At 69.3% G+C, this 57,671-nt stretch carries 52 protein-coding genes and 1 pseudogene (2 of these 53 cut by a window edge); 36 read left to right on the plus strand and 17 right to left on the minus strand.

Annotated elements, in window-relative coordinates; translation table 11 throughout:
• From rpoZ to CKW34_RS10805, 4 genes are all read left to right on the plus strand, one after another.
• Nucleotides 1-297 carry the 3' portion of a DNA-directed RNA polymerase subunit omega gene (gene rpoZ / locus CKW34_RS10790; RefSeq protein ID WP_016691680.1) on the plus strand. 6 nt of this gene lie to the left of the window's left edge, so only the last 297 of its 303 coding nucleotides appear in the window; the start codon falls outside the window, past its left edge; its stop codon occupies nucleotides 295-297.
• Complete coding sequence (gene coaBC, locus CKW34_RS10795; RefSeq protein ID WP_016691681.1) at nucleotides 294-1,577, plus strand: bifunctional phosphopantothenoylcysteine decarboxylase/phosphopantothenate--cysteine ligase CoaBC; 1,284 nt, start codon at nucleotides 294-296, stop codon at nucleotides 1,575-1,577. The genes rpoZ and coaBC overlap by 4 nt, the downstream gene beginning before the upstream one ends.
• 134 nt (nucleotides 1,578-1,711) lie before the next feature.
• Nucleotides 1,712-2,926 (plus strand): methionine adenosyltransferase, encoded by a 1,215-nt coding sequence (gene metK, locus CKW34_RS10800; RefSeq protein ID WP_016691682.1) that lies wholly within the window; start codon nucleotides 1,712-1,714, stop codon nucleotides 2,924-2,926.
• A 17-nt stretch (nucleotides 2,927-2,943) separates the two neighbouring features.
• The gene (locus CKW34_RS10805) at nucleotides 2,944-4,962 is read left to right on the plus strand and encodes a primosomal protein N' (RefSeq protein ID WP_059381370.1); all 2,019 of its coding nucleotides are present in this window, start codon (nucleotides 2,944-2,946) and stop codon (nucleotides 4,960-4,962) included.
• 39 nt (nucleotides 4,963-5,001) lie between these two features.
• On the opposite strand, the gene CKW34_RS10810 is transcribed toward CKW34_RS10805, so the two are convergent.
• On the minus strand, nucleotides 5,002-5,778 hold the full coding sequence (locus CKW34_RS10810) for a hemerythrin domain-containing protein (RefSeq protein WP_231921873.1): 777 nt from the start codon (nucleotides 5,776-5,778) through the stop codon (nucleotides 5,002-5,004).
• Nucleotides 5,779-5,989: 211 nt separating this feature from the next.
• Here CKW34_RS10810 and CKW34_RS10815 point away from each other — a divergent pair, with 211 nt between their 5' ends.
• The 4 genes from CKW34_RS10815 to CKW34_RS10830 all read left to right on the plus strand — a co-directional run bounded on the left by CKW34_RS10815 (nucleotide 5,990) and on the right by CKW34_RS10830 (nucleotide 10,613).
• Nucleotides 5,990-7,021 (plus strand): esterase/lipase family protein, encoded by a 1,032-nt coding sequence (locus CKW34_RS10815; RefSeq protein ID WP_059381371.1) that lies wholly within the window; start codon nucleotides 5,990-5,992, stop codon nucleotides 7,019-7,021.
• A gap of 183 nt (nucleotides 7,022-7,204) precedes the next feature.
• Entirely contained in the window at nucleotides 7,205-8,128 is a 924-nt protein-coding gene (fmt, locus tag CKW34_RS10820; RefSeq protein ID WP_016691686.1) for a methionyl-tRNA formyltransferase, read from the plus strand.
• Nucleotides 8,125-9,606, plus strand: a complete 1,482-nt coding sequence (locus CKW34_RS10825; RefSeq protein ID WP_059381372.1) for an RsmB/NOP family class I SAM-dependent RNA methyltransferase — start codon at nucleotides 8,125-8,127, stop codon at nucleotides 9,604-9,606. Before fmt ends, CKW34_RS10825 begins: the two co-directional genes overlap by 4 nt.
• A 77-nt stretch (nucleotides 9,607-9,683) precedes the next feature.
• Nucleotides 9,684-10,613, plus strand: a complete 930-nt coding sequence (locus tag CKW34_RS10830) for a 1-phosphofructokinase family hexose kinase (protein ID WP_059381373.1) — start codon at nucleotides 9,684-9,686, stop codon at nucleotides 10,611-10,613.
• 11 nt (nucleotides 10,614-10,624) lie between these two features.
• Here the strand turns inward: CKW34_RS10830 and CKW34_RS10835 are convergent, their stop codons facing one another.
• Nucleotides 10,625-11,182 (minus strand): VOC family protein, encoded by a 558-nt coding sequence (locus CKW34_RS10835; RefSeq protein WP_059381374.1) that lies wholly within the window; start codon nucleotides 11,180-11,182, stop codon nucleotides 10,625-10,627.
• A 159-nt stretch (nucleotides 11,183-11,341) separates the two neighbouring features.
• Here CKW34_RS10835 and rpe point away from each other — a divergent pair, with 159 nt between their 5' ends.
• The 17 genes from rpe (at nucleotide 11,342) to CKW34_RS10920 (ending at nucleotide 29,351) form a co-directional block, all read left to right on the plus strand.
• A complete protein-coding gene (gene rpe / locus CKW34_RS10840; protein WP_059381375.1) occupies nucleotides 11,342-12,025 on the plus strand; it encodes a ribulose-phosphate 3-epimerase in 684 nt (227 codons plus the stop codon).
• A complete protein-coding gene (gene ribD / locus CKW34_RS10845; RefSeq protein ID WP_059381376.1) occupies nucleotides 12,022-13,041 on the plus strand; it encodes a bifunctional diaminohydroxyphosphoribosylaminopyrimidine deaminase/5-amino-6-(5-phosphoribosylamino)uracil reductase RibD in 1,020 nt (339 codons plus the stop codon). Before rpe ends, ribD begins: the two co-directional genes overlap by 4 nt.
• Nucleotides 13,042-13,080: 39 nt before the next feature.
• The gene (locus tag CKW34_RS10850) at nucleotides 13,081-13,686 is read left to right on the plus strand and encodes a riboflavin synthase (RefSeq protein ID WP_059381377.1); all 606 of its coding nucleotides are present in this window, start codon (nucleotides 13,081-13,083) and stop codon (nucleotides 13,684-13,686) included.
• Between the two features lie 74 nt (nucleotides 13,687-13,760).
• The gene (locus tag CKW34_RS10855; RefSeq protein ID WP_059381378.1) at nucleotides 13,761-15,011 is read left to right on the plus strand and encodes a bifunctional 3,4-dihydroxy-2-butanone-4-phosphate synthase/GTP cyclohydrolase II; all 1,251 of its coding nucleotides are present in this window, start codon (nucleotides 13,761-13,763) and stop codon (nucleotides 15,009-15,011) included.
• Entirely contained in the window at nucleotides 15,011-15,493 is a 483-nt protein-coding gene (gene ribH, locus CKW34_RS10860) for a 6,7-dimethyl-8-ribityllumazine synthase (RefSeq protein ID WP_016691694.1), read from the plus strand. The genes CKW34_RS10855 and ribH overlap by 1 nt, the downstream gene beginning before the upstream one ends.
• Nucleotides 15,490-16,032 carry a PH domain-containing protein gene (locus tag CKW34_RS10865; protein ID WP_059381379.1) on the plus strand — a complete coding sequence of 181 codons (543 nt, stop codon included), beginning with the start codon at nucleotides 15,490-15,492 and terminating at the stop codon, nucleotides 16,030-16,032. Before ribH ends, CKW34_RS10865 begins: the two co-directional genes overlap by 4 nt.
• 9 nt (nucleotides 16,033-16,041) lie before the next feature.
• On the plus strand, nucleotides 16,042-18,255 hold the full coding sequence (uvrC, locus tag CKW34_RS10870) for an excinuclease ABC subunit UvrC (protein WP_059381380.1): 2,214 nt from the start codon (nucleotides 16,042-16,044) through the stop codon (nucleotides 18,253-18,255).
• 23 nt (nucleotides 18,256-18,278) lie between these two features.
• Nucleotides 18,279-19,193, plus strand: coding sequence for an RNase adapter RapZ (gene rapZ / locus CKW34_RS10875; RefSeq protein ID WP_059381381.1), 915 nt, complete (start codon nucleotides 18,279-18,281; stop codon nucleotides 19,191-19,193).
• Nucleotides 19,190-20,257, plus strand: coding sequence for a gluconeogenesis factor YvcK family protein (locus CKW34_RS10880; protein WP_059381382.1), 1,068 nt, complete (start codon nucleotides 19,190-19,192; stop codon nucleotides 20,255-20,257). Before rapZ ends, CKW34_RS10880 begins: the two co-directional genes overlap by 4 nt.
• Complete coding sequence (whiA, locus tag CKW34_RS10885) at nucleotides 20,248-21,231, plus strand: DNA-binding protein WhiA (protein ID WP_006551475.1); 984 nt, start codon at nucleotides 20,248-20,250, stop codon at nucleotides 21,229-21,231. The genes CKW34_RS10880 and whiA overlap by 10 nt, the downstream gene beginning before the upstream one ends.
• A gap of 134 nt (nucleotides 21,232-21,365) precedes the next feature.
• Nucleotides 21,366-22,382, plus strand: coding sequence for a type I glyceraldehyde-3-phosphate dehydrogenase (gene gap / locus CKW34_RS10890; protein ID WP_016691700.1), 1,017 nt, complete (start codon nucleotides 21,366-21,368; stop codon nucleotides 22,380-22,382).
• 26 nt (nucleotides 22,383-22,408) lie between these two features.
• Nucleotides 22,409-23,620 (plus strand): phosphoglycerate kinase, encoded by a 1,212-nt coding sequence (locus CKW34_RS10895; RefSeq protein ID WP_059381383.1) that lies wholly within the window; start codon nucleotides 22,409-22,411, stop codon nucleotides 23,618-23,620.
• A 5-nt stretch (nucleotides 23,621-23,625) separates the two neighbouring features.
• Complete coding sequence (gene tpiA, locus CKW34_RS10900; protein WP_059381384.1) at nucleotides 23,626-24,411, plus strand: triose-phosphate isomerase; 786 nt, start codon at nucleotides 23,626-23,628, stop codon at nucleotides 24,409-24,411.
• A gap of 197 nt (nucleotides 24,412-24,608) precedes the next feature.
• A complete protein-coding gene (gene secG, locus CKW34_RS10905; RefSeq protein WP_006551479.1) occupies nucleotides 24,609-24,842 on the plus strand; it encodes a preprotein translocase subunit SecG in 234 nt (77 codons plus the stop codon).
• Between the two features lie 64 nt (nucleotides 24,843-24,906).
• On the plus strand, nucleotides 24,907-27,669 hold the full coding sequence (gene ppc / locus CKW34_RS10910) for a phosphoenolpyruvate carboxylase (RefSeq protein ID WP_059381385.1): 2,763 nt from the start codon (nucleotides 24,907-24,909) through the stop codon (nucleotides 27,667-27,669).
• Nucleotides 27,670-27,758: 89 nt separating this feature from the next.
• Nucleotides 27,759-28,097, plus strand: a complete 339-nt coding sequence (locus tag CKW34_RS10915) for a YciI family protein (RefSeq protein ID WP_059381386.1) — start codon at nucleotides 27,759-27,761, stop codon at nucleotides 28,095-28,097.
• A gap of 3 nt (nucleotides 28,098-28,100) precedes the next feature.
• Entirely contained in the window at nucleotides 28,101-29,351 is a 1,251-nt protein-coding gene (locus CKW34_RS10920) for an RNA polymerase sigma factor (RefSeq protein WP_059381387.1), read from the plus strand.
• A 410-nt stretch (nucleotides 29,352-29,761) separates the two neighbouring features.
• Here the strand turns inward: CKW34_RS10920 and CKW34_RS24650 are convergent.
• The 3 genes and pseudogenes from CKW34_RS24650 to CKW34_RS10935 all read right to left on the minus strand — a co-directional run.
• Nucleotides 29,762-30,523: pseudogene (locus tag CKW34_RS24650) on the minus strand (DUF2235 domain-containing protein); the annotation flags it as partial.
• Nucleotides 30,524-30,659: 136 nt separating this feature from the next.
• Nucleotides 30,660-31,148 carry an SRPBCC domain-containing protein gene (locus CKW34_RS10930; protein ID WP_059381388.1) on the minus strand — a complete coding sequence of 163 codons (489 nt, stop codon included), beginning with the start codon at nucleotides 31,146-31,148 and terminating at the stop codon, nucleotides 30,660-30,662.
• Between the two features lie 116 nt (nucleotides 31,149-31,264).
• Entirely contained in the window at nucleotides 31,265-32,950 is a 1,686-nt protein-coding gene (locus CKW34_RS10935) for a hypothetical protein (RefSeq protein WP_155418933.1), read from the minus strand.
• 196 nt (nucleotides 32,951-33,146) lie between these two features.
• Between CKW34_RS10935 and CKW34_RS10940 the strand changes: the two genes are divergently transcribed.
• Nucleotides 33,147-33,827 (plus strand): hypothetical protein, encoded by a 681-nt coding sequence (locus tag CKW34_RS10940; RefSeq protein WP_226949811.1) that lies wholly within the window; start codon nucleotides 33,147-33,149, stop codon nucleotides 33,825-33,827.
• Nucleotides 33,828-35,597 (plus strand): GMC family oxidoreductase N-terminal domain-containing protein, encoded by a 1,770-nt coding sequence (locus CKW34_RS10945; protein ID WP_059381391.1) that lies wholly within the window; start codon nucleotides 33,828-33,830, stop codon nucleotides 35,595-35,597.
• A gap of 373 nt (nucleotides 35,598-35,970) precedes the next feature.
• On the opposite strand, the gene pgl is transcribed toward CKW34_RS10945, so the two are convergent.
• Genes pgl through tkt form a run of 5 tightly spaced genes read right to left on the minus strand, consistent with a single transcriptional unit; the run spans nucleotide 35,971 to nucleotide 42,423 of the window.
• Nucleotides 35,971-36,729 carry a 6-phosphogluconolactonase gene (pgl, locus tag CKW34_RS10950; RefSeq protein WP_059381392.1) on the minus strand — a complete coding sequence of 253 codons (759 nt, stop codon included), beginning with the start codon at nucleotides 36,727-36,729 and terminating at the stop codon, nucleotides 35,971-35,973.
• Nucleotides 36,722-37,630 carry a glucose-6-phosphate dehydrogenase assembly protein OpcA gene (gene opcA / locus CKW34_RS10955; protein ID WP_315899290.1) on the minus strand — a complete coding sequence of 303 codons (909 nt, stop codon included), beginning with the start codon at nucleotides 37,628-37,630 and terminating at the stop codon, nucleotides 36,722-36,724. Before opcA ends, pgl begins: the two co-directional genes overlap by 8 nt.
• Nucleotides 37,627-39,168, minus strand: a complete 1,542-nt coding sequence (zwf, locus tag CKW34_RS10960; RefSeq protein WP_059381394.1) for a glucose-6-phosphate dehydrogenase — start codon at nucleotides 39,166-39,168, stop codon at nucleotides 37,627-37,629. The genes opcA and zwf overlap by 4 nt, the downstream gene beginning before the upstream one ends.
• 2 nt (nucleotides 39,169-39,170) lie before the next feature.
• Nucleotides 39,171-40,316, minus strand: coding sequence for a transaldolase (tal, locus tag CKW34_RS10965; protein ID WP_059381395.1), 1,146 nt, complete (start codon nucleotides 40,314-40,316; stop codon nucleotides 39,171-39,173).
• Nucleotides 40,317-40,320: 4 nt separating this feature from the next.
• The gene (tkt, locus tag CKW34_RS10970) at nucleotides 40,321-42,423 is read right to left on the minus strand and encodes a transketolase (RefSeq protein WP_059381506.1); all 2,103 of its coding nucleotides are present in this window, start codon (nucleotides 42,421-42,423) and stop codon (nucleotides 40,321-40,323) included.
• A gap of 212 nt (nucleotides 42,424-42,635) precedes the next feature.
• Between tkt and CKW34_RS10975 the strand changes: the two genes are divergently transcribed.
• Nucleotides 42,636-43,613 carry a heme o synthase gene (locus tag CKW34_RS10975; RefSeq protein WP_059381396.1) on the plus strand — a complete coding sequence of 326 codons (978 nt, stop codon included), beginning with the start codon at nucleotides 42,636-42,638 and terminating at the stop codon, nucleotides 43,611-43,613.
• A 64-nt stretch (nucleotides 43,614-43,677) separates the two neighbouring features.
• Here the strand turns inward: CKW34_RS10975 and CKW34_RS10980 are convergent, their stop codons facing one another.
• Complete coding sequence (locus tag CKW34_RS10980; RefSeq protein ID WP_059381397.1) at nucleotides 43,678-44,643, minus strand: quinone oxidoreductase family protein; 966 nt, start codon at nucleotides 44,641-44,643, stop codon at nucleotides 43,678-43,680.
• 23 nt (nucleotides 44,644-44,666) lie between these two features.
• On the opposite strand from CKW34_RS10980, the gene CKW34_RS10985 reads away from it, so the two are divergent.
• Nucleotides 44,667-45,008 carry a hypothetical protein gene (locus tag CKW34_RS10985; protein WP_059381398.1) on the plus strand — a complete coding sequence of 114 codons (342 nt, stop codon included), beginning with the start codon at nucleotides 44,667-44,669 and terminating at the stop codon, nucleotides 45,006-45,008.
• Between the two features lie 71 nt (nucleotides 45,009-45,079).
• Here the strand turns inward: CKW34_RS10985 and CKW34_RS10990 are convergent, their stop codons facing one another.
• The 4 genes from CKW34_RS10990 to mptB form a co-directional block, all read right to left on the minus strand.
• Nucleotides 45,080-46,045, minus strand: coding sequence for a COX15/CtaA family protein (locus CKW34_RS10990; RefSeq protein ID WP_059381399.1), 966 nt, complete (start codon nucleotides 46,043-46,045; stop codon nucleotides 45,080-45,082).
• Nucleotides 46,046-46,113: 68 nt separating this feature from the next.
• A complete protein-coding gene (locus CKW34_RS10995) occupies nucleotides 46,114-46,911 on the minus strand; it encodes an ABC transporter permease (RefSeq protein WP_059381400.1) in 798 nt (265 codons plus the stop codon).
• Nucleotides 46,908-47,852 carry an ABC transporter ATP-binding protein gene (locus tag CKW34_RS11000; RefSeq protein ID WP_059381401.1) on the minus strand — a complete coding sequence of 315 codons (945 nt, stop codon included), beginning with the start codon at nucleotides 47,850-47,852 and terminating at the stop codon, nucleotides 46,908-46,910. Before CKW34_RS11000 ends, CKW34_RS10995 begins: the two co-directional genes overlap by 4 nt.
• 11 nt (nucleotides 47,853-47,863) lie before the next feature.
• Nucleotides 47,864-49,591, minus strand: coding sequence for a polyprenol phosphomannose-dependent alpha 1,6 mannosyltransferase MptB (gene mptB, locus CKW34_RS11005; RefSeq protein WP_370670838.1), 1,728 nt, complete (start codon nucleotides 49,589-49,591; stop codon nucleotides 47,864-47,866).
• Between the two features lie 109 nt (nucleotides 49,592-49,700).
• Here mptB and CKW34_RS11010 point away from each other — a divergent pair, with 109 nt between their 5' ends.
• The 7 genes from CKW34_RS11010 to CKW34_RS11040 all read left to right on the plus strand — a co-directional run bounded on the left by CKW34_RS11010 (nucleotide 49,701) and on the right by CKW34_RS11040 (nucleotide 56,262).
• Nucleotides 49,701-50,483 (plus strand): helix-turn-helix transcriptional regulator, encoded by a 783-nt coding sequence (locus CKW34_RS11010; protein WP_370670839.1) that lies wholly within the window; start codon nucleotides 49,701-49,703, stop codon nucleotides 50,481-50,483.
• A gap of 115 nt (nucleotides 50,484-50,598) precedes the next feature.
• The gene (sufB, locus tag CKW34_RS11015; protein WP_006551501.1) at nucleotides 50,599-52,044 is read left to right on the plus strand and encodes a Fe-S cluster assembly protein SufB; all 1,446 of its coding nucleotides are present in this window, start codon (nucleotides 50,599-50,601) and stop codon (nucleotides 52,042-52,044) included.
• Nucleotides 52,045-53,250 (plus strand): Fe-S cluster assembly protein SufD, encoded by a 1,206-nt coding sequence (gene sufD / locus CKW34_RS11020; protein ID WP_059381402.1) that lies wholly within the window; start codon nucleotides 52,045-52,047, stop codon nucleotides 53,248-53,250. It abuts the gene before it with no gap.
• 50 nt (nucleotides 53,251-53,300) lie between these two features.
• Nucleotides 53,301-54,089: a Fe-S cluster assembly ATPase SufC gene (gene sufC / locus CKW34_RS11025; protein WP_059381403.1), complete on the plus strand. Its 789-nt coding sequence runs from the start codon at nucleotides 53,301-53,303 to the stop codon at nucleotides 54,087-54,089.
• Between the two features lie 4 nt (nucleotides 54,090-54,093).
• Entirely contained in the window at nucleotides 54,094-55,347 is a 1,254-nt protein-coding gene (locus CKW34_RS11030) for a cysteine desulfurase (RefSeq protein ID WP_059381404.1), read from the plus strand.
• A gap of 4 nt (nucleotides 55,348-55,351) precedes the next feature.
• Nucleotides 55,352-55,843 (plus strand): Fe-S cluster assembly sulfur transfer protein SufU, encoded by a 492-nt coding sequence (gene sufU / locus CKW34_RS11035; RefSeq protein ID WP_026061042.1) that lies wholly within the window; start codon nucleotides 55,352-55,354, stop codon nucleotides 55,841-55,843.
• Complete coding sequence (locus tag CKW34_RS11040; protein ID WP_059381405.1) at nucleotides 55,843-56,262, plus strand: metal-sulfur cluster assembly factor; 420 nt, start codon at nucleotides 55,843-55,845, stop codon at nucleotides 56,260-56,262. Before sufU ends, CKW34_RS11040 begins: the two co-directional genes overlap by 1 nt.
• A gap of 56 nt (nucleotides 56,263-56,318) precedes the next feature.
• Here CKW34_RS11040 and ku read toward each other — a convergent pair whose 3' ends face one another.
• Together ku and CKW34_RS11050 are read right to left on the minus strand one after the other, a co-directional pair.
• Complete coding sequence (gene ku / locus CKW34_RS11045; protein ID WP_059381406.1) at nucleotides 56,319-57,359, minus strand: non-homologous end joining protein Ku; 1,041 nt, start codon at nucleotides 57,357-57,359, stop codon at nucleotides 56,319-56,321.
• A gap of 98 nt (nucleotides 57,360-57,457) precedes the next feature.
• Nucleotides 57,458-57,671, minus strand: partial view of a lycopene cyclase family protein gene (locus tag CKW34_RS11050; protein ID WP_059381407.1) — the final stretch only. It continues 902 nt past the right edge of the window; only the last 214 of its 1,116 coding nucleotides appear in the window; its start codon lies beyond the right edge, outside the window — the gene reads right to left on this strand; the stop codon is at nucleotides 57,458-57,460.

The raw sequence follows: 57,671 nt of genomic DNA on the forward strand, positions 1-57,671 counted from the left end.
AGCATCCAGGCAGCCGCGACCGACCTCGAGGGCAACACCCTTCCGGTCTACGACACCCCCACGGGTATCACCAACCCGCCTATCGACGAGCTGCTCGAGCGCGCCTCCTCGAAGTACGCGCTGGTGATCTACGCCGCCAAGCGGGCACGCCAGATCAACGACTACTACAACCAGCTCGGCGACGGCATCCTCGAATACGTCGGCCCCCTCGTGGAGCCGGGTCTGCAGGAGAAGCCGCTGTCGATCGCCATGCGCGAGATCCACTCGGATCTGCTCGAGCACACCGAAGGCGAGTGAGCAACCCCGCTTCGAGCGGCGAGGCCGGATCCGTGCAGCGCCGCCGCATCGTCGTCGGTGTCGCCGGTGGCATCGCCGCCTACAAGTCCTGCGCACTGATCCGTGCCTTCACCGAGAGCGGGCACCACGTGCGGGTCGTCCCGACGGAGTCCGCCCTCGAATTCGTCGGGCGCGCCACCTTCGAGGCGCTCTCCGGCAATCCCGTGCAGACCGGTGTGTTCGCCGAGGTGCCGCAGGTGCAGCACGTCCGGCTCGGGCAGGAGGCCGACCTCGTCGTCATCGCTCCGGCCACCGCCGACCTCATGGCGCGGGCGGTCGCGGGTCGCGCCGACGACCTGCTCACGGCCACCCTGCTCACCGCGCGGTGCCCCGTGATGTTCGTGCCCGCGATGCACACCGAGATGTGGGAGCATCCCGCGACCGTCGACAACGTCGCGACGCTGCGCCGCCGCGGTGCCGTGGTCGTCGAACCGGCCTCCGGTCGGCTGACGGGCAAGGACACCGGTGCCGGGCGCATGCCCGAACCCGACGAGATCTTCAATCTGGCCTCGCTGCTGCTCGAGCGGGCCGACGCGCTGCCCCGCGACCTCGCCGGTCGCCGCATCGTCGTCTCCGCCGGCGGTACCCGTGAGCCCCTCGACCCGGTGCGCTTCCTCGGCAACCGGTCGTCCGGCAAGCAGGGTTACGCGCTCGCCCGTCTCGCCGCGCAGCGCGGCGCCGACGTCACGCTCGTCGCCGGCAGCATCGCGGGTCTCGACGACCCGGCCGCGGTCGACGTCGTGCGGGTCCAGACGGCCGCGCAGATGCAGGACGCCGTCGCCAAGCACGCCTCGGGGGCCGACGCGGTCATCATGTCCGCGGCCGTCGCCGATTTCCGGCCCTCCACCTTCGCGACCAGCAAGATCAAGAAGGGCGAGGGTGAACCCGACTCCATCGCGCTGACGAAGAACGACGACATCCTCGCCGGTCTCGTCCGGGCACGTGCCGAAGGCGGCCTGTCCGCCGAGACGGTCATCGTCGGGTTCGCAGCGGAGACCGGCGACGAACACGGCGACGTGCTCACCTACGCCCGCGAGAAGCTCGCCCGCAAGGGATGCGATCTGCTCGTCGTCAACGCCGTCGGTGAAGGCAAGGCGTTCGAGGTCGACGACAACAACGGCTGGTTGCTGTCCGCGGACGGTTCGGAAACCGCCCTCGCCCACGGGTCGAAGGCCCTCATGGCCAGCCGCGTGCTCGACGCGCTGGGACCTCTGCTGGCGGAACGCAGCAGAATCGGGTGATTTCAATACTCGCGCCGACGCCTGCGGAGCAGTAGCGTCGGCACTGCGATCGGGTCCTTCCGGCCCGATCGGGGAGCGCATGCTCCATACGGTTTGTCCGTCCAGCGCCTGGCGCACAGTCGAGAGGGAGTTTCGTGAGCAAGACCGGCGGTCGTCTTTTCACCAGTGAGTCCGTGACCGAAGGGCATCCGGACAAGATCTGTGACGCGATCAGCGACTCGGTTCTCGACGCGCTCCTCACCGAGGATCCTCGTGCCCGGGTAGCAGTGGAAACCCTCGTCACCACGGGCCAGGTGCACGTGGTCGGTGAGGTCACCACCTCGGCGTACGCCGACATCCCCAAGATCGTCCGCGATCGGGTGCTCGAGATCGGCTACGACTCGTCGTCGAAGGGCTTCGACGGCAACTCCTGCGGTGTCAACATCGCGATCGGCGCGCAGTCGCCCGAGATCGCCGGCGGCGTCGACGTCTCCCACGAGGCGCGCAGCGGTGTGCTCACCGACGACGAGGTCGCCCGCCAGGGCGCCGGCGACCAGGGTCTGATGTTCGGCTACGCGTGCTCCGACACGCCCGAACTCATGCCGCTGCCGATCTCCCTCGCGCATCGCCTCTCGCGCCGGCTCACCGAGGTTCGCAAGTCGGGCGTCCTGCCGTACCTGCGTCCCGACGGCAAGACCCAGGTCACCATCGAGTACGACGGCGACAAGCCCGTCCGCCTCGACACGATCGTCATCTCCACGCAGCACGCTGCCGACATCGATCTGAACAACCTGCTCACGCCGGACCTGCGCACCCACGTCGTCGACGCGGTGCTCGCCGACCCGAATCTGGCCGATCTCGACACGGCCGACGTGCGTCTGCTGGTCAACCCGTCCGGATCGTTCGTCCTCGGCGGCCCGATGGGCGATGCCGGCCTCACCGGCCGCAAGATCATCGTCGACACCTACGGCGGCATGGCCCGTCACGGTGGTGGCGCGTTCTCCGGCAAGGATCCGTCGAAGGTCGACCGTTCGGCCGCCTACGCGATGCGCTGGGTCGCCAAGACCGCCGTGGCCGCCGGTCTCGCCGACCGCATCGAGGTGCAGGTCGCCTACGCGATCGGCAAGGCGGCTCCGGTGGGTCTGTTCGTGGAGACCTTCGGCACCGAGAAGACCGACCCGGCCCGCATCCAGCAGGCCATCGGCGAGGTCTTCGACCTGCGTCCGGGCGCGATCATCCGCGACCTCGACCTGCTGCGCCCGATCTACGCGCAGACCGCTGCGTACGGCCACTTCGGCCGTACCGACATCGACCTGCCGTGGGAGAACACCGACCGCGCCGACAAGCTGCGCGCGGCCGCCGGTCTGTAGATTCCGATCGGGCCCGGGTGGCTGCTGATTTCGACGCCGCCGAGGTCGATCCGGTCGCGCGGGTTCTCCCGCTGCTACCGGTTCCGCACCTCGACCGGGAGTTCGACTACCTGATCCCGCGCGACCTGGACGCGGACGCCCGCCCGGGCGTCCGCGTCCGCGTCCGCTTCGCCGGACGTCTCGTCGACGGTTTCCTGCTCGCGCGCGCCGCGACGAGCGATCACACCGGCAAGCTCGGCCGGCTCGACCGGGTCGTCTCGTCCGAGCAGGTCCTCACCCCCGAGATCGCTGCTCTGGCAGAGGAAGTCGCGACCCGCTATGCCGGGACCCGGGCCGACGTGCTGCGTCTGGCGGTACCTCCGCGACACGCACGCGTCGAAGCCGAGGCGCCGCGTACACCGGAAACTCCGCCTGTCCCGGAGATCGAGCACGCGGCATGGAGTCGGTACCGGCACGGCGAGAACTTCCTCGAAGCGCTCGGCGGCGGCCGCGCCCCGCGCGCGGCCTGGCAGGCGCTGCCCGGTGAGGACTGGCCCCGACGGCTCGCCGAACTCGCCGCGCTGACCCTCGCCTCGGGGAAGGCGGCCGTGCTGGTCGTTCCCGACCAGCGCGACCTCGACCGTCTCGTGACGGCGTGCGCCGACGTCGCCGGCGCCGATCACGTCGTCGGCCTCGCCGCCGGCCTCGGACCGGCCGAACGTTATCGACGTTGGCTCGCGGCGCTGCGTGGATCCGCCCGCATCGTCGTCGGAACGCGGGCTGCGGTCTTCGCCCCGACGCCCGAGCTCGGGCTCCTCGTGGTGTGGGACGACGGCGACGACCTGCACTGCGAACCTCGGTCGCCGTATCCGCACGCCCGCGAAGTGGCTGCTCTGCGCGCCCACGCCGTGGGCGCCGCCATCGTCATCGCCGGGCACGCCCGCACCGCCGAGACCCAGGCACTCGTCGACGCCGGCTGGGCACACGATCTCGTGGCACCCCGCGACGTCGTACGGGCGTGCGCGCCGAAGGTCACGGCCCTCGCCGACAGCGACCACGCACTCGCACGGGATCCGGCCGCGCGTGCCGCGCGACTGCCTGCCATCGCGTTCGCCGCTGCCCGCTCCGCCCTCGCCGCCGACCGCCCGGTGCTCGTGCAGGTACCGCGACGCGGATATGTGCCCGCGCTGGCATGTGGAAAGTGCCGGGCACCCGCCCGCTGCCGGCACTGCAATGGACCGCTCGCACTGCCCACGGCGGCCGGCCCCGACGGTGCCGCGATCCCCGCCTGCCGGTGGTGCGGTGTCGCCGATGCGCGTCACCGTTGCCACGCGTGCGGCGCGCGTTCGTTGCGGGCCGTGGTGGTGGGGGCGACCCGCACCGCCGAGGAGCTGGGCCGCGCCTTCCCCGGTGTGTCCGTCGTGACCTCCGGCGGCAACGACGTCAAGCACACCGTGCCCGGCTCGGCGTCGCTCGTCGTCTCCACCGTGGGGGCCGAACCCGTCGCCGACGGCGGTTACGGAGCGGCGCTGCTCCTGGACGGGTGGGCGTTGCTCGGCCGGGCCGACTTGCGTGCCACCGAGGAGACGATGCGACGTTGGCTCACGGCGTCGGCGCTCGTACGGTCGTTCGCCGACGGGGGACAGGTCGTGGTCGTCGCCGATTCCGGTATCCCCACCGTGCAGGCACTCGTGCGCTGGGATCCCGTGGGGCACGCGCAGTCCGAGGTCTCCGAACGCGCCGAGGTCGGTTTCCCGCCCGCGGTCCACATGGCCGCGATCGACGGGTCGTCCGCGGCCGTCGCCGAACTGCTCGAGGCCACACACCTGCCCGAGGGAGCAGAGGTGCTCGGCCCCGTGCCACTACCACCGGGGCAACGGCTGCCGTTCGGGTCCGAGGGGCCCGAACCGGAGGACGTGCACCGGATGATCGTGCGGGTCGCACGCGAGCGCGGTCGCGCACTCGGTCGAGCCCTGCGCGACGCGCAGGCCACCCGCACGGCGCGCCGTGCGGACGGGCCGCTGCGGGTCCAGGTCGATCCGCCGCGTATCGGCTGAACCGGCTGCGACGAGCGGTCGCGGATTGCCGCCGCCCGACTAGGCCGCTTTCGGAATCGGTTGCGACGGAATCGATGCCGCGTCCGTGCCCTTCCACAGCGCCGCGAAGTCGTGGCGGTGTCGTATGCCGAGGACGTGCAGCAGGACGAAGCGCGGTACGGGCGGCACGAGATGCACGACGTGATCGCGCGAGGAGTCGTCGAGACCGTCGATCAACCAGTTCCCTTCCTTGCCGAGCTGCTGCATGCTCTTCGGCTCGATGTTGAACTCCTCGTCCCACGCACGCCACTGCGCATCGGTGATGCTCCTCGAGACCAGCGGCATCATCTCCCGCTCCTCGCGCTCGAGATGGGGGAGCAGGACCTCGGACAGGCGGGACAGCGCCGCGCGGAGTGCCTCCCCGGAACCGGGACGGTCGGCGCGGAAATCGCGGGCGGCCTCCTCGACGGTGGCGATCGCAGGTTCGATGGTGCGGTGGTCGGCGTTCATCCTCTCCACGAGCGGCGCCGTGTCGGGATTGCACTGCACGACGCGCGGATAGAGCCAGCGGTCCTCGGACTCGTGGTGATGGTGGAGGAAATCCATCATCCACAGCACGTGGTCGGCGAGCGCCACTCGGTGGGTCTCCTGCCATGTCTTCGTCGAGGTGGCGACCTCGATGCGGAGGAGGTCGCGGCGTAGGGCGGAGTGCACGATTCCCATGATGCGGGTATCGGCGGGCCCGTCGGGATCGGTGATCATGACGACTCCGGTGGATCGATGAGCAACGAGACCTGCGAAGCGCAGGTCGGGATCTGCGAGGACGATGGGGGACACCGTGTTCGCACCGTGGAGTTTCCGTCGACGGAGGCTGTTCCCAGTGTCGATCCGGCGTGGACCGAGCGCAAGGGTCGACGGACGCTGTCCTGTGCACGGACGACAGCGACACGCGTTGCCGGAGATATTATTTGTCACAGTAACGGGGCTGCTGATTGTGACCGATCTCTTCCGTAGGTGCCGGGGAGGCACAGGAGGAGAGGACGGACGAATGGGTGCCGGGCGAAGTGTCGGTAGGGTCGTCGGCGCGTGTGTCGTCGCGATGCTGACTGCGGGTGCAGCGGTACTGACTGCGGGTGCAGCGGCGGCACAGCCGCTCCCGACCGACGACGGACCGATCCTCGGTCTCGGGGAGGGGTCGTTCAGCAGAGTGCCCGTCCCGGCGGGACCGGTGGCCACCGGGCACGCCGAGGCGGCCGAATACGCCGAGAACAACCCCGATGTCGCGCCCGCAGGCAGCAACGACTTCGCGTGTGTGCCGTCCGAGGAACACCCCCGCCCGGTGGTGCTCGCGCACGGTACCGATTCCAATGCCTATTCCGACTTCGCTGCTCTCTCACCGTTGCTCGCGGCGTCCGGCTGGTGTGTGTTCGCCCTGAACTACGGGTTCGCCGACGGCGCCGAGGACTACGGCACGGGCGACATCCGGGTCTCCGCAGCACAGTTCGGTGCGTTCGTCACCGAGGTTCTCGACGTCACCGGTGCGGAGCAGGTCGACGTCGTCGGCTACTCGCAGGGGGCCACCGTGGCCCGCTACTACATCAACGAGCTCGGGGGTTCCGAGGTCGTCGACCGGTGGGTGGGAATCGCGTCGCCGAGCTACGGAGGCACCTTCTACGGCATCGGGGCCGCCTTCGCCGCGCTGCCAGGAGCGACCGACATCGTCGAGGGCGAGTTCTCCGTCGCCCTCGTACAACAGCTTCAGGGGTCGGAACTGCTCACCGAACTCAACACCCCGACCGACACCGTGCCCGGTGTGCGCTACACGACCATCGGTAGCGAGGTCGACGAGGTCATCCAGCCTGCCGGCAACGTAGCTCTCCACGGCGAGGGCGCCGTCAACCACGTGATCCAGGAGCTGTGCCCCCAGGATCTGACAGGCCACTTCAACATGGTCTACGACCCGTTCTCGCTGCAGCTCGCGCGGCACGCGCTCGATCCCGACGGGTACGCGATCGGTGAGTGCACCTCCGTCGCGCTCGGCACCGGCATCCCGGAACTGATCCTGCAGTCCAACACCTGAGCTCCCCGCTGCTCGGGTACCGACCTCCGTGAGGTGACCGCTCGGCGCGGTGATGCAGGTCGCACGACGTCGACTCCCTAGACTGTGAGAGGTCATCGCCGTCGAAAACTGGAGCAGCATCCGTGACATCCCCGCACAGTCCACACGCAGCGCACCCCACTTCCTGCCCGGCGGTGCTCTGACATGCGCGTGGTCTTCGCGGGAACGCCGGAACCCGCCGTCCCGTCGCTGCTCCGCCTCATCGAGTCGTCGCGCCACGAGGTCGTCGCGGTGGTCACCCGCCCCGACACCACCGCCGGTCGCGGCCGGAAGGTCGTGCGATCGGCCGTGGGGCAGATCGCCGACGAACACGGCATCGAGGTCCTCACGCCGCGCTCGCCGCGCGACCCCGAGTTCGTCGCGCGGCTGACCGAACTCGCACCCGACTGCTGCCCCGTGGTGGCCTACGGCGCCCTGATCCCGCAGGACGTCCTGGACATCCCCACGCACGGATGGGTGAACCTCCACTTCTCGCTGCTGCCCGCCTGGCGCGGCGCGGCGCCTGTCCAAGCGGCGATCGCCGCCGGTGACGAGATCAGCGGAGCGAGCACCTTCCGGCTCGAGGCCGGACTCGACACCGGTCCGGTCTACGGCGTCGTCACCGAGACGATCCGTCCCACCGACACCGCCGGCGACCTGCTCGGCCGCCTCGCCGAGGCCGGTGCGACACTGCTCGAATCCACCCTCGACGGCCTCGAGGACGGCATCCTCACACCCGCACCGCAGCCGGCCGACGGTGTCTCGCACGCGCCCAAGGTCACCGTCGAGGCCGCCCAGGTGCAGTGGACCCTCCCCGCACACGTCATCGACCGCCGGATCCGCGCCGTCACCCCCGCTCCGGGGGCGTGGACGATGATCGGCGACCTGCGCGTGAAGATCGGCCCCGTGACAGTGACCGACGAGACCCTCGAACCCGGTGAGCTCGACATCCGCAAGGACGGTGTGCTCGTCGGTACCGCCACGACTGCCGTCCGGCTCGGGACGGTGCAACCACCCGGGAAGAAGGCGATGGCAGCCACGGACTGGGCGCGCGGCGCCCGTCTCGACCCGAAGGTGCGTGCGCGATGAGCGAATCCGGCAGGCCCCCGCGGGGCAAGCGCAATCCCGGGGGACGGAACCCGGCAGGCCGCGGTGGACGCAACGGCGGAGGGAAGCCGAACCGCAACCCGGCGTCCGAGCACACCCGACGGCCGTCGAAGCCATCCGCCGACCCCGCACGCGTCGCCGCGCGGGACGTGCTGCGCGCGGTGCGCGAACGGGACGCCTACGCCAATCTCGTTCTCCCGTCGCTGCTCCGGGAGCGGCATCTCGACGCGCGCGACGCTGCCCTGGCCACCGAACTCACCTACGGCGCGGCCCGTGCACGGGGTCTGTTGGACGCCGTGATCGCCGACGCCGCGAACCGTCCCGTCGACGAGATCGACGGTGCGCTGCTCGACGTGCTGCGTCTGGGTGCCTACCAGTTGCTGCGCACGCGCGTCGCCCCGCACGCCGCCGTCGCCACGAGCGTCGACCTCGTCCGGGCCGAATTCGGAGCGGGCCGAGCAGGTTTCGTCAACGCGGTGCTCCGTCGTGTGGGGGAGCGTTCGGAGGAGGAGTGGATCACGCTGCTCGCCCCCGACGCGGACCGCGATCCGGTGGGTCACCTGGCCTTCCGGTACGCCCACCCTCTGTGGATCGCGCAGGCGTTCGCGCACGCGCTCGGATCGGATGCCTCCGAACTCGCCGACGTCCTCGCGGCCGACGACGCGCGCCCGATCGTCCACCTCGTCGCCCGCCCCGGGGTCATCACCGCGGAGGAACTCGCGCTCGTCACCGGCGGCGAGATCGGACCGTGGTCGCCCTATGCAGTGCATCTCGAGCACGGCGACCCCGGCCGCCTCGAACCCGTCCGGGAAGGCATGGCCGCAGTGCAGGACGAAGGCAGCCAGCTCGTCGCACGGGCCCTCACGCTCGCACCCCTCGTCGGCGAGGACCGGGGCCGCTGGCTCGACCTGTGCGCGGGACCGGGTGGAAAGGCGGCACTGCTCGGCGCCATCGCCGCGATCGACGGGTTCGCCGTCGACGCGGTCGAACCGGTCGAACATCGCGCGGAGCTGGTCCGAAAGACCGCTCGCGACCTACCGGTGACCGTGCACGTCGCCGATGGACGCGAGCCCGGACTCGAACCGGGCTACGACCGGATCCTCGTGGACGCGCCCTGCACGGGACTCGGCGCATTGCGTCGGCGTCCCGAGGCGCGGTGGCGCCGGCAACCCGGCGACGTCGCCGAACTCGTGCGCTTGCAGAAGGAACTGCTCGCATCGGCGATCGGACTGCTGCGTCCCGGTGGTGTGGTGCTCTACTCGACGTGCTCACCGCACGTCTCGGAGACGGTCGCCGTGGTGTCCGACGCGGTGCGCCGCCACGGTGTCGAACAGCTCGACACCCGCGAACTCGTCCCCGGCGTGCCGCGGGTCGGGGAGGGGCCGGGAGTCCAGCTCTGGCCGCACCGCCACGGCACCGACGCCATGTTCATGGCCGCGCTGCGTAAACCGGAGCGCTGACCGCGAGGTGCCGCGCTCCGGACCGGTCGGGCGAAAGCAGCACGCGTACGTCGATCGGTCCGAATAGGGTTTCGGGCATGCCCGAGATCGTCACCCTGACCATGAACCCGGCACTCGACGTCACGACCTTCACCGACGCGGTGGTGCCCACCCGCAAACTCCGCTGCGACGAGCCGTTCTACGACGCCGGTGGGGGAGGGGTGAACGTCGCGAAGGTCGCGCGTGTGCTCGGTGCCTCGGCCGCCGCCGTCTACCCCGCGGGTGGTGCGCGGGGTGAGCAGATGAGCGGTCTCCTCGACGACGACGACGTCGAGGAGCACATCGTCCCCATCGCCGGGTCCACCCGCGAGTGCTTCACGGCCATCGACCGCCGCAGCGGTCAGGAATACCGGTTCGTCACACCCGGTCCCGAGTTGACGGACGAGGAGCAGGAACGCTGCCTCACGACGCTCGAGAAGGTCGCCGAAGGGGCGAAGTACGTGGTGGCCAGCGGCAGCTTCCCGCCCGGTGTACCCGGCACCTTCGTCCGACGCATCGCCGCCGCGGCGCACGAAGCCGGCGCACGGTTCGTCCTCGACTCGTCGGGCGATGCGCTGACCAGCATCGATTCAGGGGTCTACCTCGTCAAACCGAGCCTGGACGAGTTGTGCGAGTGGACCGGACGGGAGCTGGTCACCGACGACGAGCAGATCGCGGCCGCGCGGGAACTCGTCACCTCCGGTGTCACGGAGATCGTCGTCGTCTCGCTCGGGGCGGACGGGGCGATCATGGTGACCGCCGACGAGGCCGTGCGGGTGCCGGCCCTGGCGGCCAAGGTGCGCAGCGCCGTCGGCGCCGGCGACAGCATGGTCGCCGGACTCGTCGTCGGACTGCTGCAGGAACGGTCGTTGCGGGACGCGCTCGCTCTCGGGATCGCCTGCGGCACCGCGGCACTGCTCACCGCCGGAAGCCACGTCTGCCGCCGCGAGGACATCGACCGCTTCGACGCCCTCGCACGCGTGGTCTGACGACCCGCCGTTCACACCGCGCGGGACCGTGGATCCCGCAGGGTGCGAACAGCTTCGGTGAGTGTCGAGTGGATGTACCCGAGCACCGGACTCGCAACGTCCGACCAGTCCGCCGACTCGTCCGTCGCTGCGTCGTCCGTCCACGCGGATGTGTCGGCGCCGGGATCGTGCCGCTGGATCCACCAGAGATTGCCGGACGGATCCGAGAACCGGGCGAGGACATCGCCGAAGAAATCCGTCGGCCGTGTGACGATCTCCGCGCCGTGCTGCGTGGCACGTTCGAGGACGGCATCGACGTCGTGCACGTGGACCCGCACGAAGGCGGGTGTGAAGGGCCAGTCCGGTTTCCGGTCGGCGACCACGAGCACGGAATCGCCGACCCGCACCTCGGAGTGGAGGAGGAGCCCGTCGTGGTCGAGGGTGCGCGCCTCGGGCACCTCCTCGGCCTCGAGGACGGCGACGAGGAAGTCGACGAGTTCGGCTGCGCGGTCGGAGATCAGGAAGGTGTCGACGGTGTTCGATCCGTCCGGTCGGGGAGGGAGGAATTCGCGGTGATGGAGAGCGGTCACGATGATCCTTTCGATCGGGTGACTGCCAGCCTTCCGGGCATAACGGCCACCTGATGGCACCAATGCGCCCGAGAGCGGAAATTCCCGGCGGTTCGGCTGTGGACCGCCGGTCCGACGCAGGTCCGACCCGGTGGAGGGCGCCGACTAGACTCGTCGGTTGTGGCCCACCCGATGATCGCTCCGTCCATCCTGTCCGCGGATTTCGCTCGTCTCGCCGACGAGGCGCAGGCCGTCGCCGGTGCCGACTGGCTCCACGTCGACGTGATGGACGCCCATTTCGTTCCGAACCTGACGCTCGGTCTTCCGGTCGTCGAGTCGCTGCTGAAGGCGACCGACATCCCACTCGACTGTCACCTGATGATCGAGAACCCCGGCCGGTGGGCTCCGCCCTACGCCGAAGCCGGTGCCCACAACGTCACCTTCCACGCCGAGGCGACCGACGACCCGGTCGCCGTGGCCCGCGACATCCGCGCGGCCGGCGGCAAGGCCGGACTGTCCGTCAAGCCGGGCACCCCCATCGAGCCCTATCTCGAGATCCTGAAGGAATTCGACACGCTGCTCGTGATGAGCGTCGAGCCGGGCTTCGGTGGTCAGTGCTTCATCCCGGACGTCCTCGACAAGGCCCGCCAGGTGCGTCGCCTCGTCGACTCGGGTGAACTCCGTCTGCTCGTCGAGATCGACGGCGGCATCAACACCGACACCATCGAAGCGGCCGCGGAAGCAGGTGTGGACTGCTTCGTCGCCGGGTCCGCCGTCTACGGCGCCGCCGATCCCGGTGAGGCGGTCCGCAAGCTGCGGGCGCAGGCCGGGGCTGCGTCCCCGCACCTGACGCTCGCGCCGTGACCGCACCCGAAATCGCCGAAGCCCTCCAGTTCGCGCTCGACGCCTCGGAGGCCGTGCGGGGCACGACCAGCCCCAACCCGCCTGTCGGAGCGGTGATCCTCGACGCGGACGGCGCGGTTGCGGGCGTCGGTGCCACCGCACCACCCGGCGGTCCGCACGCGGAGGTCCGGGCACTCGAGGCCGCGGGCGAACGCGCGCGCGGCGGCACCGCCGTCGTCACCCTCGAACCGTGCAACCACACCGGCCGCACCGGTCCGTGCGCGCAGGCCCTCATCGAAGCGGGGATCGCGACGGTGTACTACTCGGTCGCCGACCCGAATCCCGTCGCGGGGGGAGGTGCCGACACCCTCCGGGTCGCGGGCATCACCGTGCATCCCGGCCTCGGTGCCGAGGCCGTCGCCCGCGGCCCACTGCGGGCATGGCTGCACCGGCAGCACACCGGCAGGCCGCACGTGACCTGGAAGTACGCCGCGTCGATGGACGGTCGCAGCGCGGCCGCCGACGGCACGAGCAAGTGGATCTCCGGTCCCGAATCGCGTGCGCGCGTGCACGACCAGCGCAGCCGGCTCGACGCCATCATCGTCGGAACCGGCACCGTCCTCGCCGACGACCCGTGGCTGACCGCCCGCCTGCCCGACGGTGAACTCGCGCCGCACCAGCCGCTGCGGGTCGTCGTCGGTATGCGTGAGATCCCCACCTCGGCAAGGGTTCTCGACGACTCGGCGCCGACACTGGTGTTGCGCACCCACGATATCGGGGAGGTGCTCGACGCGCTCGGCGACCGACCCGACGTGCTGCTCGAAGGCGGCCCCCGGCTCGCGGGCGCGTTCCTCGCAGCGGGCTGCGTCGACCGCATCCAGGCCTATCTGGCGCCCGTCGTGCTCGGAGCCGGCGAGGCCGCCGTCGAGGACGCCGGCGTGGGCACGATCTCCGACGCGCTACGGTTCCGCCGGGAACGAGTCGAGACCGTCGGCTCGGACATTCTGTTGACACTCGTCCCGGACCGGGACAACTGAATCGGACCCGGTCGCGGATCGGGAGCTAAGGAGCGGAACATGTTCACCGGCATCGTCGAGGAACTCGGTGAGATCGTCGCGAAGGAGGACCTCGCCGACGCGGCACGCTTCACCGTGCGCGGACCGCTGGTCACCTCCGACGCCAAGCACGGCGATTCGATCGCGGTCAACGGGGTGTGCCTGACGGTCGTCGACGTGCTCGACGGCGGGTCCTTCACCGCCGATGTGATGCAGGAGACGCTGAACCGGTCGTCGCTCGGCCAACTCACTCTCGGCAGCTCCGTCAACCTCGAACGCGCCGCAGCACTGAACAGCCGCCTCGGTGGCCACCTCGTGCAGGGCCACGTCGACGCCACGGGCGCCGTCGTCTCCCGCACGCCCTCGGAGAACTGGACCGTGGTGCGCATCTCGCTGCCGGCCGAAATCTCCCGCTACGTCGTCGAAAAGGGCTCGATCACCGTCGACGGTGTCTCGCTGACGGTGTCGGGTCTCGGAGGGGAACGCGGACAGGAGTGGTTCGAGATCTCGCTCATCCCGACCACCCTCTCGCTGACGACCCTCGGCACCGCCGAGCCGGGCACCCTCGTCAACCTCGAGGTCGACGTGATCGCCAAGTACGTGGAGCGCCTGCAGAACGCGCGCTGACGCGTCGTACTGTGGAGATCGACAGTGGACGCGGAGCACGAGTCGTCCGGATACGAGAGTTGGAGTCCAGGGAAGTGACGAGGTTCGACACCATCGAGCGCGCGGTCGCCGACATCGCCGCCGGTAAGGCGGTCGTCGTGGTCGACGACGAAGACCGTGAAAACGAGGGCGACCTCATCTTCGCCGCGGAGAAGGCAACGCCGGAACTCGTGGCATTCATGGTCCGCTACACATCCGGGTACCTGTGCGTGCCGCTGGACGGCGAGGACTGCGACCGTCTCGGTCTGCCTCCCATGTACAGCGTCAACCAGGACAAGCACGGCACCGCCTACACGGTCACCGTCGACGCGAAGGAAGGCATCGGCACGGGTATCTCCGCGTCCGACCGCGCCGCCACCATGCGGCTGCTCGCCGACCCGAACTCCACCGCCCAGGACTTCACGCGTCCCGGTCACGTGGTGCCGCTGCGCGCCAAGGAGGGCGGCGTCCTGCGCCGGCCCGGGCACACCGAGGCCGCCGTCGACCTCGCCCGCATGGCCGACCTGCGGCCGGCCGGCGTCATCTGCGAGATCGTCTCGCAGAAGGACGAAGGCGAGATGGCCCGCACCGACGAACTGCGGGTCTTCGCCGACGAGCACGAGCTCGCCCTGATCTCGATCGCGGATCTCATCGCGTGGCGCCGCAAGCACGAGAAGCACGTCGTGCGCGTCGCCGAGGCCCGCATCCCCACCCGGCACGGCGACTTCACGGCCGTCGGCTACCAGAGCATCTACGACGAGGTCGAACACGTCGCGCTCGTCCGCGGCGACATCGCCGGCCCGGACGGCGACGGCTCCGACGTGCTCGTGCGCGTGCACTCCGAATGCCTGACCGGCGACGTCTTCGGGTCGCTGCGCTGCGACTGCGGTCCGCAGCTCGACGCCGCCCTCGAGATGGTGGCCGAGGAAGGCCGCGGCGTCGTGCTGTACATGCGCGGCCACGAGGGACGCGGCATCGGCCTGATGCACAAGCTGCAGGCCTACCAGCTGCAGGACTCGGGTTCCGACACCGTCGACGCCAACCTGCAGCTCGGCCTGCCCGCCGACGCCCGCGACTACGGCATCGGCGCCCAGATCCTCGTCGACCTCGGCATCTCGTCGATGCGGCTGCTGACCAACAACCCGGCCAAGCGCGTCGGTCTCGACGGCTACGGCCTGCAGATCACCGAACGCGTCCCGATGCCGTTGCGCGCGAACCGCGAGAACATCTCGTACCTGCGCACCAAGCGCGATCGCATGGGCCACGACCTGATCGGTCTCGACGAGTTCGACGAGGGAGACGCCTGATGAGCGGCGAAGGCCTGCCCGACCTGCAGCTCGCCGACGCCGCGGGACTGAGCCTCGCGATCGTCGCCGGTCGCTGGCACACCGAGATCTCCGACGCCCTCATCGCCGGCGCACAGCGCGTCGCCGAACAGGCGGGCGTCACCGACGTCACCCTCGAGCGCGTCGCCGGAGCGATCGAGCTTCCCGTCGTCGCGCAGCAGCTCGCCCGCACCCACGACGCGGTCGTCGCGCTCGGCGTGGTGATCCGCGGCGGCACGCCGCACTTCGAGTACGTGTGCGACGCCGTGACCTACGGCCTCACCCGGATCGCGCTCGACGAGGGCACCCCGGTGGGCAACGGCGTCCTCACCACCGACACCGAACAGCAGGCCCGCGACCGCGCCGGTCTGCCCGGCTCCGCAGAGGACAAGGGCGGCCAGGCCTGCGCGGCGGCACTCGACACCGCCGTGACCCTGCGGCGGCTGCGGAAGGCGGCGCGTTGACCCACGACGAGACCGGCTGGGATCTCGAGGTACGCCCGGAGAAGATGCGGCGCTGGGTCGTCGTGGCGGCGGTCGTCGTGATGGCCATCCACATCTTCGCGGCGCTCGTGCTCCGCGGGGGCGGCGACACCGGTGTGAACCTGCGGGTCGTCGACCAGATCGCGATCCTCGCCATCGGTGTCGTGCTCACCGGAGGCGTCCTGCTGTTCACCCGGCCGCGGCTGCGGGCGGGTGCCGACGGCGTCTCCGTCCGCAACGTGGTCGCCGAACGACACATCCCGTGGACCGACGTGCGCGGGCTGTTCTTCGACCACGGCGCGCCCTGGGCCCGTCTCGAGCTGCCGTTCGACGAGTACGTGCCCGTCGTCGCCATCCAGGCGCGCGACGGGGAACGCGCCGTGGACGCGCTCGAGCGTTTCCGCGAACTCGAATCCCGCTACACCGTCCGCGACACCAACGACGGCGGAGCCGTCAGGCGCAACGACGACGGCGGAGCCGTCAGTGACAAGGACGGCGGAGCCGTCAGGGGCGACGACTAGCCTGGACCTGTGCCCGACCCCTCGACATATCGCCCAGCCCCCGGTTCCATTCCCACGGAGCCGGGGGTCTACAAGTTCCGCGACCCGCACGGCCGGGTCGTCTACGTCGGCAAGGCGAAGAACCTCCGGTCCCGCCTGAACTCGTACTTCGCCGACATCGCGTCGCTGCATCCGCGCACCCGGCAGATGGTGACCACCGCGGGCCGGGTCGAGTGGACGGTGGTGCGCACCGAGGTCGAGGCACTCCAGCTCGAGTACAACTGGATCAAGGAGTTCGACCCTCGGTTCAACGTCCGCTACCGCGACGACAAGACGTACCCGATGCTCGCGGTCACGTTGAACGAGGAATATCCCCGCCTGTTCGTCTATCGTGGGCCGCGCCGCAAGGGTGTGCGCTATTTCGGTCCCTACTCGCACGCCTGGGCGATCCGCGAGACCCTCGACCTGCTGCTGCGGGTGTTCCCGTCGCGCACGTGCTCGGCCGGGGTCTTCAAGCGGCACGCGCAGATCGGCCGCCCGTGCCTGCTCGGCTACATCGACAAGTGCTCCGCGCCGTGCGTCGGACGCGTCTCCGCCGACGAACATCGCCGCATCGTCGAGGACTTCTGCGACTTCCTCGCCGGTCGCACCGACAAGCTCGTCCGCGATGTCGAGAAGCGGATGCAGGCCGCCGCGGAGGAACTCGACTTCGAGACCGCAGCCCGCCTGCGCGACGATCTGGGGGCGCTGCGCAAGGCACTCGAGAAGCAGGCCGTCGTGCTCGGCGACGGCACCGACGCCGACCTCGTGGCGTTCGCCGGCGACGACCTCGAGGTGGCCGTCCAGGTCTTCCATGTGCGCGGCGGTCGCGTGCGGGGTCAACGCGGCTGGGTCGTCGAGAAGTCCGGTGACGTGCTCGACCGTCCCGAGGACCGCGACGTCGAAGGCGTCGAGGCCGCCGAGGGGACCGACGACGCCGAAGAACTCTCGCTGCTCGTCGAACAGTTCCTCACCCAGTTCTACGGCGAGGAGGCCGCGCTCGGCACCGACGACGCGGACGCCACCAGCGCTGTGCCGCGCGAGGTGCTCGTTCCCGCCCTGCCGCCCGACCCGGACGAGATGAGCCGCTGGCTCGGGCGCCTGCGCGGCGGTCCCGTGCGTCTGCGCATCCCGCAGCGCGGCGACAAGAAGGCACTGGCCGACACGGTCGAGCGCAATGCCAAGGAAGCACTCGCGCAGCACAAGCTGCGGCGCGCGGGCGACTTCAACGCCCGATCGGCGGCGTTGCAGGGCATCCAGGACGCCCTCGACCTCGACTCGGCGCCGCTGCGCATCGAGTGCGTCGATATCAGCCACGTGCAGGGCACCGACGTCGTCGCATCGCTGGTCGTCTTCGAGGACGGGTTGCCCCGTAAGTCCGACTACCGGCACTACGCCATCAAGCACGCCGCCGGCGACGGGCACTCCGACGACGTCGCTTCGATCGCCGAGGTCACGCGCCGGCGTTTCCTCCGCCACAACCGCGACCTCGCCCGGCAGGCAGATCCGGACGGATCCGCCCCAGAGGGCGGCGACGGCGGGGATCTGGCGCCCGAAGCGGCACTGGACCCGGCGACGGGCCGTCCGCGGCGGTTCGCCTATCCGCCGAACCTGTTCGTCGTCGACGGTGGTGCACCGCAGGTCGCGGCTGCGGCCGAGGTCCTCGACGAACTCGGCATCACCGATGTCGCGGTCGTCGGGCTCGCGAAGCGTCTCGAGGAGGTGTGGGTGCCGGGGGAGGAGGACCCGGTGATCCTTCCGCGCACCAGCGAGTCGCTGTTCCTGCTGCAGCGCATCCGCGACGAGGCACACCGTTTCGCGATCACCTACCACCGCAGCAAGCGGTCCAAGCGCATGACCGCCTCCGCTCTCGACGGGGTCCGTGGTCTCGGCGACACCCGGCGCAAGGCGCTCGTCACCCACTTCGGGTCGGTCGCGCGGCTACGGGAGGCGAGCGTCGAGGAGATCACCGCGGTGCCCGGGATCGGGCAGGCCACTGCGAAAGCCGTCCTCGAGGCGCTGCGGGGCGACGCACCCGCTCCCGCCGAGTCGCCGCAGGACACCGACGCCCCGACCGTCGCGGATGCGAGCGATCCGGCTGCGGCACCTGCGGGCGACCCGACTGCCGCGGATGCGGGCGACACGCCGGTAGGCGATGATGGCTCCGTCGGCGTGTCGGGAGTACGAGCGGAGTCGGAACAGTGACCGAAGTGGGTCGGATCCCGGGAATGGCGGACGGTTCGGAACAGGGTGTCGACGGTGAACGGCCGGCGCAGGCCGAGGTCATCGTCGTCACCGGCCTGTCCGGAGCCGGACTGAGTACGGCGGCGACGGCCCTCGAGGATCTCGGGTGGTACGTGGCGGAGAACCTCCCGCCCCAACTGATGCTGTCGATGATCGATCTCGCGGTGCAGGCCGAACCTCCGCTGCAACGCCTCGCCGTGGTGATGGACGTGCGCAGCCGGTTGTTCACCGGCGACCTCGAACGTGTCGTCACCGATCTGGCGGCCCGCCCGGTCAACACCCGGGTGCTGTTCCTCGAAGCGGCCGACTCGGTGCTCGTCCGGCGGTTCGAGCAGGTGCGCCGCAGCCATCCGCTGCAGTCCGACACGGCCGATCGCACGCTCACCGACGGCATCGCCGTCGAACGTGAGCAGCTCGCTCCCGTCAAGGCCGCCGCCGACCTCGTCATCGACACGTCGGCGCTGTCCGGACCCGACCTGCGTCGCAAGATCGAGGCGGCCTTCGGCGACGCCGCGTCCGACACCATCCGGGTGACCGTGGAGTCGTTCGGCTTCAAGTACGGCCTGCCCATGGACTCCGACGTCGTGTGCGACGTGCGGTTCCTGCCGAACCCCCACTGGATCGCCGAACTGCGTCCGCACACCGGGCAGGACGCGGCGGTGCGCGACTATGTACTCTCCCGCGACGGTGCCGAGGACTATCTCGCCACCTATCACCGGCTGCTCGATCTGACGACCGCCGGTTACCGTCGGGAGGGGAAGCGCTACATGACGATTGCAGTGGGCTGCACCGGAGGGAAACACCGGAGCGTGGCGATGGCCGAGGCCCTCGCCGCACGCCTCGAGCAGGCACCGGATCTGACGGTGAACGTGGTGCACCGGGATCTGGGGCGCGAGTGAACGCCGCCGAGACTCCCGACTCCGACAGCACGCCGAACTCCGAGAGCGCTCCGGGCTCCGGGACGGTGCCCGGTCCTGCGATCACCGCGCTCGGCGGCGGACACGGCCTGTACGCGACGCTCAGCGCCGTCCGGCGCCTCACCGACCGGGTCACCGCCGTCGTGACCGTCGCCGACGACGGAGGATCCTCGGGACGGCTGCGCGCCGAACTCGGCGTCGTCCCACCCGGCGACCTGCGCATGGCGCTCGCCGCACTCGCCGGCCGCGACGACGAGGTCCGGGTGTGGACCGAGACCGTGCAACACCGCTTCGGCGGCACAGGCGCCCTCGCCGGGCACTCCGTCGGCAACCTGATCCTCGCCGGCCTCGCCGAAGTGGCGGGCGACACCGTCACCGCCCTCGACATGCTCGCCCGCGTCCTCGACGTGCGCGGCCGTGTGCTGCCGATGTCGCCGATCCCGCTCGACATCGAGGCCGACGTGTCGGGACTCGAATCCGACCCGCGGGTGAGCCGCTGCATCCGGGGACAGGTCGCGGTGGCGACCACCCCGGGCAAGGTGCGCCGCGTCCGCCTGATCCCCGCCGATCCGCCGGCCTGCCCACCGGCGCTCGACGCAGTGTGCGAGGCCGATCTCGTGGTGCTCGGCCCGGGATCCTGGTTCTCGAGCGTCATCCCGCACGTGCTCGTCCCGGACCTGCACGAGGCGCTGGTCCACACGACGGCGCTCAAGGTCCTCGTGCTCAACCTCGCGGCGGAACCGGGGGAGACTGCAGGCTTCTCCGCGGAACGTCACCTGCACGTTCTCGCCCAGCACGCCCCCGATTTCCGTGTCGACCACGTCGTCGTGGATGCTGCCTCGGTACCGGAAGGACGCGAGCGCGAGCACCTGAGCCGGTCCGCGGCCCGATTCGGAGCGGACGTCTCGTTCGTCGACGTCGCCGAGACCGGTACGCATCGACACGACCCCGCCAAGTTGGCGGGGGCACTGGAAACATGTCTGTCCTCGCGCGGTGGAGTCCGTGCCGCGCGCGGGGACGGGAGGGAGAGCGTCTCGTGGCAATGACAGCGGAGGTCAAGGACGAGCTGAGCAGGTTGTCGGTCACCAGGATCAGCAATCGCAAGGCCGAGGTGTCCGCCCTCCTGCGCTTCGCCGGGGGATTGCACATCGTCGCCGGACGGGTGGTCGTCGAGGCCGAGGTCGACCTCGGATCGATCGCACGTCGCCTCCGCCGCGAGATCTTCGAGCTCTACAGCTATCCCGCCGAGATCCAGGTGCTCGGCGCGGGCGGTCTGCGCAAGAGCTCCCGGTACATCGTCCGCGTCGGCAAGGACGGTGAGGCACTGGCCCGTCGCACCGGCCTGCTCGACGGGCGCGGACGACCCGTGCGCGGACTGCCTGCGCAGGTGGTCGGTGGCAGCGTCTCCGACTCCGCCGCGGCGTGGCGCGGAGCGTTCCTCGCCCACGGTTCGCTCACCGAACCGGGCCGTTCCTCGGCCCTCGAGGTCAGCTGCCCCGGCCCGGAGGCCGCCCTCGCGCTCGTCGGCGCCGCCCGCCGGCTCGGCGTCACCGCCAAGGCACGTGAGGTGCGCGGCGCCGACCGCGTGGTGATCCGCGACGGCGAGGCCATCGGCGCGCTGCTCACCCACATGGGCGCGCAGGACACCCGGCTGGTCTGGGAGGAACGTCGCATGCGCCGCGAGGTGCGGGCGACCGCGAACCGTCTCGCCAACTTCGACGACGCCAATCTGCGCCGGTCCGCACGCGCCGCCGTCGCTGCCGCTGCGCGGGTCGAGCGGGCGTTGGCGATCCTGGGCGCCGACGTTCCCGATCACCTCGCCGCCGCCGGCGCGCTGCGCGTGCAGCACCGTCAGGCGTCCCTCGAGGAACTCGGTCAGCTCGCCGATCCGCCGATGACCAAGGATGCCGTCGCGGGACGGATCCGCCGTCTGCTGTCGATGGCGGATCGTCGAGCGAAGGAACTCGGGATCCCCGACACGGAGTCGGCCGTCACCGCTGAGTTGCTGGACGAGGCATAGCGGGGCAGGCTTGCAAAGGAGTTCGCGCCACGACCGGGCGGCTCCCCGCAGTACGGCCACATCCCACTAGGGTGGAGGTCACACGAGCACGAGCACCACCACGACCATCGAATACTGGGCAAAGGAGCTTCATTGTGACTGTCCGCGTAGGCGTGAACGGATTCGGACGCATCGGGCGCAACTTCTTCCGGGCGGTCGAGGCACAGAAGGCACTCGGTACCACCGACATCGAGATCGTTGCCGTCAACGACCTCACCGACAACGACACCCTCGCGACGCTCCTGAAGTACGACTCGATCCTGGGGCGCCTCGACAAGGACGTGCATGTCGAGGGCGACGACATCGTCGTCGGCGACCAGAAGATCAAGGCCCTCTCGATCAAGGAAGGCCCCTCCGCTCTACCGTGGGGCGACCTCGGTGTCGACGTCGTCGTCGAGTCCACCGGCATCTTCACCAACGCCGCCAAGGCGAAGGGTCACATCGACGCCGGTGCCAAGAAGGTCATCATCTCGGCGCCCGCCACCGACGAGGACATCACCATCGTCATGGGTGTCAACCACGACAAGTACGACGGCACGCAGAACATCATCTCCAACGCCTCGTGCACCACGAACTGCCTCGGCCCCCTCGCAAAGGTGCTGAACGACGAGTTCGGCATCGAGAAGGGCCTGATGACCACGATCCACGCGTACACCCAGGACCAGAACCTGCAGGATGGACCGCACAAGGATCTGCGTCGCGCGCGCGCCGCCGCCCTGAACATCGTCCCCACCGGCACCGGCGCCGCCAAGGCCATCGGCCTCGTGCTCCCCGAGCTGCTCGGCAAGCTCGACGGCTACGCGCTGCGCGTCCCGGTCCCGACGGGCTCGGTCACCGACCTCACCGCGACCCTCACCAAGAAGGCCACCGCCGACGAGGTCAACGCCGCACTGAAGGCTGCCGCGGAAGGTCCGCTGAAAGGCATCCTGAAGTACAACACCGATCCGATCGTGTCCTCGGACATCGTCACCGACCCGCACTCGTCGATCTTCGACGCGCCTCTGACCAAGGTCATCGACGAGCAGGTCAAGGTCGTCTCCTGGTACGACAACGAGTGGGGCTACTCGAATCGTCTTGCCGACCTCACCGGTCTCGTCGGCAAGTCTCTCTGAAACTCGTAGAACAGGACATTTGAACAGTGGCAGTTCAGACCCTCGAGGATCTGCTCGACGCAGGTGTGGAGGGTCGGGGCGTACTCGTGCGCTCCGACCTCAACGTCCCGCTCGACGGCGACACGATCACCGATGCCGGCCGCATCCTCGCGTCCGCGCCCACCATCCGCACGCTCGCGGAGGCCGGCGCCAAGGTCGTCGTGACCGCGCATCTCGGCCGCCCCAAGGGCGAGCCGGATCCGAAGTACTCGCTCGCGCCCGTCGCAGCGAAGCTCGGTGAGGTGCTCGGCCGCAACGTCCAGCTCGCCTCCGACGTCGTCGGGCAGGATGCGCTCGCGCGTTCCGAAGGGCTGACCGACGGCGACATCCTCCTGCTCGAGAACGTCCGCTTCGACGCTCGCGAGACCAGCAAGGACGACGCCGCGCGGCTCGCCTTCGCCCGTGAGCTCGTCGAGCTCGTCGGCGACGACGGCGCATTCGTCTCCGACGGCTTCGGTGTCGTGCACCGCAAGCAGGCGTCGGTCTACGACGTCGCGACGCTGCTCCCGCACTACGCGGGTGGTCTCGTCGCGGCCGAGGTCGACGTGCTCGCCAAGCTCACCACCGACACCGAGCGTCCGTACGCCGTGGTGCTCGGCGGCTCGAAGGTCTCCGACAAGCTCGGGGTCATCGAGGCGCTCGCGCCCAAGGTCGACACGCTCGTCATCGGTGGCGGTATGTGCTTCACCTTCCTTGCGGCACAGGGCTACTCGGTCGGCACCTCGCTGCTCGAGGAGTCGATGATCGACACCTGCAAGCAGCTGCTCGAACGCTTCGGCGACGTCATCCACATCCCGCAGGACGTGGTGGTGGCCGACAAGTTCGCGGCCGACGCACAGTCGCAGACCGTCGCGGCCGACTCCATCCCCGACGGATGGATGGGCCTCGACATCGGACCGGAATCCGTGCAGCGCTTCGCCTCGCTCCTCGGCTCGGCGAAGACGGTGTTCTGGAACGGCCCCATGGGCGTGTTCGAGTTCGAGAACTTCGCAGCCGGAACGAAGGGTGTCGCGGAAGCGATCATCGAGGCCACCGGCAAGGGAGCGTTCAGCGTCGTCGGCGGTGGCGACTCCGCTGCGGCCGTGCGGTCGCTCGGACTCGGTGAGGACCGCTTCTCGCACATCTCCACCGGTGGTGGCGCCTCCCTCGAGTACCTCGAGGGCAAGGAACTGCCCGGCATCGCAGTTCTGGAGGGCTGACGGTCATGGCACGGACACCGCTCATCGCGGGCAACTGGAAGATGAACCTCAACCACCTCGAGGCCATCGCCCTGGTGCAGAAGATCGCGTTCACCCTTCCCGAGAAGTACCTCGAGAAGGTCGACGTGACGGTCATCCCGCCGTTCACCGACATCCGCTCGGTGCAGACCCTCGTCGAGGGCGACAGGCTCGGCATCACCTACGGAGCCCAGGACCTGTCGGTCCACGACTCCGGCGCCTACACCGGTGAGATCTCCGGCGCGATGCTCGCGAAGCTCGGCTGCACCTACGTGGTGGTCGGGCACTCGGAGCGTCGCACCCTGCACGGTGAGACCGACGAGATCGTCCGCGACAAGACCAAGGCCGCGCTGCGGCACGGTCTCACGCCGATCGTGTGCATCGGCGAAGGACTCGACGTCCGCGAAGCCGGCAACCACGTCGAGTACAACGTCGAGCAGTTGAAGAACTCGCTCGCCGGCCTGTCCGCCGAGGAGATCGCTAAGATCGTCGTCGCGTACGAGCCGGTCTGGGCCATCGGCACGGGCAAGGTCGCCTCGGCGGCCGACGCGCAGGAGGTGTGCGCGGCGGTGCGCAACACCCTCGCCGAGCTGGCCTCGCCCGAGGTCGCGGCGTCGGTCCGCGTCCTGTACGGCGGATCGGTCAACGCCAAGAACGTCGGTGAGCTCATCGCTCAGACCGACGTCGACGGCGGCCTCGTGGGAGGCGCCTCCCTCAAGGCCGACGAATTCGCCCAGCTGTCGGCGATCGCCGCAGGCGGTCCGCTCCTCTAGAGCGACCGGCATCACGGTGGGGTGCAGGATCTCGACGAGATCCTGCACCCCACCCGCGTTTCGCCTCACCGCGGTGTTGCTGGCCCGACCCGCGCAGCCACGACGACCGTCCCCGGCACACCCGCAGCATCCCCGTATGACGAGCGGGTAAGCTGACGCCGACGTCGCCCACCATCCGAAGGACATCGAACACCGACATGGAACTGTTCCTGGACATCCTCCTGATCGTCACGAGCCTGTTGCTCATCCTGCTGGTGCTGCTGCACCGCGGTAAGGGCGGTGGTCTGTCCAGCCTGTTCGGTGGCGGAGTCCAGTCCAATCTCTCGGGCTCGACCGTGGCAGAGAAGAACCTCGACCGTCTCACCGTCTTCACCGGCATCATCTGGGTGATCTCGATCCTCGGCATCGGACTGCAGATCAAGTTCAGCTGATCCCCGCGGGTGCACGGCCGCTGCCGCGGTCGCGCCCCGGCCGCCAGGCACAGATACTGGCTGTATGACGGACACTGTGCCTGCCTCTGCGACCGAACCACTCCGCGAGGACATCCGCCTGCTCGGCGGCATCCTCGGCAACGTCATCCGTGAGCAGGCGGGACCCGAGACCTTCGACCTGGTCGAATCCGCTCGGGTGGAGAGTTTCCGGATCCGGCGCTCCGAGATCGACCGCACCGAACTCGCCGAACGCTTCGCCGGCGTCGCCACCGACGACCTGATTCCCGTCGCCCGGGCGTTCAGCCATTTCGGTCTGCTCGCCAATCTCGCCGAGGACCTGCACCGCGAACGACGTCGGGCCCTGCACGTGCGCGCAGGCGACCCACCGCAGGACAGCAGCCTCGCCGCCACCTACGCCAAACTCGACGCCGCCGGCCCGAGTCTCGACGCCGACACCGTGACCGACGCGCTCGCATCGGCTCTCGTCGCCCCCGTCATCACCGCTCATCCCACCGAGACCCGCCGACGCACCGTCTTCGACGTCCAGACCGCCGTCACCGAGCTCATGCGGCGCCGGGAGAGGACCGACGATCCCGCCGCGCTCGAGGAGATCGACCGCGCCCTGTACCGGCACATCCTGACCCTGTGGGACACCGCGCTCATCAGGCTCGCGCGTCTGAGGATCAGCGACGAGGTCGACAACGGTCTGCGCTACTACGACCTCGCGCTGTTCGACGTCGTTCCCGCCCTCAATGCCGAAGTGCGACGCGAACTCCGGCGACGCTGGCCCGATGCGGCGGTGCTCACCGAACCGCTGGTCCGGCCCGGAACCTGGATCGGCGGCGACCGCGACGGCAACCCCAATGTCGACGGCGAGGTCGTCACCACCGCAGCGAACCGCGCCTGTGAGACCGCGCTGCGACACCACCTCGCCGAACTCGCTGCGCTCGAACGCGCACTGTCGATGTCCGAACGCACCGCGACCATCAGCAGCGCTCTGAAGAAGCTCGCCGACGACTCGGGCGACGACAATCCCGCCCACAGCGACGAGCCGTACCGACGCGCAGTGCACGGCATCCGCGCTCGCCTCACCGCGACCGCGGACAGGCTGCTGCCCGGCGTCGATCTGCCCCACACGGTGCGTATCCCGTGCGAGCCCTACGCCACCCCGGCCCGCCTGCACACCGACCTGAACATCGTCGACGCCTCGCTGCGTGCCGGCGGCGCGGCCGTGATCGCCGACGATCGGCTCGCGCACCTGCGCAGCGCCGTCGAGGTCTTCGGCTTCCATCTCGCCCCGCTCGATCTGCGGCAGAACTCCGAGGTCCACGAGAACGTCGTCGCCGAACTGCTCTCCTGGGCGGGGGTGACCGACCGCTACCGCGACCTGGCGGAGGACGACAAGGTCGCGCTGCTCACCGCGGAGTTGCGGATCCGGCGCCCGCTCACTGCTCCTGACGCCCACCTGTCGGACGAGACCGCCAAGGAACTCGGCATCCTGCGTGCCGCGGCCGAAGTAGTCCGTCGCATCGGACCGGCCGCCATCGAGCACTACATCATCAGCATGTGCACCTCGGTGTCCGACCTGCTCGAGGTCGAGGTCCTGCTCAAGGAGGTCGGGCTGCTCGATCTCGACCGCGGTTATCCGCGCAGCACGGTGCAGGTCATCCCGCTGTTCGAGACGATCGACGACCTGCGCGGCGGTGCCGCCACGTTGACCGCCGCCCTCGCAGTGCCCGAGTTCCGCAGCCTCGTCGACGGACACGACGGACTGCAGGAGATCATGCTCGGCTACTCCGATTCCAACAAGGACGGCGGCTATCTCACCGCCAACTGGGCGCTCTACCGTGCAGAACTCGACCTCGTCGAGGCGGCGCGCACCGCCGGGATCCGGCTGCGCCTGTTCCATGGTCGCGGCGGCACCGTCGGCCGCGGTGGTGGACCGAGCTACGACGCCATCCTCGCCCAGCCGCCCGGCGCGGTACAGGGCTCGCTGCGCCTGACCGAACAGGGCGAGGTCATCGCCGCGAAGTACCGCGAACCGGTGCTCGCCCGCCGCAACCTGGAGGCGCTCGTCTCGGCGACCCTCGAGTCGAGCCTGCTCGACGTCGAAGGCCTCGGCAAGGACGCCCCGGAGGCCTACCGGATCCTCGACGAACTCGCCGACCTCGCTCGCGCCGCGTACAGCCGCCTCGTGCACGAGACACCGGGCTTCGTCGAGTACTTCACCACCGCGACACCGGTCTCTGAGATCGGGGCCCTCAACATCGGCAGCCGTCCCGCCTCCCGCAAGCAGACGAAGGCCATCAGCGACCTGCGGGCCATCCCGTGGGTGCTCTCGTGGACCCAGAGCCGCGTGATGCTCCCCGGCTGGTACGGCACGGGAACAGCCGTGCAGGACTGGGTGGCCGGAGATCCGGACCGGTTGGCGACCCTGCAGGATCTCTACCGTCGCTGGCCGTTCTTCCGCTCGGTGCTGTCGAACATGGCGCAGGTGCTCGCCAAGTCCGATCTCGGCCTGGCCGCCCGGTACTCCGAACTCGTCGAAGACACCGAACTGCGCGAGCGGGTGTTCGACAGCATCGTCGACGAACACGCCCGCACGGTCGACGCCTACCGGCAGATCACGGGATACGACTCGCTCGTCGCGGACAATCCGGCGCTCGAGCGGTCGCTGCACAACCGCTTCCCGTATCTCGAACCGCTCAACCACCTGCAGGTCGAGTTGCTGCGCCGGTTCCGCGCCGGTGAGGACACCGACCGGGTCCGGCGCGGTATCCAGATCACGATGAACGGTCTCGCCACGGCGTTGCGCAACAGCGGCTAGAAAAAACTTCTCGTCGGGTTGTCGATACGGCAGGCGTCCGTTCGTCGTGATGGTGTAGGACGAACACCACACAGACGGGAGCGACCGCTATGAAGTACATGCTGCTGATCTACGCATCCATGACCGACGAGCCCACCTGCACCTTCGAGGGCTGGCAGGACTACGAGAAGGCGATGCGCGATGCGGGTGTCCTCGTGTCCGGGCACGCCCTGCAGGATCTCGTCACCGCGACCACCGTGCAGGTCGACGCGGACGGGCGACGCACGGTGACCGACGGGCCGTTCGGCGAGAGCCGTGAGGTTCTCGGCGGATACGACGTCATCGACGTCGGCAGCCTCGACGAGGCACTCGACTGGGCGGCGCGCTGCCCCGGATCGCGGGACGGCGGCAAGGTCGTCGTGCGGCCGATCGCCGACTTCGGGGACTGAGCGATGGTGGAGCCGGCCGCGACCGTCGAGTCGGTGTTCCGCGAGGAGCACGGCCGGCTCCTCGCCGCACTCGTTCATCGCTTCGGCGACCTCGACCTCGCCGAGGAGGTCGCGTCGGAGGCGCTCGAGGCGGCGCTCGTGCACTGGCCGGTCGACGGTGTGCCCGAACGGCCGGGCGCCTGGCTGCTCACCACGGCCAGGCGCCGAGCGCTGGACCGGGTGCGCCGCGACCGCGTATATGCGACGCGGCTGGCCGAACTCGCCGTCGACACCGAACGTCACGCGTCGTACGAGCCGCCCGGGACGGGAGAACTGCCGGACGACCGCCTCGAACTGTTCTTCACGTGCGCCCATCCCGCGCTCGCCGCGGACGACCGTGTCGCGCTGATCCTGCGTTGCCTCGGTGGTCTGACGACGAACGAGGTCGCGCGGGCCTTCCTCGTCCCGTCGTCGACGATGGCCCAGCGGATCGTGCGGGCCAAGAAGAAGATCCGCGGTGCCCGCATCCCGTTCCGGGTGCCCGGACCGGACGAACTGCCCGAACGCCTGCCGGTGGTGCTCGCGGCGCTGTACTCGATCTTCACCGAGGGATACACCGCGAGCAGCGGCGAGCATCTGCAACGTCCCGACCTCGCCGAGGAGGCGATCCGCCTCACGCGCATCCTGCATCGCCTGATGCCGGCGGAACGTGAGGTGAGCGGGTTGCTTGCACTGATGCTGCTCGTCCACGCCCGCCGGGACGCGCGCACCGACCCGTCCGGCGCCGTGATGCTGCTCGACGCGCAGGACCGCACCCTATGGGACCGCGCGATGATCGACGAGGGCAGCGCACTGGTGGTCGCCGCACTCACCGGAGGACCACCCGGACCGTACGGGGTGCAGGCCGCCATAGCCGCGCTGCACGACGAGGCGAGCGACGTCGACAGCACCGACTGGCCGCAGATCGTCGCCCTCTACGACGTACTGACCGCCCTGAGTCCGTCACCGGTCGTCGCACTGAACCGCGCCGTGGCGGTCGCGATGCGTGACGGGCCCGCCGCCGGACTCGAACTCCTCGACGGACTCGCCGAGGAGCCGAGTCTGCGCGATTACGGGCCGTACGTGGTGGCGCGCGCCGGGTTGCTGGGCCGGGTCGGGCGGAAAGGCGAAGCGGCCGAAGCGTATCGGCGGGCACTCGAGCTCGCCGGTACCGAACCCGAGCGGCGCCACCTCGAGGCGAGGTCGGCGGAGTTGTCGCGTTCACGGGAATTGTGACCGACCCCGGTGCGCCGAGACCTCCGATCCGGGCGGAGCGGCGCAGTCCGGCGGTTCGTGTAGCCGGAGACCTCGAGGTCGTAGCGCTTCGGTGTGTACCACTCCGGATCGACCCAGTGCGGATCCCGTAGCCGGGTCGCCAGATCGTCCTCGCGGAGCCTGACGCTCTCGTGGACCCTCAGTCCTCTGGGAGGCCGCGTTCCGCCGACGATCTCACGAGTTCCTCGACCGATGAGCCCCCAGATGCGGCTCATCCGGGTCGGCTTCGCCGTCGCGTTCGTCCGCTCCGGTTTCGGAAGCTGCCGCAGGCTCACCGTCCGGCGCAGGAGCACGCCGTGGTCGAGGGCGCCTTCGAGGACCCAGCGGAGCGAGATGTCGGCGAGTCGGCAGTCCTCGAATCCGCCTCCGACGTCGGAATGGACGCCCGTGAACCAGACCTCCTCGACCCGGTCGTTCGCGACCTTGTCCACCCTGTACGGCCTGCGGTACTCGTCGATGGAGATCGCGTGCCGGCCGGATTCCACGTTCGGCAACTCGGCCGTCTTCTCGAAGTGGTAGTCCTTCTCGAAGATTCCGGGTGCGCTGACGCTGTCCCATATCCCGAGGTAGTGCACGGGGACGGAGAACGTCCCGTTCGACGCCCGGCACACGGTCGTCGCGAACTGTTCGGCGCACGCGAAGTCGTCGGGGCCCCAGGACCTGCGACGGGCATACGCGGCGATCGCGTACTGCACGAGATTCTCGGCCGACGCCCGTGGAAGCCCGACGAGATGCAACATCGCCGCGAAGGCACGTGCCGTGTGGGCGCCCCGGCTGAACCCGAAGAGATAGATCCGATCACCGGGTTCCCACTGCTTCATCAAGAACGTGTAGGCCTCTGCGAGGTTCGTCTTGATTCCGACGCCGAATGCGAGCGTGCGGGAGATCCTCTGTCCCACGCGCGTCGAGGCGCCGGCGGAGGAGAAGGTGCCGACGCCGGGGTCGTAGTAGGTGACCTGCTCGCCCGTGGTGTTCTCGAGTGCTCGGAACAGGCGGACGACGTTGGTGTTCCCCTTCGCCCGAATTTCGTTTCCCGTGCCGTCGAAGCACAGGACGATGTTCTTCGATCCCTTCCTTCCGGCGACCTTCTGCGTGATCTCTGTCGACTGTGCGTACGTTCCGGGCTGCGGCATCGTAGTGCTCCCTGAATGCGACCTACTGGTGGATTCGACGCTAGGAGGCGGATCGGGAGGTCTCACGGGTAGTGCGCTACTCGAATCCGATCGTGCTCGTCGCGAAGATCACTGCAGCGAGGGCACCGGCCGACGGTCAGCGGTATTCGTCGACCAGGTCGAGGTAGTCGTCCCACACCGGCGGGCGGGTGCCGGCCAGTGCCGCGTCGAGACGGTCGAGGTAGTACTGCCACCCCGGCCCGATCTCTCCGGCCTCCGATCGCGGGACGTGGCGATGTGTGAACTCGAGGGTGGTGACCTTCCCGACCTGGCGCAGCGCCACCTCGAGCTGCCACCCGTCCACGTCGACGGCGAATCCCTCCGGAGGAGAACACCGGAGGATGTCCACGTAGGTGGTGGCCGAGTCGAGGTCGTCGGTCATCGTCAAGCGCACACGGCCCGTGGTCGGGTCGCCGGTGTACGTGCCGTACCAGCGACCCAGCTTCTCCGAGTCGGTGAGCGCTGCCCAGACCTCGCCGATCGGGAGCAGGAAATTGCGGTGGTAGATCAGCCGCACCAGCGACGAGTCTCTCGGGCAGTCACGCTCCGGGCTCACTTCGCCTGTGATCGTCGTCGGCGTGCTCATCACGGCTCCTCTCGATGGGCGCTCGCCTTATCGAAATTGTCCTGCATCCGGCTGCCGGTGCGGTCCGTTTCACCGCGATGGGTCCTCCCGCTGTGGAGTGCGCTACTCGAATCCGTTCACAGGATCGTCCCGATCCGGCACGGCGGGGTGAACCGTCGGTACAGGGACGAGAGCCTCGAACTCGGATGGCGGCAGTCGTGGAGGTCGTTGTCCGGCACTTCGGTCCTCACGGATACCGGTTCACCGTCCCGGTCGAGCCGGATGTACCGGTTCGCGACCAGGCTGCGGTCCCGCCACGTGCGTATGTAGGTGATCCACTCGTCGTCGCACAGGCCGGTGACGAGAAGTTCCAGACGGTCCTCGGCGTCTGCGGGCGGTTCGCCACGACGGGCGACCGCCTCGACCAACGCCTTACGGTGAGCGCATCTCTGCCGGGCTGCCAGGAGGTCGGTCGCGCTACGGATGCCCAGTGCGCGCAGGTCGGACAGCACCGTCGTGCCCTCGGGGTCCTTCTCGGCGGTCGAATCCACGATGTGGAGGCGCAGAATCGCCTGATCGACCCAGTCGACGAGGCGGCCGACCGGAATCCGTGTCTCGAGCAGCAGATCGACGAGATCATGATGCGCGAGGGCCTCGACATTGGGTACACCTTCGTCGATCAGTCGTGCCCGGTCGTAGAGGTCGAGTCCCTCGATGTCGGTGAGCGGTAGCTGCTCTTCGAGCATGCGGTGTTTCCTGGTGAGGGCGAAGCGCCGCACGGTGTCGCGCAAGAGCACCATCGCGGTTTCGGGGAGCACGCCGATCACGAACGCCAGTGGCAGCACGGTGGCGTCGTAGACCTGCGACTCGGGCGCCCCGACGATGGCCTGCAGCAGACAGGCCAGCACCGCAACGGTGATCACGCGTACCGTGATCGCGCCGTATGCCTTGGGGCGCAGGTCGTTCCGCGAGTACCTGCGCAGGCAGGTGTTCAACGAGAAGAAGTATGCGCCCAGGAACGCGAACGCGAGCGGGTCGGAGAGCGCAGTGAAGAGACTCGTGTCGGGCGCGCCGGACGACGCGGCGGGGGAGTACAGCGCCATGGTCCAGCCCAACGCGATGGTGACCGTGGAAACGAGGATGGGCCACAGTCGCTGGGTGGCGTTCACCGTCGTGGTCTGCTCGCTCGGCGCATAGAAGACCTCGTCCATCTGGCCGCCGTACTTCGCCTGCACGTCCGCCAACGTGCGGACGTTCGGGTCCAGCCGGAAGATCTGCCATTCGAAGCGGTCGCGGAGCGTACTCAGACGTTGACGGTCGAACAGGAAGAACAACAGGCCCGGCAACATGGTCGCCACTGCGACGAACGCGACGGCGACGACGGGAGCCTCCGTGATCCTCGCCAGCCCGGTGCCGAATGCCGCCACCGGCACAGCCACGCTGATCTCGAGCATGCACCACAACGTGACCGTGTGCAGACGGCGGCGGGAACGAGCCTTGGTGCCGTCGAGACGTGTCTCCGATGTGGCGTGCAGGGGGACGACATATCCGTGGCGGATCAGCCCCTCCCAGGGCCACTGCCGCTCCGGGTCGGTCGGTACGCGACGTTCGAGCGGTGCGAACACGAGCGTCCGACCGTCCGCGTCGGTGATGTGCAATCGCGAAGGCGTCGCATTGCGCAGTTCGGCAGGTGCCGTGTCCGAGGCCGGCGCGGGAGCGCCGGCGCGACGCTCGTCGCCGGGACGAGCAGCAGGAGCATCGTCCCGGCCTCGGAGTGTCTTCAGGACGGACGCGAACCGGTTGCTCTCCCTCTTCTGCAACATGATTCCCACCCCGTCGCACCGATCGGCCGTGTTCGAATCCTGCACGCCCCGGGCACGAACGGCACGGGTAGCGAGCTACCCGATTTCCGTGTATCGCTCCACCGGTCCGTGCGACCCGCCGGACGATCCGGACGAAGTTCCGCAACCGTTCCACGACATCTCGTACGCTGCACCACGGCAACGACGAGGGGGCGACGTGGACGACCCGCAGCACGGGTACTGGAACAGGCGGCGTTTTCTCGCCGGGACAGCCGCGACGATGGCGGCGTTGATCGGCACCGCAGGGGTGTTCGCGAGGGAGGCGGACGCGAGTCCGCTGAGTGAGACGCCGCCCGTACGCGACACGATCAACGGGGTGCTCGCGTTCGTCGTGCCCGGCAACGACCCGTACTCGCACCAACAGGGCGTGTGGACCGACCGGCCCGGCGGCGTCACCGCCGGTACCGCGGAATCCCTCGAGCGAACCCTGGACCAGGCCTCGCCGATGCCGCTGCTCGGACCCGAGGCGGGCAACCTGCCCGGCGCCGCGGCGATCGCGGTGCTGCTCAACACCTTCGGTGTCACCACCGACCCGCGTTCGGTGAGCGGGCCGTTCGCAGCACCGTTCGCGAACCTGAGTCATGCCGCGAAGGCACAGGTCTTCGAATGGCTCGACACCGACCAGCGTTTCGAAGGTCTGGTGCTGAAATTCGTGGTCAACGCGATTCCCACGTTGGCGGCCTTCGCGGCGTTCTCGGAGGTCTCCGCGTACGACCGCACCCGGCGCGAGCTCACAGGGCGCCCTGTCGGCTGGGAGTTGAGCCGCTATGCCGGGCCGAGCGACGGGTGGGACGAGTTCCTGGGCTACTACGGCGGAATCGACCAGGTGGAGGGATAGATGACCGACGTCATCGTCATCGGGGCCGGGGGTGGCGGACCCGTCGTGGCCAAGGAACTCGCGGCGCGCGGGCTCGACGTGCTCGTTCTCGAAGCAGGTCCCCGCTTCGCCGACCCGGAGAACGAGTGGACCCATCTCGAGGACGACATCAACAATCCGATCACCGGGCTGTTCCGCCACGGACCGGGAGACCGCTCGGGCACGCCGTGGCTCCGTGATCTGCCTCAGAATTCGTTCGTGTGGCAGGTATCCGGCGTCGGTGGCACCACGCTCCACTTCTTCGGCAACTCGCCGCGGGCGGCACCCGGCGTGTTCTCCGGATACGACGGCGCCGACCGCGACATGTACGACACGGCGCACCTGTTCCCCTTCGGATACGACGAACTGCGTCCCTACTACGAGTGGGTGGAGGCCACGCTGCCGGTGCAGACTGCCCCGATGGGCGCCAAGGAGCAGTTGTTCCTGCGGGGAGCAGCGGCCATGGGTCTGCCACACCAGACCTCGCTCGACACCACCGTGGCCGCCCACCGCGCACAGCAGAATGCGATCCTCCAACCCGGTGGTACCGCCGGCCGCACCCGCGACCGTGCGCGTCTGCACCATCCCGAAGCGCGGGGCTGCACGATGTGCGGGCACTGCTATCAGGGCTGTTACCTGCCGCTGGGGGCACCGCGGAATCTCAAGGCCAGACGCTCCACCGACAATTCGTACGTCCCGATGATGCTCACCGCGGACGCGTGGTCACCCCAGGGGCGTGCCGTTACCCTGATCGCCGATGCAGTGGTCTCCGAGATCCTCGTCGAGGAGGTGAACGGGGAGACCGTGGCGCGCGGCGTGCGGTTCACGACGGGAGAGGACGAGCACGAAGCGACCGCCCCGGTGGTGGTGCTGGCGGCCGGGTGCATCGAGAGCCCACGATTGTGGCTGAACTCGGCGCTGCCGAATCCGAACGGCTGGGTCGGCCGCGGCCTCACCGACCACCACATGGACGCGGTCTTCGGCGTCTTCGACGAGTACACCGGGCAGACGCGCGGCCCGGGTTCCAACGCGCGCGTCGATCTGCCCGGCTACGGCGGGATCGAGCAGGTCGGCCTGCCCCCGGCATTGATCGCGTACGCGCTGAACTTCAGCGACTCCGGCATCCACGGGTACGGACGTGCCGGCGGTGTCGTCGATTCGGTGGGGGCCGACAGTGTGGGACGGCTCGTCGGACGCGACCTGCTCGACACGATGGCCGATACTGACCGCGTCCTCGCGGCGCTCGTCATCTCGGACGACGACGTCGAACCGGACAACCGCGTGACGCTCTCACCGATCCTGTATCCGGACGAAGGGGGTCTGGCGCCGCGGGTGACCGTGCAGCATCGTCGGCGCTCGGCTCGTACCCGCCGCAATCGTGACCACGCGACCCGCAAGGCCGTCGAGTTGATGAGGGCGGCGGGCGCGAAGAGGGTGCATCGCTGCGACTGGCCACCGCTGATCCTGCACTCGCAGTCGAGCATGAGGATGGGGGTGAGCGACCGGGATTCGGTGCTCGACGCCGACGCGGAGGCCCGGTGGGTGAAAAGGTTGTTCGTCGCAGACAACTCGGCGCTCGCCAACAGTCTCGGAGGCCCGAACCCGACGTTGACGACACAGGCGATCGCCACCCGCACGGCCGAGAAGATCTTCGCGAAGTACTTCGGTTGCGATCCCTGGGTGGCACATGAGAATCCCGTGTCGTCGATCGACGACCGCGTCACCGCCGCGGTGATCGAACGGGGTATCTGACCGCTCGATCCCGGATCGGAACCATCGATTTCGTCCCGAGTGGAACCGTCGGGCGTCCCGGCGCGTCGAACGAGACAGAGGGCCGTGACGACAACGGTCCACGACGGGAGGAGTTCACCGGCATGGACCCACGAACGGTGCGATGTGTCCCGGGCCGATCACCACTGCGCGCGCTGCGCTCGACGGCAGGCCCGCGTTCGATGAATCGGATGCGGTGCGTGCGAAGCGGTGTCGACGACGGCGACACCGCCGGTACTTCGGAGGGGCGCCGTGTGGAGACGGACGACGCCGACGATCCCGACTTCGACGGCGCCGGCGCGTGACGTCCGGATCGCCGATCACGGCGTCGGGCTCCCGGCGCTCCGCTCGGTTACTACGCCGGGAGTTGCGCTGCGGCAGCCGGATCGAGGAACCACACGGTGCCTTCGGTGCCGCGGGCGCCGGCGGAGGGGAAGTCCTCCGGTGCGGCACCACCCACGGCCGCTGCGACGGCCTCCGCCTTGGCGTCACCGGTGACCAGCAACCAGACCTGCCGCGCCCGCTGCACGGCGGGCAGCGTCAGCGTCACCCGGGCCGGCGGCGGCTTCGGGGAGTCGTCGACACCCACCACGAAACGCTCCGACTCGCGCACCGCGTCGGTGTGGGGGAACAGCGAATTGATGTGTCCCTCACCGCCCATGCCGAGCAGGTGCACGTCGAAGACCGGCACGGTGCCGTCGGGGGAGTGCGTCGCGAGGAGTTCGGCGTACCGCTGGGCCGAGTCCTCCGGTGTGCTGCACCCGTCCTCGCCGAGCGCCGGCATGGTGTGGATACGGGCCGGGTCGATCGGCACGTGGTCGAGCAGAGCCTCACGGGCCTGCACCTCGTTGCGATCCGGATCGCCGGGCGGCAGGAAACGCTCGTCGCCGAAGTAGACGTTCACCGCCGACCAGTCGATGGCGCCCTGGTCACGACGGACGTGCTCGAGCATCGCGATACCGGTACCGCCGCCGGTGAGCACGACGTGGGCCTGCACCCGCTCGCGCTGCGCGGCGACGACGGCATCGACGAAGGCGGACGCCGCCGCGCGGGCGACCTCGTCGGCGTCGGCGAAACGCCGGATCTCGGACGGAGTGCGGACCGTGTCAGACATAATCCACCTTCGGCAAGGCCGACAACGCGGCTTCGTAGACTTTGTCGGGATCGAGGCGACGCAGTTCCTCGGCGAGGCATTCGGCCGAGTTCCGGCGCGCCAGGCTGATCAGCGAATCGGGCTTGTGGGTGCGTTCGAGGGTCGCCACACGACCTTCCTGCGGGCGTTCCAGGGCGATCGTCTGCGACGCCGTGCGCAGTTCCACCCTCAGCTCGCCGACGGACCGTTCGACGGGACAGTCGAGGCGGCTCGCGAGCCACCCCGCGATCAGATCGACGGCCGGCTCGGTCCGCAGCCCGGACACGCGCGCCGAGAGCACCGGCTCGTATGGCGGCTGATCGAGCGCCGAGACCAGCAGGGCCCGCCAGTAGGTGATGCGGGCCCAGGCCAGATCCGTGTCGCCCGGGCGGTAACCGGACAGGCGGGTCGCGAGATCGGCACGCGGGTCGTCGGAGTTGGTCACGTCGGTGATGCGGCGGACGGCGAGGCGTCCCACCGGGTCCTCGGCCGGCACCGCGGGGGCCTGGTTGGGCCACCACGCGACGACGGGGGTGTCCGGCAGCAGGAACGGCACCACGACCGATTCCTGATGCTCGCCGAGTTCGCCGTGCAGGGCGAGGATCAACGCCTCGGAGGCACCCGCCTCACCGGCGACCCGGATCTCCGCGTCGAGCCGCGACGGACCGTCCTGCCGACCGCGACCGACGACGATGACGCGGCAGGGATGTTCCTTCGACGCCTCGGTGGCGGCGGTGATCGCGGCGTCGAGGCCCCGCGCGTCGCCGGCGCACACGATGAACGTGAGGACACGTCCCTGCGTGACCATTCCGCTCGATCGTCGCAGCTCCACCAGCTTGCGACTGATGGCGTTGGCGGAGGTGTTGCGCAGCTGGATCCTCACGGACGCCTCCATTCCCGGCCGGTGCGTCGCAGCATCTCGTCGGCCGATTGCGGACCCCAGGTGCCGGACTCGTAGGGTTCCGGTCGCCCGTTCGCCGCCCAGTGCTCGAGCACCGGATCGAGGATCTTCCAGGACAATTCGACTTCCTCGTCCACCGGGAACAGCGACGGGACGCCGAGGAGCACGTCGAGGATCAGGCGCTCGTAGGCCTCGGGGGAGGAGACCGTGAACGCCTGGCCGTAACTGAAGTCCATGTTCACGTCCCGGACCTCCATCTCGGAGCCGGGCACCTTCGACCCGAAGCGCATCGTGATGCCCTCGTCGGGTTGTACGCGGATCACCAGTGCGTTCTGACCGAGCTCCTCGGTCATGGTCTTGTCGAACGGCAGGTGCGGGGCCCGCTTGAAGACCACCGCGATCTCGGTGACGCGGCGGCCGAGGCGCTTGCCGGTGCGCAGGTAGAAGGGCACACCCGCCCAGCGGCGGGTGTCGACCTCGAAGGTGATGGCCGCGTACGTCTCGGTGGTCGAATCCGCCGCGAAACCCTTCTCCTCGAGCAGGCCGACGACCTTCTCGCCGCCCTGCCAGCCGGATGCGTACTGGCCGCGCGCGGTGGTCTCGTCGAACGGCTCCGCCGGCCGGGTCGCCGACAGCACCTTGATCTTCTCCGCGTGCAGCTCCGACGCCGCGAAGCTCACCGGCTCCTCCATCGCGGTGAAGGCGAGCAGCTGCAGGAGGTGGTTCTGGATGACGTCGCGCGCCGCGCCGATGCCGTCGTAGTAGCCGGCGCGACCACCGAGACCGATGTCCTCGGCCATCGTGATCTGCACGTGGTCGACGTAGTGCGCGTTCCACACCGGCTCGAACATCTGGTTCGCGAAACGCAACGCGAGGATGTTCTGGACCGTCTCCTTGCCGAGATAATGATCGATGCGGAAGACGGATTCCTCGGAGAACACCTCACCGACAACGGAATTGAGCTCGCGTGCGCTCTCGAGGTCGTGCCCGAAGGGCTTCTCGATCACCACGCGGCTCCACGAGCCGTCGCGTTCCGCGGCCAGACCCGAACGCGACAGCTGCCCGCACACCACGGGGAAGGCGTCCGGGGGGACCGACAGGTAGAACGCGTGGTTGCCGCCCGTACCGCGTTCGCGGTCGAGCTTCTCGAGGGTCGTCGCGAGTTCCGCGAACGCCGCATCGTCGTCGAAGGTGCCCTGCACGAAGCGGATCCCCTCCGCGAGGCGCTGCCAGACCTCCTCGCGGAAGGGGGTACGCGAGTGCTCACGCACCGCGTCGTGGACCACCTGACCGAAATCCTCGTCGGCCCAGTCCCTCCGGGCGAAACCGACGAGCGCGAATCCGGGCGGCAGGAGGCCGCGGTTGGCGAGGTCGTAGACGGCGGGCATCAACTTGCGCCGGGCCAGATCGCCGGTCACGCCGAAGATCACCAGCGCGCACGGGCCGGCGATACGGGGCAGTCTGCGATCTCTGTTGTCCCGGAGCGGGTTCACCCACTCCGCCGCACCGGATTCGGGCACGTTCAGCCCTCCGCGCCGGGCGCGTGAGCCGCGAGCTGTTCCGCCGTCGCCGCGAGCAGGTCCTTCCACGCCACGACGAACTTCTCCACACCCTCGTCCTCGAGCTTGCGGAAGACGTCGGGAAGATCCACACCGACCGATGCCAGCGCGTCGAAGACCTGCTGGGAGGAGGCGATGTTGCGGGTGACGGTGTCGCCCGTGACCTCACCGTGGTCGGCGACGGCCTCGAGGGTCTTCTCCGGCATCGTGTTGACGGTGTTCGGCGCGACGAGCTCGGTGACGTAGAGGGTGTCGGGGTAGTCGGGGTTCTTCACACCCGTCGACGCCCACAACGCACGCTGGGGAACGGCACCCGCCTCGGCGAGCTGCTCGAACCGCGTTCCGCCCTCGAACGCGCGCTGGTACGCGCCGTACGCGAGCCGCGCGTTGGCGAGACCGGCCTTGCCGCGCAGCGCCAGCGCCTGATCGGTGCCGATCTCCTCGAGGCGCGGATCGATCTCGGTGTCGACACGCGAGACGAAGAACGACGCGACCGAGCGGATCTTCGACAGGTCGTGACCGGAGGCCTTCGCCGCGGTGAGGCCGTCGAGGTAGGCCTCGATGACCCGCTCGTAGCGCTCGACCGAGAAAATGAGCGTGACGTTGACGCTGACACCCTCACCGATCACCCGGGCGATGGCCGGCAGCCCCGCCACCGTCGCCGGGATCTTGATGAACAGGTTCGGGCGGTCGACGATGCGCCACAGCTCGAGGGCCTGCTGGACGGTGTCGTCCGTCTTGTGCGCCAGACGCGGGTCGACCTCGATCGACACCCGTCCGTCGAGGCCGTCCGTCGCCTCGAACACCGGCGCGAGGACGTCGCAGGCCGCGCGCACGTCGTCGGTGGTGACGGTGCGGATCGCCTCGGTGGCGTCGGCACCGGCGGCGGCGAGATCGCGGATCTGCGCGTCGTAGGCGTGGCCCTTCGACAGGGCGGCCTGGAAGATCGACGGGTTGGTCGTCACACCCACGACACTGCGGGTCGCGACGAGCTCGGCGAGCTTGCCGGAGTCGATGAGGTCGCGGGACAGGTCGTCCAGCCACACCGAGACACCCTGGGCGGACAGTTCGGCCAGCGCAGCGTTCTGCGTGGAGGTCTGCTGGGTCATCGGATCATCCCTTCACTCGGGTCAGCGAGCGACGCGCGGCGTCGACGACGGCCTCGGCAGTGATGCCGAACTCGCGGTACAGGGTCTTGTAGTCGGCGGAGGCGCCGTAGTGCTCGAGCGAGACCGGCTCACCGGCGTCGCCGATGAGGCGGTACCACGGCATCGCGAGACCGGCCTCCACGGACACACGGGCGCGCACCGACGGGGGCAGCACCTCGTCGCGGTAGGCCTGGTCCTGCTCGAGGAACCGGTCGAGCACCGGCACCGAGACGACGCGGGTGGGAACACCGTCGGCCTCGAGGGTCTCGCGGGCGGCAACGGCGAGCTGGACCTCGGAACCGGTCGCGAGGATCACGACCTCCGGGGTGCCCGACGAGGCCTCGGCCAGGATGTAGGCGCCGCGGGCGACACCCTCGGCGGCCTTCTCACGCGTGCCCTCGAGCACCGGCACGTTCTGACGGGTCAGCGCCAGCGCGGTCGGGCCGGTGCGGTTCTCCAGAGCGGCCTTCCACGCGAACGAGGTCTCGTTGGCATCGGCCGGGCGGATCACCGCGAGATTCGGGATCGCGCGCAGCGCCGCGAGGTGCTCGATCGGCTGGTGCGTCGGGCCGTCCTCACCGAGACCGATCGAGTCGTGCGTCCACACGTAGATCGCCGGGGTCTGCATGAGGGCCGCGAGACGCACCGCGGGCCGCATGTAATCGGAGAAGACGAGGAAGGTGCCGCCGTAGGGGCGGGTCGGGCCGTGCAGAGCGATGCCGTTGAGGATCGATCCCATCGCGTGCTCGCGGACACCGAAGTGCAGGGTGCGTCCGTAGGGCTGCGCGTTCCAGTCCTTCGTGGAGATCGCCTCGGGTCCGAAGGAGTCGGAACCGGGGATCGTCGTGTTGTTGCTGCCGGCGAGGTCGGCGGAGCCACCCCACAGCTCGGGCAGCACCGGCCCGAGCGCGGCGAGGGCCTTACCGGACGCCGAGCGGGTCGCGGGACCGCTCTCGGTGGGCTCGTAGGTCGGCAGTGCGTCGACCCAGCCCTCCGGGAACTCGCCGGCGTGCAGGCGGTCGAAGAGCTCCTTGCGCTGCGGCTCGCGGGCGGCCCACGCGTCGAAGTCGGCCTGCCATGCGGCACGGGCCTCGGCGCCGCGCGTCACGACCTGTCGGGCGTGCTCGATCACGGCCGGGTCGACGTCGAAGTTCTTCTCGGGGTCGAAGCCGAGGATCTTCTTGATCTCGGCGACCTCGTCGGCACCGAGCGCGGCACCGTGCGCGTCGCCGCTGTTCATCTTCGTCGGGGCCGGGTAGCCGATGATCGTGCGGACGGAGATGAAGGACGGACGGTCGGTGACCGCCTTCGCGGCCTCGACGGCCTCGAGGAGCGCGGTGACGTTCTCGCCGCCCTCGACGGTCTGCACGTGCCAGCCGTAGGCCTCGTAGCGCTTGGCGACGTCCTCACCGAGAGCGATCGCGGTGTCGTGCTCGATGGAGATCTTGTTGTCGTCGTAGAAGACGATCAGGTTGCCGAGCTGCTGGACACCGGCGAGCGAGGACGCCTCGGAGGTCACGCCCTCCTCGATGTCGCCGTCGGAGGCGATCACGTAGACGTAGTGGTCGAACGGGCTCGAGCCGGCGGGCGCCTCGGGATCGAACAGACCGCGCTCGCGGCGGGCGGCCATCGCCATGCCCACGGCGGAGGCGAGACCCTGACCCAGCGGGCCGGTGGTCATCTCGACGCCGGCGGTGTGGCCGTACTCGGGATGACCCGGGGTGAGCGAACCCCACGTGCGCAGCGCCTCGAGGTCGGCGAGCTCGAGTCCGTAGCCGGACAGGTACAGCTGGGTGTACAGCGTCAGGCTCGAATGCCCGCACGAGAGCACGAAGCGGTCGCGGCCCACCCACTCGGGGTCGGTCGGATCGTGGCGCATCACACGCTGGTAGAGGGTGTACGCGAGGGGAGCGAGGCTCATCGCGGTACCGGGATGCCCGTTTCCGACCTTCTGCACGGCGTCGGCGGCGAGCACGCGCGCGGTGTCGACGGCCTTGGTGTCCAGGTCGGTCCAGTCGGCAGGATGCGCAGGCTGGGTGAGGGTGCGGATCTCGTCTGTGATCGACACGAGCTTGAAGTCTCCTGACATGGGTGAACGGGGTCCCGGCGGGTGGAAGTCGGCCCGCGCGCTACTTCAGACTAGTGCGCTGCTCCGAACGGGTCGATTCGGTCCGGGCAACGGTCCGGTCTACCATCGTTCGTAGTAGAGGAGCGTCCGGAACCGGGCGACCGTGAACGGGCGAAACGAAGGTGCGGATCCGCGTGGGACAAGGAGACAGTGTGCGGGCAGGGCGACGGCCGGGAGGACACGGCTTCGGCGCCCCCGAAGCGCCGAGCGCCCCGCGCCCCGACACCGCGTGGGGCCGGATCTCCGGCACCGTCCTCGCCTACATCGCGTTGACCAAGCCGCGGGTGATCGAACTCCTGCTGGTCGCGACCATTCCCGCGATGCTGTTCGCAGACCGCGGCAAGGTCGACATCGTGCTCATCCTGAGCACCCTGTTCGGCGGTTGGATGGGTGCGGCGAGCGCCAACTCGCTCAACTGCGTCGTCGACGCCGACATCGACAAGGTGATGAAACGCACGGCGTTGCGTCCGCTCGCTCGGCAGACGGTGCCGACACGCAACGCCTTCGTCTTCGGCATGGTGCTCGGTATCGCGTCGTTCGCGTGGTTGTGGTGGCGCGCGAATCTGCTGGCCGGACTGCTGGTCGTGGCGACGATCGCGTTCTACGTGCTCGTGTACACGATGGTGCTCAAACGCCGGACCTGGCAGAACGTGGTCTGGGGCGGGGCTGCCGGTTGTATGCCCGTGATGGTGGGCTGGGCCGCGGTGACGGGTTCGCTGAGCTGGGAACCGATCGTGTTGTTCCTGGTCATCTTCTTCTGGACGCCGCCGCACACCTGGGCGCTCGCGATGCGCTACAAGGAGGACTACAAGGCCGCGGGTGTGCCCATGCTCCCGGTCATCGCCACCGAGCAGCACGTCACGAAGCAGATCCTGCTGTACACCTGGGCGACCGTGATCGCGACGCTGGTGATCGTCCCGGCCGCCGGTGTGATCTACGCGGCCGTCGCGCTGCTCGCGGGCGCCTGGTTCCTGCTCGTCGCGCACCAGCTGTACAACAGCGTGCGCGGTGGGGCATCGGTCAAACCGCTCAAGCTGTTCCTGCAGTCCAACAACTACCTCGCGGTGGTGTGCCTGGGACTGGCGATCGACTCCGTGCTCGCACTGCCGACGATCGGCTCGTACTTCTGACCCACGCTTCACCACGAACGCCCCGGCCGGTCGGCCGGGGCGTTCGCCGTATCGGGTCAGGAGATCACGGGATCAGGACGATCGATCCGGTGGTCCGGCGTCCCTCGAGATCGGCATGGGCGCGGGCGGCCTCGGCGAGGGGATAGCTCGCTCCGACCCGGAGCTTCAACGACCCGTCGGCGAGCGCCGCGAGCACGTCGCCCGCACGCCACAGCAGCTCCTCGCGGTCGCGGGTGTAGTGCACGAGGGTCGGCCGGGTGACGAACAGCGAACCTGCCGGGTTCAGGCGCTGCAGGTCGAAGGGCGGGACTGGTCCGCTCGCGGCACCGAACAGCGCGATCGTGCCGCGCACACGGACGGACGCCAGCGACGCCTCGAAGGTTGCGGCACCGACACCGTCGTAGGCCGCGGCCACCCCCTCGCCGCCGGTGAGCTCGCGCACCTTCTCGGCGAGGTCGTCGCTGTAGCGGAGCACCTCCGCGGCGCCGGCCTCCCGCGACAGCGCCTCCTTCTCGTCGGAGGACACGGTGGTGATCACCCGCACGCCCTTCGCGACGGCGAGCTGCGTCAGGATCAGCCCCACGCCACCTGCACCGGCGTGGACGAGCACCGTCTCACCGGGCTGCGCGGGGTAGACGGACTCGAGCAGGTAGTGCGCCGTCATGCCCTGGAGGAGGACCGAGGCGGCCTGCTCCGCCGGCACCGAGTCCGGGACCGGTACGGCGACCTGTTCGCGGACGCGGACCAGTTCGGCGTACGAGCCGGGTGCCTCGCACCACGACACCCGGTCGCCGACCGCAGTGTCCCGGACCCCCTCGCCGACGGCGACGACCGTGCCCGTGCCCTCCGAGCCCGGGATGTACGGCAGTTCCGTGCCGTACAGGCCGGTGCGGAAGTAGGTGTCGATGAAGTTGACGCCGATCGCGTCGGTGCGGACCAGCAGCTCACCCGGTCCGGGCGAGGGGTCGGGTCGTTCGACGGGGACGAGGACGTCGGGGCCTCCGTGCTGTGCCACTTCGATTGCGTGCATAGCGCTCACAGTATTCTGCAGACATGAGCGTCGAAACACAGGTCGTGGCCGCACCGGCCGACATCGTCTCGTCCATCCGCAGCTTCGTCGCCGAGCACGGAGGTTCCGGGAAGGCCGTGCTGCAGCCGATCGGTCTGTCGGGCGTCCGGATCACCGTGGTCGCCGCCGACGGCACCCTCGGCGATCGCGTCGCGAAGGACCTCCCGACGGCGCGCGCCATCGTCGAGGAGATCCCCGACGTCACCGTCTCCGAGTGGGACCGCGAGGTCACCAGCATCGCCACCCCGCAGAAGGGTCACTGGGCGAAGATGGCCGGCTGGGTGGCACGCCAGACGAAGTTCCCGAAGGCCCGCAACGAGCGCTGACAGGCCCGATACCCGTACGACGGCACGCGGCCCCTTCCCGGAATCCGGGGAGGGGCCGCGTCGTCGATCGGTCAGGCCGGAACAGGCTCGCGGTCCGGTGTGGTCGTGCGGGTCCGTCCGGCCGCCCAGACCGCGGCGGTCGCCGCCGTGCACAGTCCGGCGCCGGCGACGTGGAAGACGACCAGCACGGCGGGCACGTCCGTCCAGAACTGGACGAGGCCGATGCAGGCCTGCGCGACGACCAGTGCGAGGACGACCTTCAGCCGCAGCGTGACGGCCCGCGGTGCGTGAACGGCATACACCGCGAAGGTGAGGCCGATCAGCAACGCGAGATAACCGACGAGCGCTTCGGCGTGCAGGTGGACGAGATTGGTGATGTCGAGCGCGAGGCGCGGGACGGACCTCTCGATGCTCTTGTCTCCGGCGTGCGGGCCGGCTCCGGTGACCATCGTGCCGAGCACGAGGACCACGGCGAGCGCGACACCCGACAACGCGGTGAGCCAGCGCAGCGGCTGGGGCAGGACCTGCACCACCGTCCCGTCGTCCGGCTCGCTCACCTTGGCGTAGAGCACCGTCGCCAGCCACACCATGAGCATCGACGCGAGCAGGTGGATCGCGACCGTCCACCAGACCAGACCGGCCAGGACGGTGATGCCGCCGATGATCGCCTGCAGCACGGTGCCCGCGGGCATCACCCAGGCCCAGGCGATGACCTCCTTGCGGCGCCGTGCTCGGGTGACTGCCAGGACGATCGCGGCTGCGACGGCCACGACCACGAAGGTCAGCAGCCGGTTACCGAACTCGACCACCTGGTGCAGCGTGTTCACCCCGCTCGACACACCCACCGGGACCAACGACCCGGGGAAGCACTGCGGCCAGGTCGGGCAACCCAGTCCGGAGGCGGTGACGCGGACGACCGAGCCGGTCACGGCGATGCCGCCCTGGGTGAGAATCGTGAGGAACGCGATGATCTTCTGCGTCCGCAGCGACGGCAGGGGGAGACGGTCGACAAGGCTCAGGTAGCCGCGATACAACACGGTTCGATGGTACGGCGTGAACCACTACACGCTGTAGTTGGGTCGTGCCCGATCGGGCCGCCCACGACTCAGGTGAAGCGGAACCAGCGCGCCGCGGCGGTGCCGCCGATCACCGTCCAGACGATCAGCGAGACGATCGACAGCCAGTCGATCACACCGGAGGTGGCGTTCTCGAGCGCGAGCGTCAGCGCCCCTGACGGCACGATCCGCAGCAGGTGGGCCACCGCTTCGGGGATCACGTCGCCGAGCACCACGACGCTGCCGATGCCGAGCAGCACGAACCACACGATGTTTGCGAGGGCGAGCACGATCTCGGCGCGCAGGGTTCCCCCGAGCAGCAATCCCAGTGTCGCGAACATCACCGTGCCCAGGGCGATGACGACCGCCCCGATGAGCAGGTCGACGGGGGAGGGGCGCCAGCCCAGTGCCGATCCGATGGCGCCGAGCAGCACTGCCTGCAGGACGACGACGATGCCCACCGCCGCGCTCTTGCCCGCGATGATCCCCCATTTGGGCAGCGCGGTCGCGCCGATCCGCTTGAGGGCGCCGTAGCGGCGGTCGAAGCCCACGGCGATCGCCTGGCCGGTGAATGCCGTAGACATCACGGCCACCATCATCACCGCAGGCAGCACACTGTCGACTCGTGAGTCGCCGAGATCGCCGATGGGCAACAGTGACAGGCCGATCAGCAGCGTGATCGGGATGAACATGGTCAGCAGGAGCTGCTCGCCGTTGCGCAGCAGCAGCTTGAGTTCCATGGCGGTCTGCGCCGCGAGCATCTTCGACGGCGAGTTCGGCTGCGGTCGCGGGGTGAAGGTCCCCTCCGCGAACCGGTTGTTCGCCAGACGATCGTGGGTCACGCTCACCCTCTCAACTCCCGACCGGTCAACTCGAGGAAGACGTCCTCGAGGCTGCGCTGATCCACCCGGATCTCGGTTGCCAGTGCGCCCAGGTTCGCGCACCAGGTCGCCGCCGCCGCGACGACCGACGGTTCGATCGTGCCCTCGACCAGATACCGCCCGGGATTGTCCTCCCGGACCCGGTGGGTGCCGGCCAGAGCGGACTGCAGGGCGCTCAGATCGAGTCCCGGAGGCGCGGTCAGCCACAGCTGCCCCTCGGCGCCGTCACGGGTGACCTCGTCGGGTGTCCCTGCGGCGACCACCCGGCCGTGATCGATGATGACGATCTCGTCGGCGAGTTCTTCGGCCTCGTCCATGAGGTGGGTGGTGAGCAGCACACTCACGCCGTCGCGACGCAGTGCGTCGATCAGTTCCCAGACCAGCAGCCGGGCCTGCGCGTCGAGGCCCGCCGTCGGTTCGTCGAGGAACACCAGTTCGGGGCGCCCGACCAGCGCGCACGCAAGCGCGAGGCGTTGCTGTTGTCCACCCGACAACCGGCGGTAGGGGGTGCGGCGGGCGTCGGTGAGCCCGAGGCGCTGGAGCAGCCAGTCGGGGTCGAGGGGGTCGGCCGAGTACGCCGCCACCAGGTCGAGCATCTCGCCGGCCCGCGAACCCGGATAGGCGCCGCCACCCTGCAGCATCACGCCGATCCGGGGACGGAGGGCGTCGGAGTCGGCGACGGGATCGAGACCCAGGACGCGGACCGTGCCCGCGTCGGGAGTGACGAACCCCTCGCACATTTCCACGGTGGTGGTCTTACCGGCACCGTTCGGGCCGAGGAGGGCGAGCACCTGGGCGCGTTCGACGGTCAGGTCGAGACCGTTCACGGCGGTGACGCCCCCGTAGGTCTTGACGACGCCGTCCAGGCGCACGGCCGGTACCGCACCGGCGGGAGAACTCGGGGTCACAGGGTTCCAGCCTAGGCGTCCGCGGTTTCCGTCGGACGCGGTGGTGTGCGCTCCTGCAGCCGCCACGGCAGCCGGGAACGTGTGGCGACGATGATCAGCCCGACCACGACGATGGTTGCGATCGACGCCTGGACGATGATGAACGGTTGATATTCGCTGCCGTTGGGCATGAGGATCATGCCGACCACCGACGAGAACGCGATGGTGGGGATCCGGAAGACGGGGCGGGTCGCCCAGGCCGCGAGCGGGATGACCGCCCACAGCAGGTACCACGGCTGCACGACCGGGAAGAGCAGCACGATCGCGCCCAGCGACACCCCCAGCGCACCGACGGGATGGATCCGTCCCGTGAGTACGGCGAGCAGCATGCGCACCGTGACGAAGGCGGCCACCAGCGCGGCGATGGGCCGTGTGATGGACAGCACGGCCGTCGTGTGGTCGCCGAGGCCGAGCAGCACACCCCCGAGACCGGTGCCCATACCGAGCAGGGTCGGGATCGACATCCAGCTGCGCACTTCCGTGGCGGTCCCGAGGGTCTGCGTCCAGCCGAGACCGAGGCCGCTTCCCCAGCTCACCGCCGCGATCACGACGGCTGCGCCCAACCCCAGGACGGCGGCGGCCGCGACCACCGAGCGGAAGGACGCACCCCACTTGCGGGCCAGCGCCATACCGACGAACCCGAGGGCGAGCAGCGAGGGCACCTTGATCATCGACGACAGCGCGATCAGGGCCGTTCCGGCGGCGAGCCATCCCGCGAGACGCAGACGCGACGCCGCCTCGTCGTCCGGGTGGACCGCCCGCAGCGCGAGCTCGACACCGGCGAGCATGAGCCCGAGCATCAGAGCCTCGTTGTGGATGCCCGCGACCAGGTGGAAGAGCAGCAGCGGGTTCGCGGCGCCCAGCCACAACGCACTCACCGGCGCGACACCGCAGCGGCGGGCCAGTCGCGGCAGCGCCCACACGATCAGGGCCACGCCCACGAGCGCGAGCAGTCGGTGGACGAAGATGCCGGCCACGATGTTCTCGCCCGTGACGTAGGTGATCTTCTCGCCGATCCACAGGAAGGCGGGGCCGTAGGGGGCCGGGGTGTCGCGCCAGATGTTCGGCACCGTCCGGGTCAGGACGTGGTCGACCCCCAGAGCGCCGGCCGGACCGATCGCGTAGGGGTCGAGCCCGCGCGCCGCGATCTCGCTCTGCGCGAGATAGGAGTAGACGTCCTTGCTGAACATCGGCGGCGCGACGACCAGCGGCAGGATCCACAGCAGCAGGGTGCGGTCGAGCTGTGACCGGGACAGTCGGCGCACGGGACCGTCCGGTGCGCTCCGGCCGATCGCGAACCGGCCGAGCAGCAGCCAGGCGAGGATCACCAGCGCCGTGCCGATCATGGTGGTCGTGAGGGCGGCGCTCGGCATACGTGCCGCCAGTCCGAGGGCGCGGACGCCCTGCACGGGGTTCTGCAGGACCGGTTGGGCGCCGGCGCCGAGCGCTCCGACCGCCATGAGGACGGCGCCGGTCGCGCCGAGCAGCCGGATGCGGTGGAGATAGATGTTCTCGATCGCGTCGAGTCCGCGACCTTCGGTCTCGTCGCCGTGCAGGACGACCGAGACATCGGCGTGTGGGCCCGGGGCGTCGAGGCCCAGGGCGCGTCGGATCCACACGTGCAGCCGTTCGCGGACCCCGGATCGGCCCGGCGACGGAGACGTCGTGCGCGGGGCGGACAGGGGAGGAGTCGACGGCACGTCAGAAGCGTAACGGGACGGCGAGGGTGGTCTCCGACGGCTCCGTCATGAGGTGTAACAAAGGGCACCCTTGGTGGACCGTGCTTCCGAATTCCGTCACACTGGTGTTGTGAAATACCCGTCCGACACCATCGACACCGCAGAACGCGCAGGTCACGCACCTGCCGCGACGGCGTCGCGCGTCGAGGACACCCGCAAGAATCCTGCTTCGGCAGGTCGCGAGATCCCGGAGGGGCAGACCCGCGCCGCCGTCGTGCAGCTGCTGCTCGAAGAAGGTCCCATCACCGCGCCGGAGATCGGCGAGCGTCTGGGGCTCAGCGCCGCGGGCGTGCGACGCCATCTCGACGCGCTCATCGAGTCCGGCGAGGCGCAGGCCGCCGCGCCGCCGCGCCGGCAGGGACGCGGTCGTGGCCGTCCCGCCCGCCGCTTCCAGCTCACCGCTGTCGGGCGCGCCCGCCTCGGACATTCCTACGACGATCTTGCCACCGCCGCCATGCGGCACCTCCGCGAACTCGGCGGCGACGCCGCCGTGGAGGACTTTGCGCGACGCCGCGTGGACTCGATCCTCGGCACCGTCGCACCCGCCGACGAGAACGTCGACGACGTCGAGAGTGTCGCCGAGGAGATCGCCGGGGCGTTCACCGCCTCCGGTTTCGCGGCCTCGACCCGCCGCGTCGGCACCGGCGTGCAGATCTGCCAGCACCACTGCCCGGTCTCGCACGTCGCGGAGCAGTTCCCCGAACTGTGCGAGGCGGAGCAGGAGGCCTTCGTGCGGATCCTCGGAACCCACGTCCAACGCCTCGCGACGATCGCGAACGGCGACGCCTTCTGCACGACACACGTGCCCGTTCTCCCCAGAGCGGATGTGCCCCGTCCGGAGCCGCCCACGTGACGATCCCACCGCGAGTGCTCCGCGAATCAGGGCACACCAGGAAGACATCCACCCACCCGTCGACCGTCGACGCACAGCCCGCGCCGACGCCCACCAGACTCCGGAAGGAGCTCGCATGACCGTCGCATCGGATCAGACGTCCGGAACCGCGCCGCTGACGCAGGAAGAGACGATCGATTCTCTCGGCCACTACGAATACGGCTGGGCGGACCCCGACACCGCCGGCGCCACGGCGCAGCGCGGCCTGTCCGAAGAGGTCGTGCGGGACATCTCCGCCAAGAAGAACGAGCCCGAGTGGATGCTCGACATCCGCCTCAAGGCGCTGCGCACCTTCGACAAGAAGCCGATGCCGGTGTGGGGCTCGAACCTCGACGGGATCGACTTCGACAACATCAAGTACTTCGTGCGCTCGACGGAGAAGCAGGCCGCGAGCTGGGACGAGCTCCCCGAGGACATCAAGAACACCTACGACAAGCTGGGCATCCCGGAGGCCGAGAAGCAGCGCCTCATCGCCGGTGTCGCCGCCCAGTACGAATCCGAGGTGGTCTACCACCAGATCCGCGAGGACCTCGAGAGCCAGGGCGTGATCTTCCTCGACACCGACTCGGGTCTGCGTGAGCACCCCGAGCTGTTCAAGGAGTACTTCGGCACGGTCATCCCCGCCGGCGACAACAAGTTCTCCGCTCTGAACACCGCGGTGTGGTCGGGTGGCTCGTTCATCTACGTCCCGCCGGGTGTGCACGTCGACATCCCGCTGCAGGCCTACTTCCGCATCAACACGGAGAACATGGGCCAGTTCGAGCGGACCCTGATCATTGTCGACGAGGGCGCCTCGGTGCACTACGTCGAGGGCTGCACCGCGCCGATCTACAAGTCCGATTCGCTGCACTCCGCGGTCGTCGAGATCATCGTCAAGAAGGGCGGCCACTGCCGCTACACGACCATCCAGAACTGGTCGAACAACGTCTACAACCTGGTGACCAAGCGCACCAAGGTCGAGGCCGGCGGCTCGATGGAATGGATCGACGGCAACATCGGTTCCAAGGTGACGATGAAGTACCCGGCCGTGTGGATGATGGGCGAGCACGCTCGCGGTGAGGTGCTCTCCGTCGCCTTCGCCGGCGAGGGCCAGCACCAGGACACCGGCGCGAAGATGCTGCACCTGGCTCCGCACACCTCCTCGACCATCGTGTCGAAGTCGGTGGCGCGCGGCGGTGGACGTGCCTCCTACCGCGGCCTCGTGCAGGTCAACAAGGGCGCTCACGGCTCGAAGTCGACCGTCAAGTGCGACGCGCTGCTCGTCGACCAGATCAGCCGATCCGACACCTACCCGTACGTGGACATCCGTGAGGACGACGTCACGATGGGTCACGAGGCGACCGTCTCGAAGGTGAGCGACGACCAGCTGTTCTACCTCATGAGCCGCGGACTCGACGAGGACGAGGCCATGGCGATGGTGGTGCGCGGGTTCGTCGAGCCCATCGCCAAGGAACTGCCGATGGAGTACGCCCTCGAACTCAACCGCCTGATCGAACTGCAGATGGAAGGGGCAGTCGGCTAAATGACTGCGGAAGCGAAGAACACTCCTGCTACCGGAGTGCAGGATGCCGTGCGCGCCGAGAACCGTGCCCCGGCGATCAATAAGGGTGAGGTCTTCACGTCGTTCGACGTGAACGCCTTCGAGGTTCCCTCGGGACGCGACGAGGTCTGGCGGTTCACCCCGCTGCGCCGTCTGCGCGGTCTGCACGACGGCACCGCTCCCGCGACCGGCACCGCGACCGTCGAGGTCACCCCGGTCGACGGCGTGCAGGTCGAGACCGTGGCACGCGACGACGCGCGACTCGGGAAGGCCGGCGTGCCGTTCGACCGGATCGCAGCTCAGGCGTACTCGTCGTTCGAGACCGCGACCGTCCTCACCGTCGGCCGCGAGGTCGAGGTCGCCGAGCCCGTCACCGTTACGATCACGGGCCCGGGCGAGGGCGCCGTCGCCTACGGGCACGTGCAGATCCGGCTCGAGGCGTTCGCCAAGCTCACGCTCGTCATCGACCAGCGTGGCAGCGGCACCTACGCCGAGAACATCGAGTTCGTGCTCGGCGACAGCGCACAGCTGAAGGTCGTCGCGGTGCAGGACTGGGCCGACGACGCCGTCCACGTCGCCGCGCACCACGCCCGCCTCGGCCGCGACGCCGTGCTGCGCCACTTCACCGTGGCGCTCGGCGGCGATCTCGTGCGTGTGTCGGCTACCACCAAGTACGACGGCCCCGGCGGCGACGCCGAATTGCTCGGCCTGTACTTCGCCGACGCCGGTCAGCACTTCGAGCAGCGCCTGCTCGTCGACCACTCGCAGCCCAACTGCAAGTCGAACGTCGTGTACAAGGGTGCGTTGCAGGGCGATCCGGCCTCCGGCAAGCCCGACGCGCACACCGTGTGGATCGGCGACGTGCTCATCCGCGCAGAGGCCGAGGGCACCGACACCTTCGAGCTCAACCGCAACCTGGTGCTCACCGACGGTGCGCGTGCCGACTCGGTGCCGAACCTCGAGATCGAGACCGGTGAGATCGTCGGTGCCGGACACGCGTCGGCGACCGGCCGCTTCGACGACGAGCAGCTGTTCTACCTGCGTGCTCGCGGCATCCCCGAAAAGGAAGCGCGTCGCCTCGTCGTCCGCGGTTTCTTCCACGAACTGCTCGAGCGCATCACGGTCACCGAGGTCCGCGAACGGCTCGAGGCCGCCATCGAGGCGGAACTCGCCGCCGTCGGCGCCTGACCGGCCCTGCCTCCCGTACTCCCGATACTTCACTAAGGAAACGCATTTCGATGTCCACACCTTCGAACGTCCTCGAGATCAAGGACCTGCACGTCCGCGTCGCACAGACCGACGAGAACGCCGAGCCGATCGACATCCTCAAGGGCGTGAACCTCACGGTCCGCTCGGGTGAGACGCACGCCATCATGGGCCCCAACGGCTCCGGCAAGTCCACCCTGTCGTACGCGATCGCCGGCCACCCCAAGTACGAGGTCACCTCGGGCACCATCACCCTCAACGGTGAGGACGTGCTCGAGATGAGCGTCGACGAGCGCGCCCGCGCCGGCCTGTTCCTCGCCATGCAGTACCCGGTCGAGGTTCCCGGCGTGTCGATGTCGAACTTCCTCCGCACCGCCGCGACCGCCGTGCGCGGCGAAGCCCCCAAGCTGCGCCACTGGGTCAAGGAGGTCAAGCAGGCGATGTCCGAGCTGGACATCGATCCCGCCTTCGGCGAGCGCAGCGTCAACGAGGGCTTCTCCGGCGGCGAGAAGAAGCGCCACGAGATCCTTCAGCTGGGTCTGCTCAAGCCGAAGATCGCCATCCTCGACGAGACCGACTCCGGCCTCGACGTGGACGCGCTGCGCGTCGTCTCCGAGGGCGTGAACCGCTACCAGGAGAACGAGAACGGCGGCGTCCTGCTCATCACCCACTACACCCGCATCCTGCGCTACATCAAGCCGCAGTTCGTGCACGTCTTCGTGGGTGGCCGCGTCGTCGAGTCCGGTGGCCCGGAGCTCGCCGACGAGCTCGAGACCAACGGCTACGTTCGTTTCACCCAGGCAGCAACGCAAGGAGCGTGATCGGATGACGGTGCCGGTGCGGACCTTGGACATCGCCCGGATCAGGGCCGATTTCCCGATCCTCGCGCGCACGGTGCGCGACGGCAAACCCCTGGTCTACCTCGACTCGGGGGCCACCTCCCAGCGCCCGGTGCAGGTGCTCGACGCCGAGCGTGAGTTCCTCGCGACGCGGAACGCGGCCGTGCACCGCGGTGCGCACGCGTTGTCGGAGGAGGCGACCGACTCGTACGAGGACGCCCGCGCCGTCATCGCGGCCTTCGTCGGGGTCGACATCGACGAGGTGGTGTTCACCAAGAACGCCACCGAGTCGCTCAACCTCGTCGCGTACGCCTTCGCCGACGAACGGTTCCCGCACCGGCTCGGACCCGGTGACGAGATCGTCGTCACCGAGCTCGAGCACCACGCGAATCTCGTTCCGTGGCAGGAACTCGCGCGGCGTACGGGTGCCACCCTGCGCTGGTACGGCGTCACCGACGACGGCCGCATCGACCTCGATTCGCTGACGCTGACCGAGGCTGTGAAGGTCGTGGCGTTCACGCACCAGTCGAACGTGACCGGTGCGGTCGCTCCCGTCGAGGAGATCGTGCGGCGTGCGAAGGAGGTCGGCGCGGTCGTCGTGCTCGACGCATGCCAGTCGGTACCGCACATGGCCGTCGACTTCCGTGCTCTCGGTGTGGATTTCGCGGCGTTCTCCGGGCACAAGATGTTCGGTCCGTCCGGCGTCGGTGTCCTCTACGGTCGCCGCGACCTGCTCGCCGACGTGCCCCCGTTCATCACCGGTGGCTCGATGATCGAGACGGTGACGATGGAGGCCACGACCTTCGCCGCACCGCCGCAGCGATTCGAAGCCGGATCGCCCATGGTCTCGCAGGCCGTCGGCCTCGGTGCCGCCGTGCGCTACCTGCAGGACATCGGGATGGACGCCGTCGCCGCGCACGAACACGAGCTGACCGCTGCCGCGCTCGCCGAGCTCGGCGGCATCGACGGCGTACGCATCATCGGACCCACGACTGCCGAACAGCGGGGCGGGGCGGTGTCGTTCGTCGTGGACGGCATCCACGCCCATGATCTCGGCCAGATCCTGGACGACGAGGGCGTCGAGATCCGGGTCGGACACCACTGCGCCTGGCCGCTGCACCGTCGCTTCGGAGTGGCCGCGACCGCCCGCGCATCGTTCGCCGTGTACAACACGCCGGACGAGGTGCAGGCGCTCGGCGCGGCGATCCGGCGCGCCCAGAAGTTCTTCGGGGAGGCGTGATCCGATGCGGATGGAGCAGATGTACCAGGAAGTGATCCTGGACCACTACAAGCACCCGCACAATCGCGGACTGCGCGAGCCGTTCGGCGCCGAAGTGCACCACGTCAACCCGACCTGCGGCGACGAGGTGACCCTGCGCGTGCACATCGACGGCGACACCGTCGCCGACGTCTCCTACGACGGGCAGGGCTGCTCGATCAGCCAGGCGTCGACGTCCGTGCTCACCGACCAGGTGATCGGTGTTCCGCTCGGCGACGCGCTGAAGATCGTCGAGGGGTTCGTCGAGATGGTCGGCAGCCGCGGCACCGTCGAGGGCGACGAGGACCTGATCGGCGACGGCATCGCGTTCGCCGGCGTCGCGAAGTACCCGGCGCGCGTGAAGTGCGCGTTGCTGGGCTGGATGGCCTTCAAGGACGCGGTCGCGCAGACCGTGGACGCCGCCCCCGCCGACCTGGCAGGTGGCGCGCACACCCTTTCGAGCGGAGGACAGAACTGATGACCGAACCCGCACCGGGCACCGTGAACACCGACGAGAATCCGACGGCCGAGTCCGGCGAGGACGAGACCTCGACGCTGGTCGCGGCCACGGCTCCGCCGCTGGATCCGGGCCGCCTCGACGAACTCGAGGAAGCGCTGCGCGACGTCGTCGACCCCGAGCTCGGCATCAACGTCGTCGATCTCGGTCTCGTCTACGGGATCTCCGAGGTCGACGAGACCGTGACCGTGGACATGACGCTGACCTCGGCGGCGTGCCCCCTCACCGATGTCATCGAGGAGCAGGCCAAGGGCGCACTCGTGCGCAGCGGCCTGTGCGACGAGCTGCGTATCAACTGGGTGTGGATGCCGCCGTGGGGTCCCGACAAGATCACCGACGACGGACGCGAGCAACTGCGCGCACTCGGGTTCACCGTCTGATCCGGCTGTCTCCGGCTCCGAGCCTCGGCGCCTGATCTCCGACTTCTCGTCGGAGCTCAGGCGCCTTTGCGTTCGCCGGAGGTCTTCTTGGCGGCCGTCTTCTTCGCAGGACTCTTCTTGGCCGCCGCACTCTTGGACGCGGTCTTCTTCGCTGTGCTCTTCTTCGCGGGACTCTTCTTCGCCGTGCTCTTCGACGCCGTGCTCTTCGATGCGGTCTTCTTCGCGGGGGCCTTCTTCTTCGCGCCCTCGTCCTCGTCTTCGTCGTCGTCCTTCGAGGACTTCTTCCCGCCGGAGGACGAACCGGAGGGGACCTTCTTGTCCGCCGCGTCGACGCTGCGCTGCAGGGCCGCAACGAGGTCGAGGACCTCGGCGTCCTCTTCGTCGGTGTCGGGTTCGGCGACCTGGAAGACCTTCTCGCCGCCGCGGGCGAGGGCCTCGTCGATCAGGGTGCGCAGTTCCACCTGGTACTCGTCGGTGAACTCGGTGGGATCGAAATCGTCGGACATCGACTCGACGAGGGTCTCGGCCATCGCGAGTTCGCGTTGCTTCGGCTTCTCGATGTCGTCCAGCGACTCGAACTCGGCCGCGCGGACCTCGTCGGGCCACAACAGGGTCTGCAGGATGAGCAGTCCGTCGCGGGTGCGCAGCGCCGCCAACCGGGTGCGCTGACGAAGGGTGAAGTGCACCAGCGCCGTCCGGTCGCTCTGTTCGAGGGTCGCGGCGAGCAGGCCGTAGGCCTTCGGCGACGACGAATCGGGTTCGAGATAGTAGGACTTCTCGAACAGGATCGGATCGATCTGCTCGGTGGGCACGAACTGCAGCACCGGGATCTCGTGCTTCTCGGCGGCGGGGAGCTTGTCGAAATCCTCGTCGGTGAGCACCACCCGCTCGCCGTCCTCGGAGTCGTACGCCTTGTCGATGTCCTGGTAGGGGACGACCTCACCGCACTCGGTGCACACGCGCTGATATTTGATCCGCCCGCCGTCCTTCGCGTGCACCTGGTGGAAGGAGATGTCGTGCGACTCGGTGGCCGAATACACCTTCACCGGGACGTTGACGAGGCCGAACGCGAGTGAGCCTTTCCAGATCGACCGCATGTGTCCATCATGATCGACACCTCGGGAGCACGCTGGAAAGCTGCGAAACTCACCGGCGGGTTCGTCGAGACGTTCGCCACACCGCCGCATCCGTCGGATCAGCGGAGCGAACGCAGAATCGTCATGCGTGCGTCCATCGGCAGCACCCGGAACAACCGCCACATCGTGGCCGCCACGCCGGTCGCATCGTCGCGACCGGACAGGTAGGCGCGTTGCTGCTCGACCGGCAGAGCGAAGAACGCGTCGAAGAACTCGATCGCTCCGCGTGCGTCGAGTCGCAGCAGGACCCGCAGTCCCATCTGCCGGAGGGTC

The organism is Rhodococcus rhodochrous (genome assembly GCF_900187265.1).
Lineage (GTDB): Bacteria > Actinomycetota > Actinomycetes > Mycobacteriales > Mycobacteriaceae > Rhodococcus > Rhodococcus rhodochrous.

Excerpts from the sequence above, each read along its gene's own strand:
- sufD (WP_059381402.1), top strand. The coding sequence starts at position 52,045 with ATGACTGCGGAAGCGAAGAACACTCCTGCTACCGGAGTGCAGGATGCC.
- fmt (WP_016691686.1), top strand. The coding sequence starts at position 7,205 with ATGCGCGTGGTCTTCGCGGGAACGCCGGAACCCGCCGTCCCGTCGCTG.
- ppc (WP_059381385.1), top strand. The coding sequence starts at position 24,907 with ATGACGGACACTGTGCCTGCCTCTGCGACCGAACCACTCCGCGAGGAC.
- CKW34_RS10825 (WP_059381372.1), top strand. The coding sequence starts at position 8,125 with ATGAGCGAATCCGGCAGGCCCCCGCGGGGCAAGCGCAATCCCGGGGGA.
- CKW34_RS10935 (WP_155418933.1), bottom strand. The coding sequence starts at position 32,950 with ATGTTGCAGAAGAGGGAGAGCAACCGGTTCGCGTCCGTCCTGAAGACA.
- CKW34_RS10985 (WP_059381398.1), top strand. The coding sequence starts at position 44,667 with ATGAGCGTCGAAACACAGGTCGTGGCCGCACCGGCCGACATCGTCTCG.
- CKW34_RS10850 (WP_059381377.1), top strand. The coding sequence starts at position 13,081 with ATGTTCACCGGCATCGTCGAGGAACTCGGTGAGATCGTCGCGAAGGAG.
- tpiA (WP_059381384.1), top strand. The coding sequence starts at position 23,626 with ATGGCACGGACACCGCTCATCGCGGGCAACTGGAAGATGAACCTCAAC.
- CKW34_RS10830 (WP_059381373.1), top strand. The coding sequence starts at position 9,684 with ATGCCCGAGATCGTCACCCTGACCATGAACCCGGCACTCGACGTCACG.
- pgl (WP_059381392.1), bottom strand. The coding sequence starts at position 36,729 with ATGTCTGACACGGTCCGCACTCCGTCCGAGATCCGGCGTTTCGCCGAC.
- CKW34_RS10930 (WP_059381388.1), bottom strand. The coding sequence starts at position 31,148 with ATGAGCACGCCGACGACGATCACAGGCGAAGTGAGCCCGGAGCGTGAC.
- CKW34_RS10920 (WP_059381387.1), top strand. The coding sequence starts at position 28,101 with ATGGTGGAGCCGGCCGCGACCGTCGAGTCGGTGTTCCGCGAGGAGCAC.
- CKW34_RS10980 (WP_059381397.1), bottom strand. The coding sequence starts at position 44,643 with ATGCACGCAATCGAAGTGGCACAGCACGGAGGCCCCGACGTCCTCGTC.
- tal (WP_059381395.1), bottom strand. The coding sequence starts at position 40,316 with ATGACCCAGCAGACCTCCACGCAGAACGCTGCGCTGGCCGAACTGTCC.
- rapZ (WP_059381381.1), top strand. The coding sequence starts at position 18,279 with ATGGCGGACGGTTCGGAACAGGGTGTCGACGGTGAACGGCCGGCGCAG.
- CKW34_RS11040 (WP_059381405.1), top strand. The coding sequence starts at position 55,843 with ATGACCGAACCCGCACCGGGCACCGTGAACACCGACGAGAATCCGACG.
- CKW34_RS10945 (WP_059381391.1), top strand. The coding sequence starts at position 33,828 with ATGACCGACGTCATCGTCATCGGGGCCGGGGGTGGCGGACCCGTCGTG.
- sufU (WP_026061042.1), top strand. The coding sequence starts at position 55,352 with ATGCGGATGGAGCAGATGTACCAGGAAGTGATCCTGGACCACTACAAG.
- ku (WP_059381406.1), bottom strand. The coding sequence starts at position 57,359 with ATGCGGTCGATCTGGAAAGGCTCACTCGCGTTCGGCCTCGTCAACGTC.
- CKW34_RS11030 (WP_059381404.1), top strand. The coding sequence starts at position 54,094 with ATGACGGTGCCGGTGCGGACCTTGGACATCGCCCGGATCAGGGCCGAT.
- ribH (WP_016691694.1), top strand. The coding sequence starts at position 15,011 with ATGAGCGGCGAAGGCCTGCCCGACCTGCAGCTCGCCGACGCCGCGGGA.
- secG (WP_006551479.1), top strand. The coding sequence starts at position 24,609 with ATGGAACTGTTCCTGGACATCCTCCTGATCGTCACGAGCCTGTTGCTC.
- CKW34_RS10915 (WP_059381386.1), top strand. The coding sequence starts at position 27,759 with ATGAAGTACATGCTGCTGATCTACGCATCCATGACCGACGAGCCCACC.
- sufC (WP_059381403.1), top strand. The coding sequence starts at position 53,301 with ATGTCCACACCTTCGAACGTCCTCGAGATCAAGGACCTGCACGTCCGC.
- sufB (WP_006551501.1), top strand. The coding sequence starts at position 50,599 with ATGACCGTCGCATCGGATCAGACGTCCGGAACCGCGCCGCTGACGCAG.
- CKW34_RS10815 (WP_059381371.1), top strand. The coding sequence starts at position 5,990 with ATGGGTGCCGGGCGAAGTGTCGGTAGGGTCGTCGGCGCGTGTGTCGTC.